Raw genomic sequence first — 57,671 nt, 5'->3', positions numbered from 1 at the left:
ACTGCGCGACCGTCGTCACCGGGGTCTGCGGCAGGATCTCGTCGAGCAACTGGGCGACCGTCGACCCCGCACGCAGCGGTCCCACCGCCTCGCGCCAACGCCGGCTGAGCTCCGCCAGTCCGTCGGTGAGTCCTGACACGCGCGCGCAGGCTTCGGTCGTCGCCGCGGCGAAGGTCGCGATCCACTCGGCGATCCCGGTGTGGCCGTCCTCGCGGAAGGACTCGAGACCGGCGACGTAGTCCCGGCTGCGGGTGGCCAGGACGAGGCTGACCGGCGGGACGTGGTGGGGACTCAGGCCGCGACGGGTCAGCACCACGTGGATGAGGGCGCGACCCGTGCGGCCGTTGCCGTCGGCGAAGGGGTGGATCGTCTCGAACTGCGCGTGGGCCAGCGCGGCCTGGACGACCGGCGGGTGGACGTCCGAGTCCACGTACTCGACGAGGTCCTCGAGCAGCGCCTCGACCTCGTCCGGGGGTGGCGGCACGAAGTCGGCGGCGCACGGGTTGAAGCTCGACCCACCGATCCAGTTCTGGCGGTCGCGGACGGTTCCCGCCCAGCTCGCGTCGCGAGTGCCGGCCAACAGGGCGCGGTGGATGTCGCGGATCGCGTCCACGTCCAGCCGGGGCCGTCGGGCGACGTCGTCGACGGCGGCGCGCATGGCGTCGATGTTGCCGAGGACGTCAGCCGCCCCCTGGTCGGGAGGCGATCCGTCGAGCTCCCGCGCGGCGTCGGCGCGCGCCAGTCGGCGGCCACCGATCTCCAGCCCTTCGATGCGGGAGGACGCGACCGCCTCCGCCCTCAGCAGCAGTCGGGCGATGGCTTCGTAGCCGCGGTAGGGCAGACCGGAGGCGTTGAGCTGCTGGACGGCGCGCTCGGCGTCGGAGACGTCGGCGGCGACGTCGGCGGGCAGCAGGACTTCGCGTCCGACGAGGCGGTCGGGGACGAAGGCGTCGTAGCGGCAGGGCTGGCGGTGGCGTCGGGGTACGCCGGTGATGTCCCGGTCGGGGGTCCACTGCGTACTGACGAGTCGGCCCATGCCGACATCATAATCAAGGTTGAAGCTGAAGCTTGAACAGGATAGGGGCGACGACCAGCTTCACGTCGACCTCCGGGCAAGCCGGTGGACCGGGTGCGCGGCCGGCAGTTCGTGCAGTGGCACCCGCAGGTCGGACCACTGCCACCCGAGCCGCCGCAGACGGCGGTGCTCGTACGCGGTGAGCCCCAGGACGGTCAGGGATCCGCCGAGCGCGAGGAGGGACAGCGTTCGCTCGACGCCGACGGCGGGCTGCAGGGCCTGGTGGACGTTCTCCGCACCGCTGGCGAGCGCCACCGCGAACGCGAGGACGGACGGCAACAGCGGGTGCACGTCACCGGCGCAGAAGAGGTGGCGGACACCTCGCACCACGACCGCAGCGGCCGCGACCGCCAGGAAGGGCCAGGCGAAGTACAGGACCACGCCGCCACTCACCAGGACCGGCGCGAGGTGCTCGGCCGCGACGGAGCCGGCTGGTCGCCGCTCGGCCCACTCCTTGCCCTGAAGCACGAGCAGTGGAACGGCGATGACGGTCACGAGCAGCGAAAGGGGACGAACCACCGGACGGAGGCGTCCGCGACGTTGCGTGCGGTGGCTGCAGAGGGAGACGACAGCCAGGGACACGAGCACGACGACGACCGCGACCGCCGCCTTCAGCAGGAAACCCACGATCGCCCCCGTGAGCATCTTGTCCGCCAAGCCCGTCGACTCCTCCCCCGACAAGCCGACGGCGACGACCACGCTGGCGTAGCCGAGCCAGGAACGCCACGCCTGCAGGCGCTCCACGTGCGGATCGATGCGCCACCGCGGGGTCATCCAGCGGGACACGCCGCGCCAGCAGCGGACCAGCAGGCCCACGTACCAGGCGATGAACCGGACACCGAGTTCGATCAGCACACCCGCCATGACGACCTCCCGCTGCAGTGACGCTCCGTCGCTGACTGTGGCAGAGGGAACCGACACGGTGAGGAGAACACCAGGGCACTCGCCCTCGGACCGGTTTCGTCGATCGACCTCAGCCGGCTCGCACCGCGAGGTCGTACAGCCGGCGCGCCCACTGGACGGCCTGCTCAGCGCGAGGGGCGGAGACCATCGTGGCGGCGTAGTGCGCCTGGTCCTTGATCTCCAGGAGACGCCGCAGGTCCTTCGCCATCGCCACCCCGTCGGGTCGAACGGTGGCGAGCAGATCGACGGCTTGCCGGTGGTCCTGCCCTCGCGAGCGCTGCCCCAGCCGACTGCAGCACACCGCGTCGGACGCGGCGATGCCCGACAGGACCGCCAACGACGCTGCCACCTGCGGGGTGGCGAGACCGTCATCGATCTCGTCGATGACGAGCTCGGCGACTTCGAGGAACGCGCGCGCCTGCTCCAGCCGGGTGCGCCCCTCAACGGGCGAACAGTCGCTCGTGCGACCGGACGGGCTCACCGCGCCACGCTCCGCAGGAGGGCGCTGAGGTCCCGACCGACCAGGGTGATGGCCTCTCGCCGCCACGAACGGACGATCGGCTCGTCGGCTTCGACGTGGGCTCGGAGGTCGCTCACGGAGATGTCGTACGGCTGCGCCGGGTTGCCGCTCCAGGAGTGGACGGCGGTCACGAGGGAGTCCACCTGGTCGTCCCAGGCGCGGGCTCGTTCCCCCGTCACCTCGTCAGCACGAACGAGCAACAGGTCGACGTCGGAATCGACGCTCCCCTCCCTCCGCGCGAGGGAACCGAAGACCGCGGCCGTCTCGACCGGCACGGCCCAGGACCGGATCTCTTCCTCGATGCGACGCAGGAGTTCCCGACGCAAGCCGGCGAGGATCTCCACCGCGGGCCAGGCGAGGTGGTTCCGGTTGGCGCTGTAGTAGGCCGCGTTCCGTCGGCGCTCGACGGTGATCACCCCCTCCCCGACGAGGCGGGTGAGGACGCGTTGGACCCCGGCGGGGGAGGCGGTTCCGACGAGGCGGGCGACTTCACGGCCAGACATAGGAACCGTCAGCCCGGCCAGCGCGGTGAGCACCGGTCCGTCCAGGGACGGAACGACGGCTCGTACGGGGCGGCCGAGATCCATACGCCCAGCATAAGAGGCAAGTGACCGAAATAGTAGGCACTTGCTCGACTCCGATCTTCCTGACCACGAGCCATGTCGCCTGATCGGAGGCGTCAATCCCGCCTGTCACCACGTCGATCCTTCAAGAGCAGAAGATCGAGGATGGAGCAGAGATGGCCAGGGGATCCCGCAAGGTCAGCGTGGCCGTGCGCACCGGACAGGGTGAGCACGTCGAGCACCTCACCGATCGTCCGGTGCGGCGGATGCCTGACGGGGTGAGCGGGGTCGTCTACGGCGGGCGGGTCTACCCGATCAACGAGAGCATGTTCATCTGCCTGGACGACCCGAGCGTGCCCAAAGTCGACTGCGACGACTTCGTTGGCCCGTCCGAGGACCTCGTCGTGCTGGTCGAGACCTCAGCGTCCTCCTCGCTCACCGTGAACCGGTGGGCGATCGAGTCGACCCGGTTCGGGCACTACGTGGTGCTCGACGCCGCTGAGACGGACGCCGAGGAACTGGTGCACCGTCTCGAGGCCTCGGGCACCACCGTCAAGCGGTGGGCGCAGAGCTGGCGGCCGGCCTCGGACGGGCACCACTACGACTGGTTCATCCGCCTGGGCGGCGACCTGACTCCTGACCAGTGCGTGGCTGCGGTGACCGATGCCCTGGGCAGTGGTTCCGCGACACCTCCCGCTCCCCCCGTGGAGAACTCCGCTGCTCTGGCCCAAGCCCACGACGCTCTGCTGCGGGTCGAGCTGATCGTCGCTCAGAGCCAGCTGCAGACCGCGCGTCGAGAGGTCGACGCCCTCACCGCGGACCTCGACGGAGCCCGGAACGATCGGGACGACCTCAAGAAGCAGCTGAAGGCCGCCAAGAGCGCTCGCACCAAGGCGGAGAAGCAGCTCGCCGCGCTGCAGGTCAGCGCGCCCGCCACCGAAGAGACGGCCAACGAGGACCTGCTCGCCGCTGAAGCGCTCCTCAAGGAGGCGGAGACCCAGGAGCTTGAGATCGCTCAGCTCCGGCAGCAGCTCCACGACGCCCAAAGGGCCGCGGAGCGAGAACGGGATCTGCGGGAGCAGCTCACCGCAGCCGCGATCGTCGCGCCTCCTCGGCCGTCGCCGGCGAAGGGGGTGGAGGGCGTCCTGGACCGGATGTTCAGCCGACTCGACCTCCACGAGACCACTCTCGACGCGTTCACCGACCTCAAGCAGTTCCGGGCGCTGTCGCACCTCGTCCGGGTGCTCGTCGACCTGGACACGAAGAAGCTCAAGGGCGAGAAGTGCGAGGGGTACGCGGACATCCACGAGGTCAGGGGCATCCACACCGGTCTCAAAGGGTCGGAGCGGATGGGTCGCCTCTACTACCGCCCCGACCTGGAGGCCGACCGCCTCCTCGTCTTCGTGCACCGCAAGAAGGACGACAAGGACCAGCGCGAGTTCCTCGAGAAGATCGCGAAGGGAGCCGTCGTCCTCGACCGGTGACGCGTGCCTCCGCTCAAGCGGGGACGGGGAGCCGCCGACGAGCTGACGGTGACGCGTTGCGATCCCGTGCGGTCGACCCGTGGGCTACTCCAACCAGACCCCGCCACCGAAACCGCCCCGCTGCTGCCGCTTGGCGTCGGCTTGCCGGACGACGTCCTCGATCGAGGCGCCGCACAGCTCCGCCACGGCCAGCAGCACCTCGTAGACGTCGGCGGCCTCCGCGAGCCGATCCTCGGCGGTCGTCGCGTCATGCAGCTCCCCCGCCTCCTCGACGACCTTCGCGAGGAGCGCCGCGACGTACTCGTCGTCGGCGAGGATCCGAGTCTCCGGCTCACGGCCCTCCGCCCGGATGATGTCCGGGATGCGGTCGCGCACGAGCTTGCCCATGGGGTCCTGGCCTCCGAGGTCGTCCGATGAGTGCCGGCGCCTTCTACCGCACGGAGCCGACACCAGCCACGTCGTGGCGCATGGCGATCCTGCTGGGCCGGAACGACCGAACCTACAAGTTCGCACTCGGTGCGGCGCTCCTCGACTTCGCCGTCGAGGGTAGGGAAGACGTGAGCCCGGTCGAACTCGCCGCCCTCTACACGCTGAAGCTGGCGGAACGCTCACCCGAGGTTGCGCAGGCACCCAGCAGCAAGAGCGCGAGCCCGACCGACTTCGTGACCATGCTGCACGAGGACATCAAGTACGTCCCGACCCACGGCGAGCCAACCCAGCGGCTCGTCGACAAGGCGGTCTGAAGTGTCACGGCTTTGATGCCGTCTTTACGTGGAGCACAGCTCCAAAATGGAGTCATTGAGGCCAGCATGACGGGCGGCCTTAGCATTGGTAGGTGGCCGGTAGTCCAAGCGGGCGTTGTTCCACCACTCCACCCAGATCGCGGTGGAGTACTCGACGTCGGGAAGCGTCATGGCCAAGAGGTCGAGCAGCGCGGACCGGTCGCGTGCATGGTCGGCGAGGCCCCCACTGGTATTTACGTGCTCGCGCAGGACGCCGCCGGACCGGCCACTGTGCATCCCCGGGCCAAGGAGACGGCCGACGCGGTTGCAAGGAAGTGCATGACTTTGTCGGGGACGCCGCCCTGCGCGCAAGGCGTTGAGGGACTTCACTGAGCGCCTACCCTCTGCAGTGACCTCCCTCAGCGTTTCGTCGTCCACCGCATGGTCCTTACAGCGCCTGCTCGTCGGCACGGCCTGCGTCGCTGCTCAGACTTGCGTGTCGACCACCGTCACAGGACTGCCCTTGACCAGGTGGTCGATACTGCGCTGTGAGGCGTCTTGGACACACTTGACTGCTGTTGCTCTTGGCGGTCAACCACCTCAGCTCCACCTAGACTGTAAGGGTTCCAGAATCTGCCCGAGGAGTCGACGATGCCCGAGACGAGCCGACGAACCAGCTCCGGGTACGGAGTAAAGCTGGTTAGAGGGCCGTTTGTCCGGTTGGAGCCGCACCCGGACTCCTGCGAGACAGATGAGCAGTTCCTGACTCATGCGGAGCGGCTACGCGAGGGCGGCGCCACGCTCGCAGCGGACCTATTCAGCGGTGCGGGCGGATTGAGCTGGGGCCTCGAAGCGGCTGGGCTAAGCGTGGTGCTCTCGGTGGACCACGACAAGGAGGCGGTCGAGACCCACCGGCACCACTTCGGAGGACTTGCTGTCGACTGGAATCTGAGCGATGCAGACCAGGTGGAACGCGTCGCCCACCTCATGTCAGAAGCCGGTGTCCAGGTCCTCGCCGGCGGCCCTCCATGTCAGCCCTTTTCCAAGGCTGGTCGCTACCTCATTCGCGACAGGGTCAATAAGGGTCTGCGAGATCCACACGACGAACGACGAGACCTGTGGCGCTCGTACCTTGAGGTCGTACGGTTGGCACGTCCAGCAGCCGTCATCATGGAGAACGTTCCGGACATGGCTCTGGACCGAGAAATGTTCATCCTGCGCTCGATTGTGGAGGAGCTGGAGGGACTCGGCTATGCGGTTGAGGAGAACATCGTCGACACATGGCGTTACGGGGTTCCTCAGTTCCGCCAGCGCCTTATTCTCGTTGCCCTGAGGGACGGCCTACGCTTTGACTGGCCGCACCCCGTGGAGACTCAGGTGACGGTGTGGAACGCCATCGGCGACCTCCCTGAGGTGCGCGGTGGGTGGCGTCCGGAAGGCGGCGCCACAGGATGGGCAGACTACGATGCTCCCCAAACGTCTTTTCAGCGCGCCATGCGCGCCGGGGTTTCCACGGAGGCGACGCACCGCGTTTACGATCACATTACCCGTCCGGTACGTGAGGACGACGAGAAAGCCTTCGAGATGATGGGGTCGAAGACGCGCTACTCGGATCTTCCGGAGGAATTAAAGCGCTACCGACAGGACATCTTCGACGACAAATACAAGAGGTTGGACGAGAATCACCTTTCCCGGACGATAACCGCCCACATCGCCAAAGACGGATACTGGTACATACACCCACGGCAAAGTCGTACCCTTACCATCCGTGAGGCGGCGAGGCTGCAGACATTCCCCGACCACTTCCGCTTTGCAGGCCCACCCTCAGCCGCGTTCCGTCAGATCGGCAACGCGGTCCCGCCGCGCCTCGGAGAAGCGCTCGGTGGTGCCGTCTTGGAAGCGCTCACGCGTCGTGAGCCGGCTCAGACGCGGACACAGGACGTCGCGGCTGTCCTCGCGAACTGGTACACCGCAAGACAGAAGGTGCCGCGTGGGGTGCCATGGCTGAACGCCACCTCACGCTGGCAGGTGGTGTGCGCGGAGACTCTCCTCGAACGTGCTGCACCAAGGACCGTATCCGCCATCTGGCCGGTAGTTCAGCTGCTGGACCGGCCTGAAAATCCTGACACCGCGGACGAGGAGGACGCTCTCCTGGACATCGCACGGGCAGTGGGCCGAGAGAAACGGGCCACCACATTATCGGAACTTGCCGACTATCTCAGGGAACGCCCCGGGGTGCTCGACTCGGACGACATCGCGTCCCTGCGGCTGCCAGGCCTGAGTGAGGCGGTGGCTGACTTGGCGGTGCTGGCCGTCCCTGTAGAAGGGAAGAGCTCCGAGGAGCCTGTACTCACAACGAAAGGCGTACTGCGCGTCGCCGAGCGCTTCCACGCAGACCCGGTGAGTCAGAAAAATCGTCTGACCGATGGGCGCCTTGCAGTAGCCCGCATGATTGGGGGCGGCGCCAATGCCCGTGACGCCCACAAAGGCCTGATTGAACTCGCCGCTACGCTGTGCCGACCTGACCGCCCCCTATGCATGGACTGCCCTCTGGCGGACACCTGCCACCGCTACGGAGTGCCGGACGACGGCATCGAACCACTCTTCTGATCACACCCGGCGGAATCAGAAGTTCAAGCTTTCCGCCACCTCCGGCGCGGTCTCCTTTAACCTAGCCACAATGCGTTTGAAGGCGGCGTAGTCGCCAGACTGCGCGGCAGCCGAGCGGAGAGCGAGACCGACCGTAGGCAGGGGGGCGAGTTCGGCGGGGGGTGCCACCACCGGAGCCTCACGGCGGGAATTTCTGCGGTAGGTGTCGTTCGCACGCAGGCACACCTCGTGCAGCGGGCGCTCCAGCATCTGCCGGATCCCGGTTGGGAGGTTGACCCGCATCTTGGCCACATTAATGTGAAACGCGGCGTCGAGGTCGGTGTTGAAGTCCAGCGCGACTCGGGCGAGCTTAGTGTGCTCATCGATGGAACGGACGCCTGCCCAGCCTCCCCACTGCACAAGGCGGTCTGCGCGGTACACGTACAAACCTTGCTGCCGGTTCCACTTGAGTGGACCGGACAGACGGTCGAACTCCTCCTGCATGCTGAATTTCTCCCGCGGCGGAAGGACGAATCGTCGCAGACGTACTGTGCCGACGTGGTCGTCAGCTTCGACCTCAAAGCTCAGCGGAGCAAGCTCGACGGTGTGCTGCTCTTGGGGCGCGAAGGGGTCCCAGGGCTGCAATTTCTCTCCATTGACCGTCATCACGACACGCTCACCTTGGGCCGTACCGGCGAGGAAGCGGTGGAAGACCATCGACAGGTGCGCCGCCGTTTTCACAGCGAGAGATTCGAACCTGCGACGCGCCCAGCCGCCTTCAGGGCGGCGGTCGGGCAGAACACGGTCGAGCTTCGACCAGACAACGACAGTTCCCGGCGCCTCGTTGAGCCACCGCTGCGCCTCGGTCACCGCACGAGTACGACCCGGGTCGATGATCAACCAGTCGTCGAAGTCGATGATCACATCGAGGTCGAGGGTCCGAGTGGAGATACGCTTTACCGTGGCAGCACGGCGTGTGCATACAGTGACAGAACGGCACTGTGACAGCGAAGCTGTCTTGAGCCCCAGCCCGTACCGGCCGAGCTCCCCCACCTCATAACTCCGCCGGCTACCGAATCGCAAGGACTCCACCAGACCGTTCTGCGTCATGCCTGTACCGTCGTCGGCGATGAGGACGAAGGAGTCTGGGCCATCGAACTCGACGACGACGTCGATGGTGGTTGCGCCTGCTGCGATGCTGTTGTCCACGAGGTCCGCGACCGCGGAGAAGAAATCGTAACCGATGTCGCGCAGCGAGGAGGTCAACCTCGAAGCAGAGGGGGTCACGCTAATCGACTGTCTCGTCACTTCATATCTCCAGATCCATCGCCGCCCACCAGGGTCTCACAAGGACGGGGTGTTGCGACGCCGACGCGCCTGTCCTGCCGTACGCCTAGCCTCCCAGGCCTGCTCCACCGCATCAGCGGCAACGCCGGGCACATCGTGCTCCCACACATGCAGAGGCGTCCAGCCGATCTCGAGGAGGGCCGCGTCCTTCCGTCTGTCCCTCGCGACATTGGTGGCGAGCTTCTCACTCCACCAGCCACGGTTGTTGCGAGGAACGACGGCGTGCTCGGGGCAAGAATGCCAGAAGCAGCCGTCAACGAAGATCGCTAGTCGGGCCGCTGTGAATACGATGTCTGGGCGACCCGGCAAGCCCCGCACACCAATGCGATACCGCAGACCCCGTGCGTGCAGCTCGCGCCGCAGCGCCAGTTCGGGACCTGTGTCGCGCCGCGGCATACGTTGCATCTGCCGTCGGACGTGATCGTTGAGCGGCGCGGGGCGGGACGATCCCGACCGCGGCCCGTCAGCGGCCACGACCCCGCACCCTGCGACGGATGGCGCCGAGGAGCCCGCCCGTCGGCTCGTCCGACGGCTCGTCGACGACCCGCGTGGAGGGCGGTGAAGTGGAGATCGAAAACTCGCTCGGTGCCACTGGAGAGGGCGACGCTGCAGTCGCGGTGTCCGCTTCTAGGTCGAACAGCGACTCGGAACGGTGCGGTTCCTGCACTGGCGCCGGTTCCGATGGCTCCGGTTGCAGTGGGGGGATCGGAGCTTGTGTGTCGGACGAGTCGACATCGCGCAGCTGCTCACCCAGTTCCTCAGGCAGCGACTCGGCGTGCTGATCCATTTCTGGTTCTTCCCCGTCCTTTGCACCCTTCTTGCTTTTCGCCTCCTTCCTGCCCGTTGCCTCTTCCATGCTCTTCGCCTCCTCCGCCGCACGCAGGAACCTCACACTGTGGTCGATCACCTCGTCCACCAGATCCACCAGCTCATCGTCTGACAGGGCGCTGGCGCCGACGAAGGTAAACAGCCGCAGCAGGCGCTTGGCGGAATCCCGGAAGAGGGCGTCGACCTTCACTCCAGGCGATGCGTCGATCGCATCGAGGAGACGTTGCGCCACATAACGCGCGACCCGAGGGTCGCCGAAGGCCCGCGGACGCTCAACGATGTTGACGGCCTGGTCTTCGCCGATTCGGGCAGTGACGGCTGTACCCAGGACGTGGGTCCGCCACCAGAGACGACGGAAGACGTTTCGCGGCCGACCGATGAGACGTTCGTAGTCGGACCGGTGCTCGGGGTTCGGATAGCGCCAGAGAGCGACATCGGGCAGCAGCACGAGGCTGAGGAACGACCAGACGCGTTCATCCGCCGCATCAGCGGTGAGGATGTCCATGCGGCGGTACAGAAGGAGTGCGACCTCACGATCGAAATCGCTGACCGCAGCCTTGGACATCGGTTGCGGAAATCCATGAGTCCGGGCGATGTCCCGAACAGTTACCTGAAGCTCCTGCAGCCGTTCGGTCGTGACGCGTGATCCGGCCACCTCGTAGAAAGTCACGCGAGGGTGGGTCAGCGCTGCAGCCCCCACAAGAGCCTCGAGCTTTTCAGGAGGCACCCGCCAGTTGGACTTCTTCTCGTCCCCGTCCTTGTTGAACTTGACTGGGACGCTTGGGGGCGCTTCCGCTTGAGGCAGATGACTCACCATCTCACGGGCCACCACCAGATCAAGCCGTGGGTAAACTAGACTCATTCGTCCTCAACTCCCCACAGCACTTGAAGCTGCGCCTCCCACTCACCCGGGTCATTCAGCCAGAGGGTTTCAACCTCACCCACCGACATCGACGGGAACGCGCGGTCGAGAACGCGCTGGACCATGCCGCCCAAGGTCTCCGCTTCAAAGCGCAGTCCCAACTCCGAGGACCCCTGACGCAGGCCAGCCTGCGCCACCTGCCGTGTCACATCCGTCTGGATCATGCGCATCAGGTCGGCGGCGGCGGGAGTTCCCGGACTGTCGAGCAGTTCCGCCACCCGGGGGTGCCCGGTGTTCAAGTGAACGGTGAGGGAGCCCGCCGAGCTGGCCGCCAGCTCAGTCGTCGACAACTGGACGTGCCAGAGGGCACGACGGCCCCCAGCCACCCCTGCCGAGGCGAAGTCGAGCGGAAGGACACGCAGTCGCGAGGCGTAGCCGTCCAGCTCAGTGATGAACGGTTCGCCCGTCCACAGCAACGACCCGGGACGCTGAGGTGCCAAGGGATCGGCCTGGGCGCCGGCCGACGCGAGCAGGACCTGAACGCCTAAATGTAGTCGACCACCGAGATCCGGCCCTGGCAGGGTCTCCGAAAATTCGTTCTGACCGTCTATCAACGTCTTGACGCACAACAGGCCCCGGAGATTCGTGTGGTCCGAGTGCCAAGCGATCCCGCCACGCACCACCGCGTCTGCGGGCAGCCCGCAGTCGGATCGGAGTCCCCTTAGGTCCACCTCTATGTCCACGCCTACGCGGATGGGAACGTGGTAGCTCCAGTCCGGTACCGCTTCCGGCTCGTGGAGCTCGACGTCGTCGGTTGCCACGATCCAAGAACCTTGCTTCAAACGTCCGTCGTGGGGCAGCAGATACCCGAAGCTGGCGGTGTCCGTCCTCACGGCAATCTCCTTAGGGCGACCAGCACCACAGTCTCACGCGGTTGCTCCACCACGACCAACAGCTCGGTCGGCCAGTCGACCAAGGCGACCTCCCCCTCCTCGGCGACCACACCACCCTCCGTTGTCCGCCACTGCCGGACGGCCGGCTGATCCGCACCCACCGGCGCCGAAGACTCGGTCCCACCAGTGGCGAGGACTACGCGGGGCTCCGCGAGCAGGCGGTCACCAGGTGTCCAGACCCCCTCCAACACCACCCGGTACTCCGCGACCAGACGTCCGTCCTCCAACCAGATGCGTGGTCGCCCCTCCACACGGGCGGCGCCCGGCGCGCTCGGCGAACGCACCCCGCTCGCCTTGGAGGCTCTCGGTGGACGCAACCCGGGCGCCCCTCCAGGGGCAGGGGTGAGCAGAGAGCCCAACCGGGTCGCCAGCTGAGTCACTACCCGCGAGGTGCCGACGTGATCGTCTGGGACGTGGACCCGGGCCCGATTGCGGAACTCCTCCTTGATCCTGTCCAGCGCAACCCGCACCGGGTTGAAGTGTCCCTTCGGCAGCCGCATGCTCTCCGGAGCCCAGTCGTCGTGCGCGACCGGTTCAGAGCTGGCGAAGTCAGCGTCGACGCCGTCGTCGGCCACGAAGACCGAGACCTGCCCACGACCGGAGGGGTCCGGGGAGACGGATAGGTACTTCACGATGAGCCTCGGTCGCCGCATGAGGGCCACACCATCCATGGGAATCACCGACACGACGTCCCTGGGCGCGGTAAAAAAGCGCGTCCCCAAACGTCCCAGGGTCTTGACGGGCCGTTGCGACTTTACGTCCATCACCCGGAAACGGGTGTCCGAGGCCATGTCCTCCTGCTGCCCGGTGGCCGCGAAGTAGGCGTCGACATACCGGCCCAGCACCGGATCCCTGCGGGGATCGCGTAGCTCGACGGGGTTCCCCTCATGGCTGAACTGAAAGCAGATGGTCTCGTCCACAATGTGCGGCCAAGCCCACTGGAGCGCGGCTTCGGCGATCCGGCGGATGATTTCCTCGTCGCTGGTCTCTGCCTCCTCATGCGCGACCGGCGCGACAACCGCCAGCGCGGTGCCCGTCCCGTCACGGCCCAGGCGCGTCATGCCCAGCCGCGCCGCGACGGCCTCCGCCTCGGCGCCCACAAGGGGCTCGACACCGACCTCGCGATCGCTTCGTCCCCAGAAGTGACGGCCGGTGTACTGCAGGCCGTCAAGGTCGTAGCTCTCGCCGATGCCGATCGCGATCAGACGGCTGACGGTCTGCCCATCCTGGTCCTTGGTCCGGGTAAAGACGATGACGGTCGCCGCCGCGCTGGCCTCGAACAGGACGCCCTTACCGAAACCATAGGTGCCGCCGCCGATTTCCTTGTCCGCTGACCGTCCGACGTTGCGGACGAAGTCAACGAAGTCAGTGCGGCCCTCCACGTGCACATCGGCACGGGTCGGGCCGCCGAGGCCACGTGTGCCGCTGTCGCTGACGATGAGAAGGGCCAGATCCGGCTCCGCCAGCATCTCTTCGAGGCCCAGTCCCGCGGGCGGAGCCACAGGGAAGACCTCAGAGCGCAGGAACTGCAGTTGCTGCGGGGTCATCCACCGGTAGTCCACGGCGAAGTCGATCGGACCCGCCAGGTCCGTCCGGGCATCCCAGGAGTTCTGGAGCGTCTCCCGCAGGAACAGAGCCCATGGATCGAGCGCCGGCCGCCCGATAGCCCGCCGCGCCGCACTCGCATGGGTACCGCCGGCGGCGTCGAAGGGGACGGAGTGCAGGTCGAGGCTCACGCAGTCCTCCCTGACAGCAGAGTCGCGACATCGCCGTCTCTGCGGAACGGTACGACCCCCGAGGAGTCCAAGTCGACCGCGTAATTCACGTTCGACAGGGCGTCGAGGACCGTAGGGTCCCTGAAAGCGCCGGGGACGACGGCTGGAAAGTCCGCCTCGACGTCGTAGATCCGGATCTCGCGGGTTCTGAACCTCATGGTGCGGTAGATCTCCATGTGCTTCGAGTCGTAGCCAACATAAGCGAGTCGGGTCAGCAGATCGTGTGCGGACACTCCGAGGCGCCGGACTCTGTCAACCACATCGGGCAGCGAATCGGAATCCTGACCTCCAGCCTCGAAGCGTTCTGCGTACAGCACCAGACGGCCCCCTACCGGCCCTTCCAGCTGACGGTCTCCGTGGATCTCCACTGTGAAGCGATCAGCCCCAGTCGACGCCTTGACCTCAATTACGACGTCGTCGGTTACAAAATCATGGCGGTGGCCGGACGGACCCTGCCAGCGGTCCAGCGCGTCTGGGTCAACCATGAGTAGCCGCTCCAAGACGTGCAGCTCGGCAAGTAGACCCAGCACCGCTGAGCGGTTCATGACTTCACTCGGCCGTGGTCGCAACAGGCTCCGCCACGCGTCGAGGACGCCGACACACACCGGGACCGAATTCCCGCGTGGAGCGGCGGTAAGGGCCACCAAGATGTCGTCGCACAGCGCCGCGAACGTGGGTCCCAAGGTGGGTTCGGTGCAGGACAGTTGCAGGAACATCTCCTCGGCAGAACCGTCTAGGAGCACGCGGGGACCAAGGTCCACCCCTTGGCTGTGGGTGTCACGAGGTACCTGAGTTCCTGCGTCAACGGGGACGAGCAGCGCGGGACGACCCTGCTCGATCAGAGCGTGCGCGACGTATCCAGCGGAGACGCTGACATCCGTCTCTCGTAGGGACGGTCCGTTGTCGCTGTCGGCGGTGAGAAGTCGGAAGGCCGCTTCGGACGACACCGGTCCCTCCCCGGAGAGCACCCGCTCAGTCACTGACGTCTCCCTGAGCCGCCGAACGTTCCTCATCGCGCCGGTCGGCGAGCCGGACCTCGTCCGCCATCTGGGCGTATACGTCCCCGAGCTGTCCATCGACGTCTGCCAGCGGCGGAGCGATGACGTAGGACACCTCGGGGTCCGGCCCCTCAGCAGTCGGAAAGAACAGAGCGACACCCATCACAGGGGCGGCCGCCCCCAGAGGGACCCGCTCCTCCTTCTCCTGCCTGCTTGTCCTCACTGCGGGTGCCGCCTTCGTCGTTCTCCCAGCCGGACCGCCTGGCTGGGAGTTGGGGTTGATGGGGTAGAGGCATACCAGCCCGCGGCTGCCCATCGTCTCGTTGCGGATGGCGCGGTAGACCACTTCTTCAAGCTCTGGAGTTATCCGGGGGACGGCGCGAGGGTGGCTGCGCAGCCGCTCTGCAATTTCCTCCGCGGACAGAGGGACGTCGGCGAGTCGGTCGCGCCGGCTCACCAACGCTTTAATGTTTGCATAGGCTTGTGGTTCCGCCGTACGGCTGCGGTTGACCATCCGCAGACCGTTCCAACGTCCACTGGGCGAGGACAGAGTGAATTCCACACCGGACCCGCCCTCGATGATCGCCACACTCCACTCCTGCAGGGCGTTGTAGCTGTTCTGTCGTCGGATGTACGAAGACATGACGTCGCCGCGAACGTCGGACGCCCCTGGGTGAAACTTGTACTTATCCAAGAAGGTGAGGATGCAGGCGGCTGGTACGCCCGTGAGTAACCTACGGCCAGAGGGAGCCTGCGCGTGGAATGTAGCGCCGGCCTGTTCCGCTGACGAGACGAGTGTCGCCGCTGCCTCAATGTTGCGGTCGAGCCAAAGCTTGTCGAGGTGGTCGAACAGGATTGTCTGCCGTCGCTGGTCGCCGAAACTCGCCCTCACCGGGACCGCGGCACGCATCTTCGCGGCGCTGGTGATCGCCATAAGAGGGTGGCTGCGGATCGGCACCCGCAGGTCGCGCGGCTCAGAAGAACCGCTGAGCTCGAACCGTGCGATCTCGCGACGGATCTCCTCCTCAACGAACGCCAGATCCCTGAACCACTCTTGGAGTTCGTCGGTCATCCAGACTCGGGGAAGATCTTGGTAATGGTTCCGGTAGCCGAACCACCGCCCCATTTGCAGGACCGTGTCATAAGCCTTGGCCGTTCGCACGAAGTAGCTGGAGACGAGACCTTCAAGTGTCAGACCACGGGAGAGGGTGTTGCCCCCAATGACCACGACGGTCGTCGGATTGTCACGGTCGTAGGACAGTCTTGCGTCCGAAAGGTAGTTGTCGACGACGACCTCGGTGCTCGCCACCACCTCCGGCAGCCGCTCCCACAGCTCCATGAAACTAACCGGCGTCTCGCCGAGCTCAGCCGCGGACACACGGGACGCCTCGTCCTCCCAAAGATCTTTCAAGAAGGCACGTACCTCAGGCGTCTCCAAGGAGGCCCCCAAAGACGCGAGGTTCGTACGCACAGGTTCCGCCATGGCCTCATGCGCAGAAGACAGCATCGAGGTGTGGATGAGCATGCTGGAGTGCGGATTTCCCCGACCGCGCACTCGGCGGGCTGCCGTCGCTAAGAGGAACCAGCACAACGCGTCAGTCAACGAGTCCGGGAAGTCAGGGCTCCAGCCATCCGCTGCACCCCGCCCGGCTGGCGGGCGAACAGCCGCCACCTCCACCTCGGGAATCGGCCTGACCACGTCAAGGCCAAGCACCTCCTCGTCGTCCTCGTCCAAGCTTTGCCGTCCGAACAGGCGCTCTGGGCCAAAGTAGGCAGCGGGTCGCGGTAGGTCGACGATGAAGTCCCGAGGAAAGAGGTCCACGTCGTCGTTCGGATCGATGAGGAGGTTGGCGAACGGAGTCGCGCTGTACGCGACATAGGCGACCTTCGGCAGGTCGAGGATCTCGCGGATCAATTGATTGATCTGAGACCGGCGTCCACCCGACCCAACGTCGATGCTGGCTTGGTCAGCCTCATCGTCGACGATTAACACTGGGCAGTCCTCTATAACCGATCCCGCGGATTGGAGCCACTCAAGAAGGCGACGCAGGCGGTGCGGGTTCTTCTTCACCACAGCCAAAAGTCGGTTCCCTGGGGCGCCGAGCAGGAAGGCGGCGTTGTCTGGACTCTGAAAGTCATCTTCCAGAGTCGTCAAGCGGAACCAGCGGTCCTCTAAACCCTTTACAAGGGATGACTCAAGTCGGTCTTGTGTCTGGGAACGAAGGTTATCTGTCATCCCGGAAAGCACGATGAAAACGCGGTAACCCGCGTCGGCGGCTTTGGCGATGACCGACATGAAGCTGGTGGTCTTGCCGCTCTGCACGTACCCCAGTACAAGACCACGGGTCCGGATGCGGGTTGAGCCGGGGCTGGTCAGCAGTCCGGTGATTCTTGTCGAGGCCTCGTCCACAGACACCATTGCCTCATCGTCGAGCCCGTTGACCAAAACCGAATGCAGATGCGGCCAAAAAACGTCAGACTCTCGGGGTCCGCCGTACCACCCGTCCACACGACGGTCTGGACTCACGATCGCCGGCGGGGATACGAGGGTACGAATTCGTCCCACACGTCGCTCGTAGAGGATGCGCGCTTCTTCGAGCTTTTCGGCAGGAATGTTCAACCGAAGATAGCGTGCGATGGCGCCTTCGATCGTCGAGCCGGTACGGACAAACCGCTCGATATCGTCCGCGAACTCTTCGATCTCGCTGACCACTACAGACATCCCCCACCCCTCGATCCTCTCCCTATCGGCGCCCCGCCACCATTAGCGGCTGCCGATAGACAAGAGGCGTTGACTCCCGCATACGGATCGTTACATCACGTGAGTGTATCCAAGGGTTCGAGTGTTCGTACCGCGAAGTCAACATTTTCGGCGTCCAGTACCACTGAGGCCAAGCCCCATGGGGTGGTGTACGACGCCTTCAACGTGATGATCTTCGAGGTCAGACCTTCGGAGCCTGCACGCTGAAGGTCCCAGTGCGCCACTAAGAGACTGATTTCAAAGAGTTCGGGTGAGTCGGCGCAGCATCATCCGCGAGTAGGCGATCTGCACCATCGCCACCGCTGAGGAGATCGTGCGCTCGTAGTCACGGGCCAGACGCCGGGCCCGGCTGATCCAGGCGAAGAAGCGTTCCACGACCCACCGCCTCGGTAGCACCGCGAACCCGGTGCTGCTCGGCTGACGACAGATCACCACGACCTGCAGTCCCAGCGACGCGGCGTGCTCGACGAAGGCCTTCTTGAAGCCCTGATCGCACCAGATCGCCCGCACGCTGGGGAACTGCTCCGCGATGAGATTCAGCAACGCGATACCACCGGCGTTGTCACTGACGTCAGCGCCCGTGACCACCACATCGACAAGGTTGCCCTCGACATCGACGGCAGCGAACCGTTTGCGACCGCTGGTCTTCTTGCCCGCGTCATAGCCGCGGTGGTGCCCGCCTTCGGCGGTCTTGACCGACTGGGAGTCGATGATCAACGCGCTCGGGGCACCGCGGCGCGTTTTCCCAGGCGGTCACGGGTCCTGGTCTCATCGGCCAGGCGCTCGAAGAAGCCGTCGAGGGCCAGCTTCCGCTTCCAGCCCAGGCAGGTCTGCCACGCTGGGAAGTCGTGGGGTAGGGCGCGCCACTTCGTGCCGTTGTCGACGACGTAGAAGATCGCGTTCAGCACCTCCCGCAGGTCAGCGCGAGGTCGTCCGGGCTTCTCCGTCGGCGGGGGCAGCAGCGGCTGCACGATGTCCCACTCGGCGTCGGTGAGGTCGCAGCGGTAGGCCTGGCGGGGTGGTGCGGTCACCGGGTCAGGATGCCGCACCACCCTTTGCAATCGCTCTCTAAGAGGGTCTCGACGTTCTTGATGCCCAAGCATTGCGTGTCGGGTGTGCTGCGTGGCCAGCGACTACAGCCACTGCTCGCGCCAGGTAGACAGCAGGCTGTCCACGACCTCCTCGTTGCCTTCGTCGCGTCGCCGCTGTCCAGCAGGACACCGACCTGGGGGCCCAGCTCATACCAAACTGCGGCAATTATGACGCTGCCCGCGGCGTCGTTGGTGGGACCTTGCTGACCACCCACCCCCGGCGCCGACGATCCGCCGGCTGCACCGCGGCAGTCACGCTACGCGAGGTGGGGCTCAGTGAAGCCAAGCAGATGCCGGCCACCCGGAGGGGTGAACGTCGACACGCCACACCCCGACCGCGGACGTCCCGCGACCTATCGTCGACGAGTGGCTCAACCGAAGAAGACGATCGTCGCGGGCCGGACGGTCGTGCACGCCGTCGGTCAGAAGACGCAGACGGTGCGCATCCACCATGCCGACCCGGACCTCGGGGCCGAAGTCGGGTACAGCCTCCCCGTTACCGCCGAAATCGGTGTCGCCCTCATGGCCGAGTTCACCGACGTCGACGCCCTGCGGGACTGGCTCGTCGAACGGGGCGGGACGCCGCTGGACGACCCGGCCGCGAGCAGGACCGCGGTGCAGCCGCTGGTCGAGGTGCTCCCCGAGGACGAGGAGTGGATCACGCGGGCCGTACCGAAGGTAGAGCTCGCGCTCCGCGCGCTGGTCAACGGGTTCCTGGCGAACCCCTACCTGCACCGGGTCGAACACTCCCTGCACGCGGAGCTGTTCTCGCTGCTTAAGGAGCACGAACTGCTCGCGGCGCGGCAGACCCTTTCCGGCGAGAAGCTCACGACGCAGCTCGTCCACAAGGAGTGGCCCGAGACTCACCCGCAGCCACACAAGGGCGGCGGACGGGGGTTGTTCGACCTCGTCGTCCTGGCCCCGACGCAGCTCGCTCGGGCCAGCCGACCGCAGTTCCGCGATGGCCGAATCGAGGCACCCATCGTCATCGAGCTCGGGCTCGACTACGGCCTCGCCCACCTGAAGGGTGACTACGGGAAGTTCTGGAACAGCCGGGTGCGGCACCCGTACCTCGTGCACCTGGCCCGGGCGAGCACGGCCAGGGTCGCAGAGGTCGAGGAGTTCATCGCCCGGGTCGAGGCGCCCGTCCAGGTCGCCTACGCCCACCTGCACCCTGGCACCAGCGCGACGCGGTACCGACACCTCGGCGACCCGACCGTGACGGTCTGAACGGTGGCGCTGGAACCCGTCACCGGGGACCTGTTCGAGCTGGGTCTGCCCGCCCTGGGGCACGCTGCAACTGCGTCGGGTCGATGCGCGGCGGCATCGCCGTCGCTGGCCGGAGATGCACACCGCGTGCCAGATGCTGTGCGCCGCCGGTGACGTGCAGCCCGGCGCTGTGTTCCCGGGGGACGCTGGGGACGTCATTGTGTGTAGTCTCGCCACCCAGCAGGATTCCGGAGCAGACGCCCAGCTCGACGCCGTGGACCGCAGCGCATGCGCCGCGCTGCTCGGCCCGCGGCGGTGACAATCTTCCAGAGGACGAGGCTGACGACGACCGTCAGTGGGAGTCGCGGACATCGACAGACCCGTAGCCGATCGCACTCGCGCGAGGTCCAGACGGGTGAACCTCAGTCCCTCTCAGCGCGACCATCCGTTGACTATAAATTTGAGAAGACCTGCGCTGCAAAGTATCCAGCCGTGATTTGGCACTTCATGTCCGTCAGACGTGTCCGACCTTCCCGAGACCTTTTCCTCGTCACCGAACGACGAGGAGAAGACATGGCCAGCAAACGCCGCCTCAACCGCACCCGCCGTCGCGAGGAACGTCGGGCCTACCTCCGCGAGATGCGCCGCTGTCGCTGCGGCAAGGTCCGCGGGACCGACCTCCGGGACGCTCAGGAGAAGCGCGGACTAGCGAGAGCCCGCAACGGCGGACACAACAGCGTCCGCTACTACCAATGCCGCTACGGAGGCTGGCACTGGACGAGTCGCCTCAAGGCGACCCCGCCGGCCAGGCCAAAGGACCCGGAGGGACTGAGCCCGGGGCAACGGCAGTGGATCGATGAACTCGGGAGAGACACAGAGTGAGGATCCGCATCCACCGCGGCTGCCACGAGGTCGGCGGCTGCTGCATCGAACTCGAGGCCAGAGGCGAGCGCCTCGTCCTCGACGTCAGCCGTTCGCTCACCGCCGGCCGCGACGAGCACGTCCCGCTGCCCGACGTCTCCGGCCTCGCGACGGGTGACGACCCCACGCTGCTCGGCGTCGTCGTCTCGCGCCCGCACCTCGACCACTACGGTCTCCTCGACCAGGTCGCACCGAGCGTCCTGGTCTTCGCGGGCGGGGCGGCGGTCCGGATGGTCGAGGCGGCGCAGTTCTTCTCACCCGGTCCGCGGTTGCGCGCCGACCGGTTCCTGGAGGACGGCGTCCCACTGGCGGTCGGATCGTTCAAGATCACCCCGCACCTCGTCGACCACAGCGCCTTCGACTCCTACGCCGTCATCGTGGAAGCCGACGGGAAGCGCGTGCTCTACACCGGCGACCTGCGCGGCCACGGCCGCAAGCGACGACTCTTCAACGAGATGGTCGCCACCCCTCCCCGTGACATCGACACTCTGCTGGTCGAAGGTACCCATGTGACCGGTAAGGAACCGCGGAACCCTGGCCTCTGCAGCGAGGAGGACGTCGAACTGCGATTGGCCGAGACCCTCCGGACCACCGCGGGGCTCGTCGCGGTGGTCCCGTCGGCGCAGAACATCGACCGGCTAGTGACCGTGTACCGGGCCGCGAAGCGCGCGGGCCGCACCTTTGTCGTGGACCTGTACTCCGCGACCACCACCCGGAGCACCCGTCGGACGACGATCCCGCAGCCCGGGTTTCCGAAGTACCGCCTCTACCTCACCGACCGTCAGCGCAGCCTCGTCGAGCGGACCAGTGAGTTCGCACGCACCGAAGCCGTCCGGGAGCACCGTGTCTTCCCTGAGGAGTTGCTGCGCCACCCGGACCGGTTCGTCGTCGTCACCCAGGCGTCGACCGTCGACGAGTTCCGCCGCCGCGATCTGCTCTTCGGTGGGAGGGTCGTCTGGTCGCTCTGGGACGGCTACCTCGACGACCGGTTCACGGCACGCCCGCAGGCGCAGGGCATCCCGCTCGTCCACCACCACACGTCGGGCCACGCCACGTCGGCCGACCTGCACCGTCTGATCACCGCCGTCGGGGCGCGACAGGTCGTCCTCGTCCACACCGAGGCGGCCCATCTGGTTCCAACTGCAGCCCCCAGGCCGACGGGTCTGGTTCAGCGCCTGAAGGAGTTCTCTTGCCCCTGATCCACCGCACCGGAGACCTGTTCGACCTCGCACTGCTGGCCCTGGCCCACGGCTGCAACTGCGCCGGGTCCATGCGGGGCGGCATCGCCGTGGAGTTCGCCCGCCGCTGGCCCAAGATGCACGCTGAGTACCAGGAACGGTGCGCGACCGGCTGGTTCCGCCTCGGGGACGTGTTCACGTGGTCCGCCGAGATCGTGGTCTACAACCTGGCCACTCAGCAACGCGGTGGCGCCGACGCACGACTAGACGCGATCGGGACGAGCCTCCGCACCGCCCTCGACGACGCAGCCGATCGGGGGTTCACCGCCCTCGGCGTCCCGCGGATCGGTTCCGGGATCGGCGGGCTGAGCCGCCGCGAGGTCGAGTCCGTCCTCGCGGCGGCGGAGGACTCCGCGGTCGAGCTCCACCTCGTCACGCGTCCTCAGACGCGGTAGCCGTACAGCTCGGCCATCTCGTCGACCACGCGCTGCCGCTCGGCCAGCCAGAACTCGCCGTAGGCGATGTCGTCCGTGTCCCCACGGGCGATCGCCTCGGCCAGGAACACCCGCGCCTGGTCGCGGTTCCGCACCACCATCCACAGCCACGTCGGCATGCGCCACCTCCGCGACGCATGACACGACCTCTCAGAGGACGTGCAACCCCATGTGGTGCACCACAAAGCGGGGCGGATCGCTCTGGTGGGCGAAGTAGATCCGGCCGCACTCGTTGGGACGCTTGGCGTCGCCCAGCTTCACGTGCGGAACCCCGTTGAGACGTTCACCTTCGAACTCGAAGGCGGCACGGCCGGAGTGCAGCAGCGCTTGATCGGTCGTCGCGACGTCCAGCGCGAACTTCTCGCGGAACCAGTCCGTGAGCCGGGCGGTGATCTGCCCTTGCGACCCGGCGAACTCCACCGACGCCTGGCCGAGGGTGAGCAACGCCGACCGCATCTGCGCCGGGTACAGGTACCCCGACTTTCGCCAGGTCCGGTCGGCCCCGGCAGTGAACCGCAGGTGCCCACGGCTGTGCTCCTCCAGGAAGTCGAGCAACGGCGCGGCGTCAGCAGCTCCGAGCGGCGGCGCGTCGTGCCAATCCACCGGGAGCGGGTCGCTGCGACGCCGGCCCACCTCCCCCAGCGCAATCGTCAGCGACGACACCTCTGTCTCCAGCCGCTGAGCCTCGTCGACCCACTGGTGGATCTCGGCGCGGGCTGCGTCGAGCTGGGCACGGAGGGCCTCGAGTTCGGCCCCCGGGCCCCCGCGCGCGACGGCCGCCTCCACCTGTCGCTGCCGCTCCAGGGCCACCAGCGCCCGGCCGGCACGTTCCGCGGTGCGGAACGGGACGTCGATCCCGCGGGAGACCGCCGACAGCGGGGCGATCGTCCGCAGGGCGTCGTCGACGAGGTCGAAGCCCGTGCTCAACTGGTCCGCGTCGTAGGTCGGGTGCCGGAACGCCTCGAGGTGCGGCCACACCAGGCGGGCGCCACCGAAGGGCACCACGAGGTCCAGGGTGCGGGCGACCAGGTCGCGAGCGCCGTTGGATCGCAGGCAGACGACGTTCGCCAGCCCGGGCAGTTCGCTCGCGGCCGCGTCGGCGAGGTCGAGGTGGTCCTGGTGGGAGGGCCCGACGAGCAGGACCGGGAGGCGGTCCACCCGGCGCAGGACGTCGACCAGGAGTGCAGCTTCTGCGGGTGTGGTGATGTCACCTCGACGTCCGTCGACCCGGTGCCCGTAGGCGCTGACGACGAGGTCCGGGTCCTCGACGATGCGCCGCACGACCGCAGGTCGGCGCAGGTAGGACTGCGGCGTGGGGGCGATCCACCCACCGTGCGCCTCACGGCCGGTCACGACCCGGACAGTCGCGAACTCCTTCGTCTGATCGACGCCGAGCGTCACCCCGGTCACGTGGGTCGCGGGAACTCCCCGGACGGGAACGCGCAGGTCGATGCGTTGCGCAGCGCCGGTCGTCGTACCGACGCGGTGCCACGACAACTGCCTGGGCCCGTGTCCAGACAACGACGACAGGTCCGAGCCGAGGTCGCGGCGTTCGAGCCCGCAGGCACCGTCGCTGGAGAGGAGAGTCAGGTCGGGGACGCCTTCGTGGGCGAAGTCCAGCCACTCCTCCACGTGGCGCAGGAGCGCTGCGTGCGCGCCCACCGAGGTTCCGTCGGTGCGCGAACGCACGGCGAAGTCGACGACGTACTGGACCTGCACGACGACTCCCTCTGACGGACGATGTCCTGGAGGATCGGCAGCCTTAGCGCCGCGGGTGACGAAGACGACCGGTTCGGAGCAGCGGCGACCGTCGTCCGGCAGGATGGGACGAGGCCACGAGGACACGACCGACGGAAGAGACCATGGACCCGCTCGACCTCGGCGACCGCCTCGCGCAGCTCATGGCGACGGGCCGACGCGTTTCGACGTACAAGCTGGCGACCCTCGACGCCCTCGTCCAGCACTGTCTCGAGAACCCGGTCTTCGACGACGTGGGCCTCAGGGTGCCGATCCGTGACCTCGCGTCCCGGGTGTTCGAGGCGTACTGGCCCCAGGTGCGGGTCTTCGGGGAACACGGGGTCCTGCGGCAGAACGAGCAGTCCCGCGCAGGGACCGTGACGGTCGTGGACACCGTCAGATCGTTGCGCAGCGGAGCGGAGCAGCGGGGCCTGTTCTCGGTGGCCCAGTTCAAGGAGGCGGCACCGCACGAGTGGGCGGCGACGATCCGGCGCCTCTCGATCACGCTCGCGCAGCAACCTCTCTTCGCCCTGCAGAGGACGGGTGGGCGTGAACCGGGAACGGCCTTCCTGTACGACGACTCGTGGTTGAGCAAGAAGACGACCGTGTCGAGCCTCGACGCTCACGACTGGTCGATCACCCTGTTCGCCGGGGTGCCGTCCGCTCTGGCCCGGGTGTCACCGATGCTTCAGCCGGTCCTGCAGCAGTGGTGGGTCGACGACGTCCAACGTCACAACAGCGCCGAACTCGAGATCCCCGACCTGCGCGCGTTCTTGTTCGACGCGAACCGCGCGGGCGTCGCGCGACTCGCCCCTGGTCTGCGGGAGTTCCAGCAGAACCGGTGTTTTTACTGCAAGCGAACGTTGTCCGGGGCGGTGCACGTCGACCACGTGCTGCCGTGGTCGAGGGTCGCCATCGACGGGGTGCGCAACCTGGTGCTCACGGATCCGCGCTGCAACGGGGACAAGCTCGCGACGCTGCCCGTCGTGGACCACGTGCAGGACGTCCTGGCCCGCTCCGAGGTGGACCTGCAGGCCGTCGCGGCCCCGCTGCGCTGGCCGGTCGAGACCGAGCGGGTGCGCAACGCGGCGCGCGGGCTGTACCGGTCGACCGGGTCGGGCTCACCGTTGTGGCGGGCTCCGGGGGTGTACGACTTCCACGACGGGACGGCGGTTCCGTGACGGCTGTCCCGGCCAGGTGACAGGGCCTCAAGCCGCCGGTACCCGAAACACTGGCCACGACCACAGCGGGCGCCGGGGCGGACGAGCAGGCCCGGCGGGTCGCCGCACGTCTGGAACGGCTCCATCAGGAACCTGCGAGCGAGGAATCGCTGGCCCGCGTCGCGGCTGCCGAACGACGTCACCACGTCTGGACCGCCGGCGCCGAGGGTGAGCGCTTGGTCGTCGTGACCCTGACGGAACTCGAGGCCGAGGGGTGGGTCGTGCTCCACGACGTCCACTGGCCCGGGCGGCCGAAGGCCAACCTGGACCACGTCGCGATCGGTCCCGGCGGCGTCGTCGTCGTCGACGCGAAGAACTGGTCGGGCCAGGTCTCCGTCCGGGACGGTCTGCTGCGCAACGACTCGTGGCGCAAGGACCGCGAGCTGGAGGTGATCGCGAGCGCCGTGGCGGCCGTGTCCGCCCTGCTGGAGCCGGCGGTCCGCTCGTCGACCAGCGGCCTGCTCTGCCTGGTCGCGCAGGAGCAGGAACCGCAGCGGACGACGTCGGGGATCACCGTCGTGGGGCGCAGCGAGCTCGTCGCGTTCCTGCGTGGGCTCGAGGTCCGGTTGGAACCCCGCGCGGTCCAGCGGACCGCAGCCTTCCTGCGGGCCACCCTCGACAGCACCCGCAATCCGGTCCTCACCACCACCGGCGCCCTGCCGACCGTGCCCTCGGGACGAGCCGTGCGCACGAACCACCGGCGTCCGGTCGCGCGCAGGGCCCGCCGACCGCTCCCGTGGCCTCGACGTCTGCTCCTGGTGCTCCTCACCCTGGTCGTGGCCGGACTCATCGGGTTCCTGGCGGTGGTACTCGGACTGGCGGTGGTCCAGCAGATGACCAACGGCCTGGTCCACCCGTCCGCAGCGAGCGCTCCCTGACGGCGCTGGAGGCTCACGGCCCCAGCAACGCCGCCGGCACCACCGCGATCCCGTCCCGCCGGCGGTAGGCCTCGGGGCCGGTCGTGACGACGACGGCGTCGAGCAGGTCCGCACCGAGCACTCCCTGCAGCCAGCGCAGGTGCTTCACGTCAGCGTCGGTCACCGCCCCGGCGAGCTTCACCTCGACGGCGACGACCTTGCCGTCACCCCGTTCCACGACGAGATCCACTTCGTGCTCGCCGCTGCGGACCCGCAGGTGCCCCACTCGTGCTTCAGCCGCCTGCGCGTAGACCCGCACGTCGAGCGTCACCAACGACTCGAAGAGCTGGCCGAGCAACGTCGCCTCGCGGCCGGCACCTCGGGCCGGACTGGCGCCGAGGAGCGCGGCGACGTCGACCCCCAGCATCCGGGCGGCGAAGGCGGGGTCGGCGAGGTGGTGCTTCGGTGCGGCCGCGAGACGGGCGAGGTGGTTCCGGGACGGAGTCCACGCGGGTACCGGATCGAGGAACCAGAGGCGCTCGAGGATGTCCCGGTAGGCGGTCGTGGTGGTCTTGGCCGGCTTGTCCACCTCCCCGGGAGTGGCTGCCTCCACGAGCCGGTCGTAGGCGGTGACCGTCGATTCCGCAGCGGCGTAGGCGGTCATCCAGCGTCGCAGGGGAGCGGGGTTCCGCACCGCGCGCCCGAGGTCGGGGAAGTCGCGGTCGATGATGCTGTCGACGTAGCCGTCCAGCTGAGCCCGGCGCAGGCGCGGAGGGAGCGAGCGGATCGCCGGCAGGCCGGAGCGGCAGATCTCCTCGGCGTAATCCTCGAGCGCGACCGCCGTCGAGCCGACCACGTCCGGCGCCCCGCCCGCGAGCAACCGCGCCAGGGACACCGTGGGCTGGGCGACACCTCGCTCGGACAGCGTCATGGGGCGCATCCGCAACCGCACGATGCGACCGGCTCCGCTGTGCACTCCGGTGTCCCGCGGGACCGCGGACCCGGCGAGGAGGTACGACCCCGGCGCGGCTCCGGCGTCGACCGCACGGCGGACGGCGTCCCACGTCGCCGGTACATGCTGCCACTCGTCGACGAGGACAGGAGGTTCTCCCACGAGTGCCCGTGCGGGCTCAGCCTTCAGGAGGTCCCGTAGTGCCGGGTCGTCGAGCTGGCGGACGGTCGTCGCTCGCTGCGACGCCGTTCGCGTCTTCCCAACCCCCTTGGCCCCTTCGAGAGCCACGGCCGGCAGTCCGGCGAGGTACTCGCCGAGCTCGGCGTCGACCACGCGCGGAACGTAGGAGGGCGGATTCGGCACTGCTGCACGCTACCTTTTGCCGCACTTCCACGCTACCTTTTGCCGCCCTTCTGGACTGCCGAACACCGGTCGTGGTCGCGACTCCGCCGGGCGATCCGCAGGGACGTCTCAGACTCCCCCGGCCGGCGTGACGGTGGTGGGCTACGCCCCCCGCAGGTCCAACGGCAGGTCGCTCGCCGCCCCCTCGACCAACCGCACGGGGATCCCCCAGTCCTGCTGGTACAGGTGGCACGCCGCGAACTCCGGCACCTCCCCGGTCTCCGGGTCGCCGTCGCACGCGGCGGCCTGGACGCTCACGTGCAGCACCCCGTTCTCGACCCCGGGAGCGAACTCCAGCGTCCGCGACAACCCCTCGAAGGAACCCGCTCCGGAGACCAGGAACTCCGGCGGGGTGGAGGCGACGGTGAGGCGGGTCGGGTCACCCCAGCGGTCGTCGAGCTTCTGCCCGGTCGGCGGGGTGAAGGAGACCGAGAGGGCGACGACGCCGGGTGCGAGGTCGGTCGGGGGCCGCTGCACGCGGTGGGCGGACCCGTCGACCCGCACGCTCGCGGGAGCGAGTTCCCGGGTCAGGCGGTGCGCGGAACTCTCGACGACCACCAACGTGTCGCCGTCGACGAGGACGTCGGAGGGTTCCACGAGGTCCCGCACGAGCGTCGAGACCTCACCCGTCGCGGGGTCGAACCGGCGCAGCGCGCCGTTGTAGGTGTCGGCGACGAGGATCGAGCCGTCGGCGGCGACCGCGACACCCAACGGGTGCTGCAGCAACGCCTCCGCGGCGGGGCCGTCGCAGAACCCGAAGTCGAACAACCCCTGCCCGACGTGGGTCTCCACGACGTAGCCCGGACCCGCGACGGCGGCGACGTTCGCCATCCGGTCGTCGGAGACCACGGGAACGGAACGGTCCACCGAACCACTGCGCCGCAGGGAGCGGAGCGCGGACGTCTCGGCGTCCACCAGCCACAACGTCGACCCGTCGGGCGACACCGCGAGGCCGGAGGTCTGCGCGAACCACGCCTCCTCGGCCGGCCCGTCCTTGATCCCCTCCGCCGTGGTCCCGGCGAGCACCCGCACGACCGACTCGACCGGGTCGAACGCCCACAACTGGTGCACCCCGGCCATCGCGATCACGACCTGACCGTCGAACCACGCGACGTCCCACGGCGTCGACAGGTCCTGCTCCAGCGCCGGGCCACCACCCTCGCGGCGACGGAGCTGCGAACCCGTTCCCGCGATGGTCACCACGGAACCCGTCGAGAGCGACAGCCCGCGGAGTGCGTGGTTCACGCTGTCCGCGACCACCACGTCGTACCCCACCTGGTCCGCGACCTCGGGCGGCAGCACGACCGCCCCCTGGGGTTCCGCGAACGTCTCGGGGGTGAACCCGCGAGCGCCGGTCCCGAACCGGCGACGTTCGGTCTCCAGGTCCGCGTCGAGCTCGACGAGCTGGTGGTGACCGGTGTCGACGACGAGCGCGCCACCGTCGGGCAGGCGCACGACCCGCGACGGGAAGCGCAACGCGGACCCCGCAGGCGCCGGCGGCACGTACGGGCTGTCGCCCCGGCGCAGCGTCCCGGCGGCCTCGTGCTCGGCGACGAGCTCGGAGACCAGGACGTCCAACCCGTGGGCGTGCCCCTCCCCGGACATCGACGCGACGACGTAGCCGGTGGGGTCGACGACGACGAGCGTCGGCCACGCGCGCGCCGCGTAGGCCTGCCAGGTCGTGAGCTGCGGGTCGTCGAGCACCGGGTGGTGGACGGCGTAACGGTCGACGGCCGCGTCCAGCGTCGCGGGCTCGGCCTCGTGCGCGAACTTCGGCGAGTGCACCCCGACGGTCACGAGGACGTCGGCGAACTTCTCCTCCAGCGGCCGCAGCTCGTCGAGGACGTGCAGGCAGTTCACGCAGCAGCTCGTCCAGAAGTCCAGCAGGACGATCTTGCCGCGCAGGTCGGCCAGCGACAGGTTACCCTCGGTGTTGAGCCAACGACGGCCCACCAGCTGCGGGGCACGGACACGGGGACGACGGACGGGCGTGCTGGTCACGGGTCCATCGTGCCCCACACGGTCCTGCGGACCACGAGGCGATCACCGGTGAGTGCACCCCCTGCGCCACCCAGGCGAACGGAGACGCCCATCCGAGTGACTCGGCTCCGCGCCGCCGCCCGTCACGCCGAAGCAGGGGTGTGACCACTTCCCAGAACGCCCTCACCGCCGACGGACACCTCCGGACCACCGCCGAGACCGCGTGAGCTGAGTCTTCCTCGGGCGCAGCTCGCCGCCTAGCCTGGCCGGCGTGCCCCACCTCCCCACGAACCGCCGATCCGGGACGGGAGCCTCCGCGTGAGGATCGTCGCCGCCGACGTCGTCGTCACCAGCCCGGGCCGGAACTTCGTCACCCTGAAGCTCACCACCGACGAGGGTCTCACCGGCCTCGGTGACGCCACCCTCAACGGCCGCGAACAGGCGGTCGTCGCCTACCTGCGCGAGCACGTCGTCCCGTTGCTGCTGGGCACCGACCCGCACCGCATCGAGGACACCTGGCAGTCGCTGTACCGGGGCGCGTACTGGCGGCGCGGGCCGGTGACCATGGCGGCCATCGCCGCGGTCGACGTCGCGCTGTGGGACCTCAAGGCCAAGGTCGCGGGCCTGCCGCTGTACCAACTCCTCGGTGGCGCCTCCCGGGAGCGGGTCCGCACCTACGGTCACGCCAACGGTCGCGACGTCCCGGAACTCCTCGACTCCGTCCGCGCGCGCCGGGCCGAGGGGTACCAGGCGGTGCGGGTGCAGACCGGAGTGCCCGGGCTGCAGACGGTCTACGGCGTGCACACCGGTGAGGCCATCGCCCGCCCGACGCACCGTGCGCTCCCCCTCGTCGAGGACTGGGACACCCCCGCGTACCTCCGGCACCTGCCCACGGTCCTGGAGGCGGTGCGGCACGAGTTCGGGCCGGAACTCCCGCTGCTGCACGACGCGCACCACCGCCTCACCCCGGTGCAAGCCGCCAAGCTCGGCAAGGACGTCGAGCGCTACGACCTGTTCTGGCTCGAGGACTGCACACCCGCCGAGAACCAGGAGGGTTTCCGCACCGTCCGCCGGCACACGACGACGCCACTGGCCGTCGGGGAGGTGTTCAACGCCGTCGTCGACTACCAGACGCTCATCACCGAACAGCTCATCGACTACGCCCGGTCCGCGGTGACGCACTTCGGTGGGATCTCACCGTTGAAGAAGCTCTTCGACTTCGCCGCGATGTACCAGGTCAAGAGCGCCGTCCACGGCCCCGAGGACATCTCCCCCGTCGGGACGGCGGCCGCGATCCACCTCGACCTCGCGATCCACAACTTCGGGATCCAGGAGTACTCCGGACACACCGACCTCACGAACGAGGTGTTCCGGCACGCCTACACGTTCACCGACGGACACCTGCACCCCGGTGACGCGCCGGGGATCGGGGTCGAGTTCGACGAGGAACTGGCCGCCGCGCACCCCTACGAGGCCGCCTACCTGCCCGTGAACCGGCTCGCGGACGGGACCGTGCACGACTGGTGAGACCACCGGTGGAACTCGTGGCGCGGGGCGTGCAACACGGAGCCCTCCTCGCGCGTCTCCTCGGCGGAACCCGGACCACCGGGTCCCGAGGCAGACCTTCGAGAACTGGACACCCAGATGACCACCCACCGTCCGCAGCACGAGACGTCGACCGACCGGACCGCGCAGGGCACCCGCCTGCGCCGCACCGTCCGTCTCGCCCTCGCCACCGCGGCGCTCGCCGCGTGCGGACTGGCCGTCCTCACCCACGCCGAGGCGGCACCGACCACCCCGAAGAGCACAGCCGTTGCGGTGCAGACCGTCGCGTTCACGCAGACGTCGCTGAAGGCCGGCGCCCGCGGGCCCGAGGTCCTCGCGCTGCAGCAGCGGCTGGCCGGCCTGAACTACTGGCTAGGCACCCCGGACGGCAGTTTCGGGGAGAACACGAAGCAGGCGGTCATGGCCCTGCAGGGGGCGGCCGGTCTCACCCGCGACGGTGTCGTCGGACCCGCCACCCGGGCGGCCCTGGCGCGCGGCGCGCAGCCCGTGGTCGGCGTCCGCACCGGTCACGTCGTCGAGGTGGACCGTGGGGCGGGAACCATCACCGTCGCCGACGACGGCCGCATCGCCGCGATCTTCCACACCTCGACCGGTACCTACCAGACGTACCGTTCGCCGAGCGGTCACACGGACCTCGCGGACACCCCCGCCGGGAGCTTCCACGTCTACCGCAGCGTCGACGGGATCCGGAACGCGGAACTCGGACGGCTCTACCGGCCGCGCTACTTCGACCCCAGCCAGGGGATCGCGGTGCACGGGGCGGCCAGCGTTCCGGGCTACCCGGCCTCGCACGGTTGCGCGCGCGTCACGAACGCGGCGATGGACGTGATCTGGACGCGCAACCTCATGCCGCAGGGGTCGCTCGTCGTCGTGCGCTGACTCAGACGCCGACGGTCACCGCGGCGGGGGTGAGCCCGGCGCGGTCCTCGTCGGTCCAGTCCTCGCTGAGCCCGAGAGCTTCGCGGTGCTGGACCCAGGACAGGACCTCGGTGCGCGGGGTGTTCCCGTCGAGGCACCAGTGGCTGATCGTGCGCCCGCGCCACGGGGTCCCGGTGCTCTTGCCGACGAACCCGGCGACCTTGCCGCGGGCACGCAGGGCGCTCAGCGCCATCGCGATGCGGCCGGACGCGGTGTTGGAGGTCGGACCGAACATGGTGTGACCGGCTTCGGCGACGTGCTTGGCGAAGACCTCGGGGGCGCGCTCACGCAAGCGGGCCTCGACGACGCCGAACTCCAGCCAGGGGCCGCCGACCTCGAAGACCTGCGACAGCGGTTCGAGCAGGTCGGCGGTCACGCCGCCGTTCTCCACCCGGGCGGCCGTGCGCCGCACGGTCCGGGTGGACTCGATCGCGGGGTAGACGGTGAAGACCCAGGGACCGGTGCCGCCGTGGTCGTCGAGGCAGGTGTGGATCACACCGCCGTCGGGGGCGCTCATGGGCAGCTGCATCTGCGCGTCGTCCTGGCAGTTGGTGCAGAACATGAAGTCGGCCACGGATGGGCTCCTCGCCTCATCGAGTGCTGCACCAGGTGCAGAAGAGCCGACGAACTCGCCCCCGGCGCGCCGACCGGACCGCCGGACAGCGGCTTCGTCGGAGGGGCGTCCGCCCCCACCATCGCACGGAAGCCGCCCCCCGACGAGCACGGCTCACCTCACAGGAGGCGCAGCCAACCCCGCAGCCGAGCACGGATCCGACCGGACCGGGACAGCGGGGCGACCCCCCGCGGCGTGACCACCGGCAGCTGCACGCGCTGCTCCGCGGCCGTGACGAGCGCCTCCCGGAGCACCTCGACCAGGACCCGGGTGTCGTCCTCGGCGTCGTGGGCGCGCAGCTGCTGCACACCCCAGTGCCGGGCGAGCGTCGCGAGCTTGAGGTTCTCCACCGGGAGGTCGAGCCGCTGCGCCAGCTTCCACGTGCACAGCCGTTCCCGGACCGGGAGGTCCACCCCGGCGGACCGCATCTCGGCGGTCACGAACTTCCAGTCGAACCGGGCGTTGTGGGCCACGAAGACCCGCCCGGCCAGGAGTTCCGCGACCTGCGGCGCGATCTCGCCGAAGGTGGGGGCGCCGACGAGCCGTTCGGCGGTGATGCCGTGCACGTGGGTGGGTCCGGGATCGCGCTGCGGGTCGACCAGCGTCGACCAGCTCCGTTCGACGACCCCGTGGTGGTCCAGCAGCGTCACGGCGATCTGGACGACCCTGTCCCCCGCGTCCGGGCGCAGGCCCGTCGTCTCGACGTCCAGCACGGCGTAGCGGTGCCGGTAGCGCCGGGTGACCGCGCGGGGGAAGCGCGCGGTGGGGTCGATGACGGTCATCGGGTCTCTCCTTGCCTGTCGAACAGGAGAGACGATGGCAGAGGGGTCCGACACGACCCCGGACGGGCGAGGCGTTGCGTTCGAACGGCTTCCGAACGTGGGGCGCTCGGTCTCGGTACGACGAGCCGGAGCCCGACGGAGGCCCCGCCGGGGAGCGGCATTCAGCAGCGGGTCCGGACCGACGCGATCTCGGCGCCGACGCTCACAACCACTTCTTCGCCTTGAGGACGGCGTACAACGCCGTGCAGATGCTGACGATGACCGCGAGCACGACGAAGTAGCCGTAGCGGGTCGACAGTTCGGGCATGTTGTCGAAGTTCATCCCGTAGATGCCGGCGATGGCGGTGGGGACGAGGGCGATCGCCGCCCACGCGGAGATCCGGCGCATGTCCTCGTTCTGCTGTGCGGCGACGCGGCTCTGACGGACGCTGACCTGGGCCAGGTGCGCCTGGAGGACGTCGGTGAGCAGACGGTCGTACCCGTCGATGGCCTCCGCGGCCCGCAGGAGGTGGTCCAGGACGTCCCGGTAGGTGGCCGAACGGTGACGCTGCTCCTCGTGGCCGGGAACCTCCCCGGGGACGAACGCCTCTCCCTCGACGAGCCGCTGGAGGGGTGCGCACAGGGGGACGACGGCGCGCTTGAACTCCAGCACCTCCCGCTTGAGCTTGTAGATGCGTTCGGCGTGCTCGTCGTCGGCGCCGCCGAAGACCCGTTCCTCGATGTCCTCGACGTCCATGGCGATGCCGTCGACCGCGTCGAGGTAGCCGTCGACGACGCGGTCCACCAGGCGGTAGAGGACCGAGGCCGGACCCACCGGCTCCAGCGACGACGCCGACGGGATCGACTGTGCCGTAGCTCCCGCGGTCAGGAGGTCGAGGTCGGCACGGACGTCGGCGACGACGGTGGAGTCACCGTGACGAACGGTGACGACGAAGTTCCGGCCGAGGAAGAGGGCGATCTCGCTGACGTCGACCACCTCGTCGTGGTCGACGTAGCGGACGGGTTTCAGCACCGCGAAGCTCTGGCCGCCGTAGCGCTCGAACTTGGGCCGCTGGTGCGCGTTCACGGCGTCCTCGACCGCCAGCGCCGGCAGGTCGAAGATCGACGTGAGCCGGTGGACGTCGGCCGCCGAGGCGGCGTTCAACCCGATCCAGACGAACCCGCCGGAGGACTGCGCCTGCTGCAGGGCCTGCGTCACGTCGTGCACGACCTGCGGCGCCGTCCCGGGCCGGTACAGCTTGCAGGCCACGACCGGCAGCGCCGCCAGCGACGCACCGGCCTCCGGGGCGTTCCGGGTGGCGTCATCGGTCGGGTGTCGGTGCGTTCTGGCCACGGGCCCAGTGTCGGTCCCCGCGCCGGCCCGGTGGACGAGCTCGCGCAGTCGGGGCCGTCAAGATGCCGTCAAGATCCGGGGACGGGCGTCAAGGGAGCGTCAGGACCGCCCTGATCACGGTGTCGCGGGTGCTTCTCTGAACGAGCACACACGTGCCCCACACACCTTCTCTGGAGTTCCCGTGCTGGATGTCGGCTTCACCGCCCTCACGCTCGTCCTGGCCCTCGCCGCGACCCTCCTGGTCCGCGCGCTGGAGCGCCGATGAGCCTCGAGGGGGCCACCGGACTCGTCCTGTCGGTCCTCGTCGCCGGATACCTGCTCTACGCGCTGCTGCGCCCCGAGAAGTTCTGACGGGAACCACTGATGACGCTCTCCGACAGCACCGCCGGCCTGCTCCAGATCGGCCTCCTCGTCGTCCTGCTCGCCGCGGTCCACGTCCCCCTCGGCGACTACATGGCCCGCACTCTCAGCACCGCCAAGCACCTGCGGGTGGAACGGGGGATCTACCGCGTCCTGCGCGTCGACGGTGACGCCGACACCCGCTGGCCGGTCTACGCCCTCTCCGTCCTCGGTTTCTCGACCGTCTCGATCCTCTTCCTCTACGCGTTCCTGCGTCTGCAGGGCCACCTCCCGCTGTCGCTGGGTTTCGGCGGGATGGAACCCACCCAGGCGTGGAACACCGCGGTGTCGTTCGTGACGAACACAAACTGGCAGTCCTACTCCGGGGAGTCCGCGCTGGGGCACCTGGTGCAGATGGGTGGCCTGGCGGTCCAGAACTTCCTCTCCGCCGCCGTCGGCCTCTGCGTCGCGGTCGCCCTGGTCCGGGGCCTGGTCCGCGTCGGGACCGGCACCATCGGCAACTTCTGGGTGGACCTGGTGCGCAGCACCCTGCGCATCCTGCTGCCGCTGGCCTTCCTCGCCGCGATCGTCCTCGTGCTCACCGGGGTCGTGCAGAACTTCACCGGCGCGACCGCGTACACGACCCTGACCGGTGGAACGCAGTCCATCGTCGGGGGCCCGATCGCCTCGCAGGAGGCCATCAAGGAACTCGGCACCAACGGCGGCGGGTTCTTCAACGCCAACTCCGCGCACCCCTTCGAGAACCCGACCGCGATCTCCAACCTCTTCGAGATCTTCCTCATCCTGGCGATCCCCTTCAGCCTCCCCCGCACGTTCGGGACGCTGGTCGGCAACCAGCGCCAGGGGGGCGCGATCCTCGCCGTGATGGCCGGCATCTTCGCCGTCTCCAGCGCCGTCACGCTCTACGCCGAGACCCACGCCCTGGGCACCGTCCCGCAGGCCGTCGGCGCGGCCATGGAGGGCAAGGAGACCCGGTTCGGCGAGTGGGCCTCGGCCCTGTTCGCGACGGCGACGACGTCGACGTCCACGGGGGCCGTGAACTCGTTCCACGACAGCTACACCGCCCTCGGCGGTGGCGCCCTGCTGGTCAACATGATGCTCGGCGAGGTCACCCCCGGTGGCGTCGGTTCGGGCCTCTACGGGATGCTCGTCCTGGCGATCATCACCGTGTTCGTCGCCGGGTTGATGGTCGGACGGACCCCGGAGTACCTGGGCAAGAAGATCGGCCAGCGCGAGATCACCCTCGCCGCGCTGTACATCCTGGCCACCCCGTTCGCGCTCCTCGTCGGCGTGGCGATCGCGCTCTCGAGCGAGTCCACCCGCGCGATGATGCTGAACTCCGGGCCGCACGGTCTCAGCGAGATGCTGTACGCCTTCGCCTCGACGGCGAACAACAACGGCAGCGCCTTCGCCGGGGTCAGCGTCAACACGCCGTTCTACAACGTCGCCCTCGGACTGTGCATGTACGCCGGCCGGTTCCTACCGATGCTGCTGGTCATCGCCCTCGCCGGCACCTTCGCCCGGCAGCGACCCGCCAGCGTCACCGCCGGAACCCTGCCCACCCAGACCGTCACCTTCGCCGGCATGCACGCGGCCGTCGTGGTCGTCGTCACCGGTCTCACCTTCTTCCCCGCCCTCGCCCTCGGACCCCTCGCAGAGGCACTCGCATGAGCACCCCGACCCTCCCCGACACCACGAACCCCGCCGCGGCGGGAAACCCCGCGAGCACGGGACCGCACCGGATCGCGAGCGGCGCCTTCAGCCCGCGCCAGCTCGTGAGTTCCCTCCCGGACGCGTTCCGCAAGCTCGACCCGCGCCACCTCGTGCGGACGCCGGTCATGTTCGTCGTCGCCATCGGTGCCGCGCTCTCCACCGTGCTGGCGATCACGGACCCGTCGGTGTTCGCCTGGGTCATCGTCGCCTGGCTCTGGATCACCGTCCTCTTCGCCAACCTCGCCGAGGCCGTCGCCGAAGGGCGTGGCCGCGCCCAGGCGGCGTCCCTGCGCAAGGTCAGCTCGGACACCACCGCGCGTCGGCTGGTGGATCCCACCGGGTTCCACGGCGACGAGCTGAACGTCCCGTCCAGCCAGTTGCGGGTCGGCGACCTCGTCGTCGTCGAGGCGGGTCAAACCGTCCCCGGTGACGGTGACGTCGTCGACGGGGTCGCCAGCGTCGACGAGTCCGCCATCACCGGTGAGTCCGCCCCGGTGATCCGCGAGTCCGGCGGGGACCGCAGCGCCGTCACGGGTGGGACCACCGTCCTCTCGGACCGGATCGTGGTCCGGATCACCGCGAAACCCGGGGAGAGCTTCGTCGACCGGATGATCGCCCTCGTCGAGGGTTCCTCGCGCCAGCGCACGCCGAACGAGATCGCCCTGAACATCCTGCTGGCGAGCCTCACCCTGGTGTTCCTGCTGGCTGTGGTCACGTTGCAGCCCATGGCCATCTACTCCGGACGCCCGCAGTCCCTCATCGTGCTGGTGGCCCTGCTGGTCTGCCTCATCCCGACCACGATCGGGGCGTTGCTCTCCGCGATCGGGATCGCCGGGATGGACCGGTTGGTGCAGCGCAACGTCCTGGCCATGTCCGGGCGGGCCGTCGAGGCCGCCGGTGACGTTGGGACCCTGCTGCTCGACAAGACCGGCACCATCACCCTCGGGAACCGGCAGGCCCACGAACTCGTCGCCGCGCCGGGGATCGACATCACGGAACTCGCCGACGCTGCCCAGTTGTCCAGCCTCGCCGACGCGACCCCCGAGGGCCGTTCCGTCGTCGTGCTGGTCAAGGAGCGCTACGGCCTGCGGGGCCGGGCGGACGGCGAACTTCCCGGGGCGACCTTCGTCCCGTTCACCGCCCAGACCCGCATGTCCGGGGTCGACCTCGTCACCGACGAGGGTGAACGTCAGGTCCGGAAGGGCGCCGCCGCGGCCGCGACCCGCTGGGTCCGCGAACTCGGCGGTGACGTCGCCCGCGAGGTCGACCAGGCCGTCGAGGACATCTCCACCGCGGGCGGGACCCCGCTCGTCGTCGCCGAGAACCGCGACGGCCGGGCTCGCGTCCTCGGGGTCATCCACCTCAAGGACGTCGTCAAGGAAGGCATGCGCGAACGGTTCGAGCAGCTGCGCGCCATGGGTATCCGGACCGTCATGGTGACCGGGGACAACGCCCGCACCGCGCAGGCCATCGCGCTGGAAGCCGGCGTCGACGACGTCCTGGCCGAGGCCACCCCGGAGGACAAGCTGGAACTCATCCGCCGGGAGCAGTCCGGCGGGCGGCTCGTCGCGATGATGGGCGACGGCACGAACGACGCCCCGGCGCTGGCCCAGGCCGACGTCGGGGTGGCGATGAACACCGGCACCTCCGCCGCGAAGGAGGCCGGGAACATGGTCGACCTGGACTCGAACCCGACGAAGCTCATCGAGATCGTCGAGATCGGCAAGCAGCTGCTCATCACCCGCGGCGCGCTGACCACGTTCTCCATCGCCAACGACATCGCCAAGTACTTCGCCATCATCCCGGCGATGTTCGTCACGACGTTCCCGCAGCTCGACGCCCTGAACGTCATGCGGCTCTCCACCCCGCAGTCGGCCATCGTCTCCGCCGTCGTGTTCAACGCCCTCGTCATCGTCGCGCTCATCCCGCTGGCCCTGCGCGGGGTGCGGTACCGGCCCTCCAGCGCCGCGGCCCTGCTGCGTCGCAACCTGCTGGTCTACGGCCTCGGCGGGATCGTCGTCCCGTTCATCGGCATCAAGCTCCTCGACCTCGTCATCTCCACCATCCCCGGGATCGGCTGATTACCATGTCCACCACCACGCTGCGCCCCTCGGCCTCGATCTCGAACCTGCTGCGCCAGTCCCGCACCGGTCTGGTCCTCCTCGTGGGCGCCACCCTCCTGCTCGGCGTGATCTACCCGCTCGCCGTCTACGGCGTGGGGCGGTTCTTCCCCGGCCGCGCCGACGGCCAGGTCGTCAGCGTCGGCGGAACCCCGGTCGGCTCGGCGATCATCGGTCAGACCTTCGACGGCGACGAGTGGTTCGCCCCCCGTCCCTCCGCCGCCGGCGACGGGTACGACCCGCTGGCCTCCTCGGCCTCGAACCTCGGACCGGAGTCCACCGACCTGGCGAAGCTCGTCGAGGAACGTCGGGCGGCGGTCGCCGCCGCCGACGGGATCGCCCCGGCCGACGTCGCACCGGACGCCCTCACCGCCTCCGGCAGCGGCCTCGACCCCGACATCTCCCCCGAGTACGCGCAGCAGCAGATCGCCCGCGTCGCCGCCGCCCGCGGCCTCACCGACCAGGCCGTCGCCACCCTGGTCGCCGAGCACATCCAGGGCCGGGCGCTGGGTTTCCTCGGTGAACCCCACGTCAACGTGCTCGAGCTCAACCTCGCCCTGAAGCGCCTGGCCCAGGGCTGAGCCGGCCGGTGCTGAGGGAGCGGTACGCGAACGAGCGCCGGGGACGGTTGCGGGTGTTCCTCGGCGCGGCGCCCGGGGTCGGCAAGACGTTCGCGATGCTGGACGAGGCCCGTCGCCGCTGCGAACGCGGGGTGGACGTCGTGGTCGCGGTGGTCGAGACCCACGGCCGTCCGCAGACCGCCGCGGCCCTGGGTTCCCTCGAGGTGCTCCCCCGCCGCAGCGTCGAACACCGCGGTGTCGCCGTGCAGGAGATGGACCTCGACGCCGTCCTGGCCCGCCAGCCGGAGGTGGCCGTCGTCGACGAACTCGCCCACACCAACGCTCCCGGTTCCCGCCACGAGAAGCGCTGGCAGGACGTCCAGGAGCTCCTGGCCGCCGGCATCGACGTCGTCTCCACGGTCAACATCCAGCACCTGGAGTCCCTCAACGACGTCGTCGAGTCCATCACCGGCGTGGTGCAGCGGGAAACCCTGCCCGACGAGGTGCTGCGCCGCGCCGACCAGGTGCAACTCGTCGACATGACCCCGGAGGCGCTGCAGCGCAGGCTTTCCCACGGCAACGTCTACGCCGAGGAGAAGGTCGACGCGGCCCTGTCGAACTACTTCCGCATCGGCAACCTGACGGCCCTGCGCGAACTCGCCCTGCTGTGGCTGGCCGACCGCGTCGACGAGGGGCTGGAGCGGTACCGCGCCCAGCAGGGCATCTCGACGAGTTGGCCGACCCGCGAGCGGGTCGTCGTCGCTCTCACCGGCGGCGCGGAGGGGGAGACGCTGGTCCGTCGCGCCGCCCGCATCGCCGGCCGTGGCGCCGGCGGGGAACTGCACGCCGTCCACGTCGCCAGCGGCGACGGTCTCGTCCGCACCTCCCCCACCCGCCTCGCCGCCCAGCGGACACTGGTCGAGAACCTCGGCGGGACCTACCACCAGGTCGTCGGGGACGACGTCGCCGAGTCCGTGCTCGGGTTCGCGAAGGGCCTGAACGCGGCGCAGATCGTCGTCGGCGCGAGCCGTCACGGCGGTCTGTCGTCGCTGTTCCGCTCCGGGGTCGGCGACGCCGTCGTCCGGGGTTCCGGCGCCATCGACGTCCTCGTCGTCACCCACGACCAGCAGGGTCAGGCCCTGCGGCTGCCCGCCCCGGCCCGCGCGGCCCTCTCGCGCAACCGCCGGCTGCTGGGGTGGGTGCTGGCCCTGGTCGGCCCGGTGCTGGTCACGCTGCTGCTGGTGGCCGTTCCGCAGCAGGAACTGGCCACCGACCTCATGGCCTTCCTCGTGGTCGTCGTGGTCTCCGCCCTCGCCGGCGGGGTCTGGCCGGCGCTGGCCTCGGCGTTCCTCGGGAGCCTGGCGGTGAACTGGTTCTTCACCCCGCCCGTGCACCAGCTGACCATCGCCCAGCCAGCGAACGCCGTCGCGCTGGCGGTCTTCCTGCTGGTTGCGGTCGCGGTGTCCAACACCGTCGACCGCGCTGCCCGCCGCACGGTCGAGGCCACCCGCAGTCGCGCCGAGACGGAGGCGCTGTCGGTGCTGACCCGCACGGCGCTCGTCGCGACCCACCCCCTCGACGAGGCGATGGAGCACACCCGCCGCACGTTCGCGGTCGACTCCGTGACCCTCCTCGAACGCGACGACGCCGCGGCGCCCTGGCGCATCACCACCACCGCCGGTGCGCCGGTCTGCACGACTCCGGCCGAGGGGGACGCCGAGGTCGTCGTCGAGGACACGTTCTCCCTGGCCCTGCGCGGACGGCTCCTCAGCGCCGACGACCGACGCGTCCTGGAGGCCTTCGCCGCCCAGATCGCCGCGCTGCGCCAACGACAACGCCTGCGCGCCGAGGCCGCCCAGGTCCGCCGGCTGGAGGAGGGCGACGCCGTCCGCGGTGCGCTGCTGACCGCCGTCTCCCACGACCTGCGCACCCCGCTGGCGACCCTGAAGGCGTCCGTGGACAGCCTGCGGGCCGTCGACATCCAGCTCGGCGAGGCCGACCGCGCGGAGCTCCTCGCCGGGGTCGCCGACTCCGCCGACCGGCTGCAGACGCTCATCGACGACCTGCTCGACCTCACCCGCGTGCGGAGCGGAATCGTCGAACCGCACATGCTCGTGGTCTCCCTGCACGACGTCCTGGAACTCGTCGTCGCCGAAGTCGGTCCGGGGGTCGACCGCGTCACCGTCCCCGACGACCTGCCCCTCGTCTCCACCGATCCCGGCCTCCTGCAGCGGGTCGTCACGAACCTGGTCCAGAACGCGCTGCGCCACGGGAGGTCGGAGGACCACGAGGACCGCAGCGGCGTCGAGATCCACGTCCAGGAGAGCGTCGAGAACTCCGACCGGAGGGTCCGGCTGCTCGTGGTCGACCACGGACCCGGTCTGCGCGCGGCGGCGAAGGAACAGGCCTTCACCCCGTTCCAGCGTCTGGGCGACCGCTCCCACGCCGGGCTCGGTCTGGGCCTCGCCGTCGCCCGCGGACTGGCCGAGGCCGTCGGTGGTCGCCTCCTCGCCGAGGACACCCCCGGCGGCGGACTCACCATGGTGCTCGACCTCCCCCTCGCCGGCACCACCCACGAACTGGCCGCTCCCTCCGACTCGTGATCCCGCTGGGATTCCCTGCAAGATCACGGGTTGGGGGGAGGGGGTGCGCCCATCGGAAACACCCACGAAACCCGGGTACGAGAGGGTGGAGCATGACGACACGACGCGTGCACATCGGGTGCGAGTTTGTTCACTCTGCGCAGTGGAGTGTCCCGGCCATCGCCCAGGTCACACCTCGACGTGACGAAGACGTCGCCATCAGTGACGAGCAGTGGGTGACCGAGCCCGGCATGGAGCGCCGGACGTACACCGACGTCTACGGCAACGAGTGCGTGCGCTTCACGCTGCCGGCCGGCCGTTCGGTCCTGCGCTACGACGCCGTCGCCGAGGTCGCGGACGCACCCGAGGACGCCGACGAGGACGCACCCGAGATCGCCCCGACCGACCTACCGGACGAGGTCCTGCTCTACACCCTGCCCAGTCGCTACGTCGTACCCGACGTCCTGGCCGACGAGGCGTGGACCCTGTTCGCCGAGACCCCGCGCGGCTACCGACGGGTCCAGGCCATCTGCGACCACGTCAACAAGCACCTGCAGTTCCAGTACGGCAGCAGCACCGCCCTCTCCACGGCGGCCGACGTCAACGCCAGCGGCTACGGCGTCTGCCGCGACTTCACCCACCTGGCCATCACCTTCTGCCGGGCCCTGAACATCCCCGCCCGCTACGTCTTCGGCTACCTGCCCGAGATCGACATCGAGCCGACCGACGCCCCCAGCGACTTCGCCGCCTGGATGGAGGTCTGGCTGGGCGACCGCTGGTGGACGTTCGACCCCCGCAACAACACCCGGATGAAGGGCCGTGTTCTGATCGGACGAGGCCGCGACGCGTCCGACGTGGCCATGTTGACGACGTTCGGGGCACCGTTGCTGGAGTCGATGGTCGTTCACGCCGAGGAGATCTCATGACGCTGCTCACCGGGCCGGGCCTCCTCGACCACCGCGCCCTCGACCTCGAGGGCGCCGCACGGGTCACGTACCGCCTGGAGCAGACGTTCCGCTACGACTACGTCGAGCCCGTCACGTCGGTGCGCCAGCGCCTCGTCATCGTCCCGCCGGCCCGCCACGGCGACGCGACGCTGGTCCACCACTCCCTCGACGTGTTGGGCGCGGTCTCGCGCAAGACCATCCGTCACCACGGCGGCAGCAGCGACAGCAGCAGCGTGGTGCGGGTCAGCGCCGACCGGGTCGAGGAGTTCATCGAGTTCCGGCTCACGGCCCACGTCGAGCGCGCCGGCGACCGCCGCCTGGCGGAACTGCCGTCGAAGGCGCTGCGCGACGCCCGCTGGCGGCAGCTGACCCGCCTCACGACCCCCGACACCGCACTGCGCGACTGGGCCGCGGAGCTCCACCGCGACGGCGAGCGCCCCGAGGACACGGCCCAGCGGATCTGCTCGGCCGTGCACGCCCGGATGACCTACGAGTTCGGGATCACCGGGACCTCGACGACCGCCGCGCAGGCCCTCGCCGGTGGCCGGGGCGTCTGCCAGGACTACGCCCACATCGCCTTGGCGCTCTGCCACGAGCTGGGTCTGCCCGCCCGCTACGTGTCGGGCCACCTGCTGGGCCAGGGCGGGACGCACGCCTGGTTCGAGGTGCTCGTCGACGCCGGGGACCGCGTCGTCGCGATCCCCTTCGACCCCTGCAACGACCGCCGCGCCGGTCGGGGGTACCTGACCATCGCGACCGGCCGCGACTACGCCGACGTCGCCCCCACCGCGGGGACCTACGAGGGGCCCCTGTCCGGGCAGTTGAGCTCCACCCGCCGGCTCGGGGTCGTCTCGCTCGCCTGATCCGTCGCGGCGGTCCGCGTCAGTGCGCCTTCTTGCGGTGCACCGTGACGGACAGGACGAGCACGATCACCGCACCCACGACGAGCCCGATCACCGCGCTGGAGAACGTGTTCACCAACCAGCCGACGACACCGCCGAGGGCGCCGGTCGCGTCGTGCGCGGCCTCCTCGAGGTGGTGCACGAAGGAGTAGACGGGGTGCCAGCCGAGTTCGTCGGTCCCGACGAGCAGGATGTGCCCGCCCACCCACAGCATCGCGGCCGTGCCGACGACGGTGAGGAACGTCAGCAGCTTCGGCATCGCCGCGACCAGGCCGCGACCGAACCGGGCGACGCCGGCGCCGTCGCGACGCGCGAGGTTCAGGCCGACGTCGTCCATCTTCACGATCAGCCCGACCGCCCCGTAGACGAGCAGCGTGATGAGCACGCCGACGATGATCAGGATGACCAGACGCGCGAAGAACGGCTGGTCGGACACCTCGTTGAGCGAGATCACCATGATCTCCGCGGACAGGATGAGGTCGGTGCGGATGGCGCCGGCGACGACGGTCTTCTCGTCCTTGGGTCCCTCGTCCGCGCCGTAGCCGTGACCGCTGACCTTGGCCCAGACCTTCTCCGCGCCCTCGAAGCTGAGGTAGGCGCCCCCGAGCATGAGGATCGGGGTGAGCAGGAAGTCCGCGAACTGACTGAGCAGCAGGATCACCGGCAGGATGATCAGCAACTTGTTGCGCAGCGACCCGATGGCGATCCGCTTGATGATCGGCAGTTCACGGTCGGGGGTGAGACCCCGGACGTACTGCGGGGTGACGGCCGCGTCGTCGACCACGACCCCGGCCGCCTTCGCGCCGGCCTTGGCGGCTGCGGCGCCGATGTCGTCCATCGAGGCGGCGGCCGCCCGGGCGATGAGCGCCACGTCGTCCAGCAGGGCCACGAGTCCACCGCTCACGCGCGGGATCCTTCCGTCGTCAACACCCCGGACGTGCGTCCAGGACGCTCCCAGGTTGTCACGAGAGCGCGGAGCGCCCCACCCGCAGGAGACCGGCGACGTCAGCGGGGGATGTGCAGGTCGTACTGCGCGACCTTCCGGTAGATCGTCGCGCGGCTCATCCCGAGTTCCTCGGCGGCCTGCTTCACGCTCATCCCGGGCGTGGTGAGGCAGCGCACGATCTCCTCGCGCTCGATGGTCTCCAGCCGGCTCAGCCGGTGCGAGGACCCGCTGAACACCTCGGCGGGGAGGTGCCGCACGTCGATCGTGTCCGCCTGCAGCGCGGCGCGCCTGACCACGGTGTGCAGCTGGTCGACGTTGCCCGGCCAGGAGCAGCTCTCCAGGGCCCGAGCCGCCGCGGGGGTGATCTCGAGGTCGCGGCCGCGGGTGTGCCGGACGACGTGCGCGGCGAGCGGGAGGACGTCGGAGGGTCGCTCGCGCAGCGGCGGGACGGCCACGACGGCGTCGACGAGCGCAGCGAGCGGAGCGGGGACCTCCGCGAGGTCCTCGGCGGTGAGGACGACGGGCAGGTCCGGGCGCAGCGTGCGGGCGGCGGCGATGAGGTCGTGCAGTTCCTCCGCCACCCGGGCCGGGAGGTGGTCGACCTCGCACACGACGACGGCGGTGTCGGCCTTGCCGAGTTCCGGTGACCACAGCGCCAGCCACCGTTCGAGGTCCTGCGGAGCGGGTGGGCTCGCCGACAGGATCCGGTCGCGCGGGCGGACCCGGCGGACCGCCTGGGCGAGCAGGGTCGAGCGACCGGCTCCGCGTTCCCCGACCGCCACGACGACCCGCCCCTCGCGCACGGAGCGTTCGCACTGCGCCAACGCCTCGCGCCAGGCCCGGGAGAGGCCCTCGACCGTCCCGCTGCCCGGCTCGAGGGTCCCGTGCTGCACGTGGAACACCTCCCCGCGCGGGGCGGGACGTGGGGTGCGGCCGCGCGAACGCGCCAGCATGAGGGCCGACGTCGCGCCGGCCGCGGACTGCGCGAGGGCGAGCAGCAGCTTCCCGGGCTGCTCGGCCCAGGTGGTGATGTTGACGCTGCCCTCGAGCCGGCCGCTCAGCGGGTCGAGCACGGGGACGGCGGCGCAGGTGTAGCCGACGAGGCTGGCGCTGTAGTGCTGGTCGGCGCGGACGACGGTCGGCAACCGGTCGGCGAGCGCGAGCCCCAGCCCGCTGGTCCCGGCCTCGCGCTCGGAGAACGCGAACCCCGGGGCGAGGTGCACGGCGTCCAGGCTGCGCAGCAGCGAGGTGTCGCCCGAGAGCCGGTTGAGCACGAGGCCGTCGGCGTCGGTGAGCATGAGGCTGACGGGTTCGTCGACGAGCGTGCGGTGCAGCTCGGTCAGCACCTGGCGGCCGCACTCGTAGAACAGCGACTCCCGTTCCCACGTCCCGGAGAAGACCGGTTCGACGTCCCCGGTGCGCACGCCGTAGTCCTCGCTGCGCCGCCAGGACGCGGCCAGCCGGTCGTCGACCCGGACCCCGCCGCGGACCGGGCGCGGGTCGACGCGTCCGGTCTCCTGCCGTCGAGCCTCGTCGCTCACGCCCACCTCCCTCGTGGTGGCCCCACCGTACGACCTCGGCACCCGCCCGCACGAGGGTCGCCGTCTCAAAGTGAGACACCGGAACCACCGCAGCGACCCCCGGCGTCCCTACGGTCGTGCCCACGCACCGCCCCGTCACCGGAGATGGAGAGCAGCATGTACACCAAGGACGGCGAGAAGTACTTCATCCTCGACGCGCACGTCGCGCTGTGGGACGCCCGCCCCGAGAACCAGCGCAACGTCCACGGCAAGCAGTTCATCGACTGCTTCTACGACTACCACCGCAACCTCAGCCCGGCCTCGGAGCTGTGGCCCTACGAGGAGTACCTCTACCAGGGCGGTGACCGCCTGATGCACGACCTCTTCGACGTCGGCTACGTCGACCACGCGATCTTCCAGCCGGCCCGGCTCGGGGAGTTCTACCGGAAGGGTTTCGGTCAGACCGAGGAGGCGCTCGCGATCACCCGGGCCAACCCGGACAAGCTGACCTACAACCACTACTTCGACCCGCGCGACGGCGAACGCGGCCTCGACCAGCTGCGCCAGGACGCGGAGGAGATGCACCTGAAGGGCGTCAAGCTCTACACCGCCGACTGGCACGGCGACTCCCGCGGGTACAAGCTCTCCGACCCCTGGACCTACCGCTACCTCGAGGTCTGCCGCGAGCTGGGGATCAAGAACATCCACGTCCACAAGGGGCCCACGATCCGCCCCCTGGACCGCGACGCCTTCGACGTCGCCGACGTCGACCACGCCGCGACGGACTTCACCGACCTGAACTTCATCGTCGAGCACTGCGGGCTGCCGCGCCTCGAGGACTTCTGCTGGATCGCGACCCAGGAACCCAACGTCTACGCGGGACTGGCGGTCGCGATCCCGTTCATGCACACCCGGCCGCGCTACTTCGCGCAGATCATCGGGGAGCTCCTCTACTGGCTCGACGAGAACCGGATCTTCTTCTCCAGCGACTACGCGCTGTGGACACCGAAGTGGCTGGTCGAGACGTTCGTGGACTTCCAGATCCCCGAGGACATGTCGGAGTACGCGCCGCTGACCACGGACCAGAAGAAGAAGATCCTCGGCCTGAACGCCGCCGCCGTCTACGGCATCGACGTCCCGGCCGAACTGCAGGTCGCGAACCCGCCGGCGATGGCGGAGCCGCAGGCCGTGGCGGTGGCCTGATGACGCTCACCACCCTCGACCGGCGGCAGGAGGTCATCGACGCGTTGTCGGTCGTCCTGGACCCGGAACTCGACGAACCCATCACCGACCTGGGTTTCGTCCGCTCCGTCGACGTCGACGGCGCGTCGGTGAGCGTCCACCTGCGACTGCCCACGTCGTTCTGCTCGCCGAACTTCGCCTACCTCATGGCCTCCGACGCCAAGGACGCCCTGGTGGACCTGTTCTGGGTCGAGCGGGTCGTGGTGGAGCTCGACGACCACCACGACTCCGACCTCATCAACGCCGGTCTGGCCGCCGACGCGGGCTACCGCGGGACGTTCGGGCACGAGGCCGAGCAGGACCTGGAGGAACTGCGTCTCACGTTCCGCCGCAAGGCGCACACCGCGGCGGTGGAACGGGCCCTGACCCTGTTGTTGCGCGCCGACCCCGAACTGCGCGAGCAGGACCTCGGCGAGGTGACGCTCGCCGACCTCCGGGACGAGCGGACCACCCTGGCGTTGTTGCGTCGTCGCGTCGCCCTGGGGATCTCCTCGGAACCCGGCGCCAAGGTCCTCGTCGACGAGCACGGCGACTCCTACCCCCGCGCGGAGGTCCCGCTGCGACTCCGTCGGGCCCGCTCGACCCGCATCTCCATCGACGGCAACGCGCACTTCTGCCGGGGCCTGCTCGCCACCCGTTACCCGGGTTCCGCGGCCGACCAGGTTCCCCGGCACGAGGGTTCCGAACCCGGCGACCACCCGCTGCTGCCCCTCACCGTCCGCCGGGAGGCGACGTCATGAGCACCATGAGAGCCGTCCGCGTCGTGGGGTACCACCAGCCGCTGCAGATGCAGGAGGTCCCGACACCCGAGGTGACGAGCCCGTTCGACGTCGTGGTGAAGATCGGCGGGGCCGGTGTCTGCCGCACCGACCTGCACATCCTCGAAGGGCAGTGGGCGCAGAAGTCCGGGGTCACCCTGCCGTACACGATCGGGCACGAGAACGCGGGCTGGGTCAGCGCGGTCGGTTCCGCGGTGACCAACGTCGCCGAGGGCGACAAGGTGATCCTGCACCCGAACACCACCTGCGGACTGTGCCGCGCGTGCCGTTCGGGTGACGACGTCCACTGCGTCGCCAAGGGTTTCCCGGGCATCGACGTCGACGGTGGGTACGCGGAACACCTCAAGACCTCCGCCCGCAGCGTCGTCAAGATCGACGACTCCCTCGAACCCTCCGACGTCGCCGCCCTGGCTGACGCCGGCCTGACGGCTTACCACGCCTGCGCCAAAGCGGCCCAGCGGTTGCGGCCGGTGGACCGGTGCGTGGTCATCGGAGCCGGTGGTCTGGGCCACATCGGGATCCAGGTGCTGGCGGCGATGACCGCGGCCGAGATCATCGTCGTCGACCGCAACCCCGACGCGGTGGAGCTGGCGCGCTCGATCGGGGCGCACCACGCGGTCGTGGCCGACGGGACCCAGGTCGAGCAGGTCCTGGAGCTCACCGACGGTCGCGGCGCGGAGGTCGTCGTCGACTTCGTCGGCGAGGGCGGCTCCACGGCTGAGGGGATCAGGATGCTGCGCGAGGCCGGCGACTACCACGTCGTCGGGTACGGCGAGAACATCGACGTCCCCACCATCGACATCATCTCCGCGGAGATCAACGTCATCGGCAACCTCGTCGGGTCGTACAACGACCTGACCGAACTCATGGCCCTGGCCGCGCGCGGTCTGGTGAAGCTGCACACCGTGAAGTACGCCCTCGACGACTTCCAGACCGCGGTCGACGACCTCGACGGCGGCCGGGTGAGGGGCCGGGCCATCCTCGTCCCCTGACCGCGCGTCGACGCGGAGTGACGAGCGGGTGGTCTCACAGCGCCAGGCCACACGCTCGTCACACGGACGAAACCTGCGGCGTCCTCGAAGGCCCTAGCGTCTGCGACAAGAGTGCGGTCCTCTGGGCCCGCACGGTCCGAGGCGAGCAACTGGAGCCCTCCATGAGCGGCAGCGCAGCACGACTCCGAGCGATCGACGCGGTCATCGCCTTCGAAGCCCCCACCCCGAGCCTCATCGCGGCCGAGGCGCCGGGCGAGGTCTTCGGCCAGAACGTCTTCAGCAAGGCCGTCATGCAGAAGCGGTTGCCGAAGGCGGTCTTCAAGTCGGTCATGGCGACCATCGAGAAGCAGATGCCCCTCGACCCGGCGATCGCCGACGCCGTCGCCTCGGCGATGAAGGACTGGGCGCTGGAGAAGGGCGCGACGCACTACGCGCACGTCTTCTACCCGTTGACGCACTCCACCGCCGAGAAGCACGACAGCTTCTTCGAACCCGACGACGACGGCGGCTCGATCGCCGAGTTCGCCGGCAAGACGCTGGTCCAGGGTGAGCCGGACGCCTCGAGCTTCCCCAACGGCGGTCTGCGCTCGACGTTCGAGGCTCGCGGGTACACCGGGTGGGACGTCACCAGCCCCGCCTACGTGCTGGAGAACCCCAACGGGAACACGTTGTGCATCCCGACGGTGTTCGTCTCGATGACCGGTGAGGCGCTGGACCACAAGACCCCGCTGCTGCGCTCGCAGCAGGCGATGGCCACCCAGGCCGCGCGCGTGCTGCGGCTGTTCGGTCACGACGACCCGGGCACGATCGTCTCCTACGCCGGTCCGGAGCAGGAGTACTTCCTCATCGACCGGCACTTCTTCCTGTCCCGCCCCGACCTGCTGAACGCGGGGCGCACGCTGTTCGGCGCCAAGCCGCCGAAGGGCCAGGAGTTCGACGACCACTACTTCGGCGCCATCCCCGACCGCGTGCTGGCGTTCATGCTCCACGCCGAGCGCGAGCTCTTCAAGGTCGGGATCCCCGCCAAGACCCGGCACAACGAGGTCGCGCCCGGCCAGTTCGAGATCGCGCCGATGTTCGAGCGGTCCAACCTCGCCGCCGACCACCAGCAGCTGCTCATGGTCACCATGAAGCGCGTCGCGCGTGAGCACGGCATGGAACTGCTCTTCCACGAGAAGCCGTTCGTCGGCGTCAACGGGTCCGGCAAGCACGTGAACTTCTCGTTCGGCTCCTCGACCGTCGGCAACCTGCTGCTGCCCGGTGACACCCCGCACGAGAACGCGCAGTTCCTGGTGTTCTGCGCCGCGATCATCCGCGCCGTCCACAAGTACGGCGGCCTGCTGCGCGCCTCGGTCGCCTCGGCGACGAACGACCACCGGCTCGGGGCCAACGAGGCCCCGCCGGCGATCATCTCGATCTTCCTGGGCGAGCAGCTCGCCGACGTCTTCGACCAGGTCGCCAAGGGCGGTGCGACCTCCTCGAAGGAGAAGGGCACCATGACGATCGGCGTCGACACCCTGCCCGTGCTGCCGACCGACCCGGGAGACCGCAACCGCACCAGCCCGTTCGCCTTCACCGGCAACCGCTTCGAGTTCCGCGCACCGGGTTCGATGCAGTCGATCTCCTCGCCGGTCTACACCATCAACACGATCGTGACGGAGGCGCTGGACTTCATCGCGACCGACCTCGAGGAGCGGGTCGCGGCCGGCGAGGACTTCAACCACGCCGTGCAGAAGGTCCTCGAGCAGATCATCACCGACCACGGGGCGGTCGTGTTCAACGGTGACGGGTACTCCGACGACTGGCAGACCGAGGCCGAGGCGCGCGGTCTGAAGAACCTGCGCACGACGATGGACGCCCTGCCCGAACTGATCTCGGACGAGGCCGTGGAACTGTTCAGCAGGTACGGCATCTTCTCCGAGCGCGAGATGCACTCGCGCTACGAGATCGCCGTCGAACAGTACGAGCTCGCCATCGCCGTCGAGGCGAAGCTGACCGTGGAGGTCGCGGGGACGAGCATCCTGCCCGCCGCGATCCGCTACCAGACGCAGCTCGCCCAGAACGTGGCCGCACTCACGGCGGCCGGGGTCGAGGCGGACACCTCGCTGCTGCAGGCGGTCACGACGCCCATCACCGCGCTGCGCGAGGCGCTGGTGACCCTGAGGACCGTCGCCTTCGAGGAGGCCGGGCACACGCCGGTCGAGGCCGCGATGCACGCGAAGGACGTCCTGCTCCCGGCGATGGCCGCCGTCCGCGAGGCCGCCGACGAACTCGAGACCCTCGTCGCCGACGACCTCTGGCCGCTCGCGACCTATCAGGAGATGCTCTTCATCCGCTGATCATCGCTGACCACGGACGCCCGGTCGGGGCGCTGCTCCGGCCGGGCGCTCGTGCGTCCGTCTACGCTCGCACCGTGGAACTCCCCGCGGGCAGCGCCCTGGACACCCGAGAACTCGTGCTGGAGAACTCCACCGTGGGTGCTGAGCAGGTCGTCGACGGATCGCCCGCCACAGGTTCCCTCGAACTCGGCACGGTGGGAGGGGTGGAACTCGGGGTGTGGGAGATGACCACGGGCACGATGCGCGACGTCGAGACCGACGAGGTGTTCGTCGTCGTGGCCGGACGCGCCGAGGTCTCGATCGAGGGCCTCGCCGCACCCCTCGTGCTCGCTCCCGGGACCGTCGGCCGGCTGGCCGCCGGGACCCGCACCACGTGGACGGTCAGCGAGACCCTCCGGAAGGTCTACCTCCTCGGCCGGTGACGAACGGACGGCCGCGGGTCAGCGCATCGCCGCCTGGATCGCGTCGTGCACGTCGGTCCCGTCCTGCACCCGACCCAGAGCCGCGGACCCCGGACCGGTCGCCGTCAGCGGGGTGGCCGCGCCGGTGTGCTCGGTCGTCGTCCAGTCGACGGTGAACTGCAGCTCGGTCCCGGCGACGGTGAACGGGCCGTCCTCCCGGGAGTCCGCCTCACCGCTCTCGTCGTCGGCGTCGACGTTCTCGATCGTGAGACCGCCCGTCTCGTGATCGCCCTCGACGACGACGAGCGTGTCCGGGTGGGTCTTCACGAAGTCGAGCACCAACGCGACCGTGGAGTCGAAGGCGGCTCCGGCGGCGACGGTCAGGTGCGCGTTGTTGTGGTGGGCCATCTCGTCGATGCCCTCCTCCTCGACGAGGAGGAAGAACCCGTCCTCGTCCTGGGACAACGTGTCCAGCGCCTTGGCGGCCATGTCCCGCAACGGGACGGCGGGTGCGTAGATCGCCCCCTCGCCCTCGTTGCGGTGCTCGAACATCTCTTCGTTGGCGAAGAGCCCGAGCAGCTTCGGGGAGGTGGCGGCAGCCAGTTCGGCACCGTTCCTCACGTACTCGTACCCCAGGTCCTGGGCGCGTTCGACGAGGTTGCCGGCGGTGCCGGAGCTCTGCTCGGTCGGGTCGGTCCACGGGTTGTCCGGCCAGGCACCGGGGTCCCCCGCCGGCAGCCAGCGGTCCTCGCCACCACCGAGGATGACGTCGGGCCGGGAGTCCTCGAGGTACTGCCGGGCGATCTCGCTCTGGTCGTCGCGGTCGAGGACGTGGGACCCGAACGCGGCAGGGGTCGCGTCCGTCACCTGGGAGGTCGTGACCAGGCCGGTGGACCGGCCCCGGTCGCGGGCTTCCTCGAGCAGCGAGGGGACGGGGTTGCCGGCGACGTCGACACCGACGGCGCCGTTGTAGGTCCGCACACCGGTCGCGTAGGCCGTCGCCGCCGCGGCGGAGTCGGTGACGGTCTCGAGCGGGTCGGCCGGATCGGTGCGCACCCACCCGGCGACGTCGAGGGAATCCATGGCCAGTTCGGCGTTCTGTCCCACGGTCGCCAGTCGGATGAGCTCGCGGTGCGCGATCCCCATGCCGTCGCCCTGCAGCACGATGACGTTCTTGGCGTGAAGGCTTCGGTGGCGTGCGCCGTCGGCGCCGGACGGGGCGGTCGGGTCCCCCGTCGCGCAGGACGTCAGCCCGACGATGAGGACCCCGGACAGGGCCAGTGCCGTCGTTCTCGCGATCTTCATGCGGTTCTCCTCGCGTCGTTGCGTGAACGCGACCCACCCTGGCACTCAGGACCCGCACAGGCCACCCCTAGCGAATGGTCAGTGGCGTCAGGTCGGGCGGGTCCACGAGCGGCTGGAACGGGTGCACCGGACCGCCGAGGTTCACGTGTCCCAGCGCACGAGGTCCCGGTCGACCCCGCCGGGAGTGAGCGCCAGCCGCCAGTCGGCGGCCATCTCGAACGGCTCCGGCTCCAGGTAGCCGATCTTCACGACGACGACGTCGGTGCCGTTCCGGACGTCGAGGCCGAGCACCCGGAAGTCAGCCTCCTCGGGGAAGGGCCTCCGCCGTTCGGCGACGATCACCGACACGTTGCGCACCCGCAGCACCGCGACGATCCCGCCCCGCGGGTCGTCGGTGACGACCGCGGTCACGACGCCCCGGACCCGCACCGGGGGTGCCGACGCGATGTCGATGCGACCACCCACGAGGACGTCCACCTCGGCCCCGACCCCCGCCGCGGACGCCGCACGCGCGGCCACGGGGTCGGCGATGGAGGCGTGGACCACGCTCGCCCCGCTCGAGGCGAGGTTCTCGTCGGCGAGCAGGACGGTCAACGCGCAGGAGGCGTCCCCGGCCCCAGCGGCGGTCGGGTTGTCACCGGAGTCACTGAGGTGGAACGGTCGGGCGTCGCTGGTCAGAGCGACGGCCAGGCAGCCGCCCAGGGTTCCCGACGGAGCGGCGAGGTCGAAGTCCGCGCGGGCCCTCCAGCAGCTGTCGGCCAACCGGGCCGCCTGCTCGAGCAGGACCTCCACGTCGTCGCCGGTGACGACCACCGCTGCGCGGCAACGGGGTTCGTCGACCCAGACGCAAACCACCCAGACCGCGGCGTCGAGGACGCCGTCCAGCGCCTCGACCTCGGGACCTCCGCGTAGATCGCCTTGGCGGGGTCGACCCGGTGGTCGTGCGTTCGCCGGGCAGCAGGACGGGTACCTGCACCCAGGCCTTGAGCGGTCGACCACCGTGACCGGTGCGGGCGACGAGGTTGCGGGCGGCCCGTTCCCGCGACTCCCGTTCGTCCTCGTGAGGGGCCGTCCGGTAGCAGGTGATGAGGTCGACGACCTCGGCGAGGTCACGGGAGACGTTGCCGTGCAGGTCCATCGAGGCCGACACCAGGACGCTCGCACCGACCGCGTCGCGGACCCGGGCGGCCAGTCGGGTCTCGACGTCCTGCAGGCCCTGGACGGTCATGGCGCCGTGGATGTCCAGGAGGACCCCGTCGAACTCCCTCGCGCCTTCGAGCCCCGCGACGATCTCCGTCTCGAGACCTGAGTAGGCGGTCGGGTCGACCGGACCGCCCGGCATCGCGTACGCGTGGACGAGCGGAACCCACTCGACGTCCGCAGCCCAGTCCGCAGGACCGGTCACGAAGTCGTACCGGTCGAGGAGTTCCCGGCCGCGCGTGACGTGGAAGTCCTCAAGGCGGGTGCGGTGCCGGCCGAAGGTGCTGGTCTCGGTGGCGATGCCCGCGATCGTGATCCTCACCGGTCGACCTCCCGTGTCCGGCGGTCGAGCCCCGTGTCGACCGGAGGTGGCCTGCCCGATGCCCCGGGGGCAGGTTCAGCTGATCCCGTAGCGGGCGCGCCACATCGGGTCGTTGGCCGCACCCCAGCTGCCGTCGGGATTGGATGTGTTCTCTCGCACCAGGTCCCGAGCCAAGCGGTCGATGACGTAGGCGAGGTCGATGCGGGTGAGAACGGTCTGCGGGAGGGCGGTCTCACCGTGGACCGCTCCCACCAGGGCGCCGGTGACCGTGGAGACCGCCACCGGGTGGGGTGCCGTGCCCGCCAGGGCGAGGGCGGCACGGGCACCCGTCACCTCGGGGTGGCTGAGCAGGCAGTACACCGCTCCCCACAGCGTCGACGACGAACTCGCGTCGCCCGCAGCGGCCCGCAGGACGAGCGGGGACGCCGGGGTCTCCCGAGCCGCCCGGACGGCGTCGTCGACCACCGAGACGGCGGTGAAGTCGATGCCCTGCATGATCGCTGCGCTGATCCCCTCGCCGACCGCTTCCACGGCGTCGCCCGTCCGCAGCGCTGCTCCCGCGAGCAGGACGGCGAGCCCGGTCGGGGCGAAGGTCCGGGGTCCGTGGGTGAGGGCAGCGGAGTCGATCGCGGTGTCCACCGCCTGAGCGGGGTCGCGAGCGACCTGCGCCGCGAGCGGCAAGGCGCGGGCGATCGAGTGCCACCCGTCTGCCGTCGTCACGGGGTCGAGGCGGGTCCCCCCGGAACCGGTGGCCAGTCCACGGACGGTGTCCCCCGGGTCACCAGCGGACTGGGCGAGGAGGGGAACCTCTTCGAGCCAGGCGACACCGGTGGTGCTCGAACGTCCGGGTGCGGACCAGACCCGCGCCCACCGGCGGTAGGCATCGAGCAGGTCGGCTCGGGGGTCGGCCGCTCCGGTCACCGACCGGCGCAGAGAGGTGCGGATGCTCGCGGCGACGGTGAAGCAGGCCAGCTGGGTAGCGACCCCGTGGCGCAGGACACCTCTCGTCGAGACTCCCGACCCGATGGCCTCACCGACGGCGAGACCGTGCAGGAGCCCGCGGACGCGCCGTCCCACGACAGGGCTGTGCGCTGTCGGGGGCATCCCCGGGGCGGCGTGTCGTCCTTCTTCCACGACATGGAGTTCGGCCTCGCGGAGAGCCGCATCAAGCCTTGAACCCTCGAACCACCCGGTTGGCTGACGCGTTCTCACGGTCGCGCGAACAGGCGCCCCTCCACGGAGTCGTACTCACCGGCTCCGGCCGCGGCACGGTTCCCGAGTTCGCGCAGCCCGCTGTCGGCGCCTCGGGCGGCCTGGGCCAGGGCGTCGAAGAAGGCTTGGGCCGCACGCTGGGCCCGGCCGAGGACCCAGTCGTCCGCGCCTACGCCTGCCGCCTCCAACGATCTCGAGAGGGCGCCGATGTCGGCGGCGTCCGCGCGCAACGTCGCCGCCGACTGTTGGAGCTCCTCGGTCGCCACGCCGTACTGCATGCTTCCTCCTCCACCGGTGAGGTCGGACGCTACCGGCAATCGGGCGGGGAGGCGTCGACTCGTCCACAGGCACCGATCAAGCGGACCGTCAGGGCCGCCGATGTCTCAGGGGCTCCCGCATCTGCGGGACGAGGTATAGTTAAAGTCTCAAACACTTTGGAGGCGCGATGTCCCGCAACGGCCGACGGCTCGAGCTCGGGTTCCTGACGTTCGTCGCGGACGGTGGCTCCGGCGGTCCCGCAGGAGCGCTCCAGGACGGCCTGTCGCTCATCCGGTACGCGGAAGACCTCGGGTACGACTCGGCATGGGTCCGCGTCCGGCACCACGAGCCGTTCCTGTCCTCGCCGATGACGTTCTTCGCGGCGGCTTCGCAGGTGACGCGACGGATCCACCTGGGCACCGGTGTCGTTCCGATGCGCTACGAGGACCCGCTGCGGCTGGCCGAGGACGCCTCGACGGTCGACCTCCTCAGCGGGGGCCGTCTCGAACTCGGGCTGAGCAACGGGATCCCGCCGCTCGCTGCTGCGCTCGACCCCATCCACGGCGCCTCAGAACGAGGTTTCGCCGGGGAGGCCCAGCACCGCATCGAGGTGCTGCGCCGTGCGATCGCTGGCGAGCCCATCGCCCAGGCGGCTGCCCAGTACATGGGCATCCCCAGCGGCGGGGACATGCTCAGCACGCCGCACGCCGCCGGGTTGTCGGAGCGACTCTGGTACGGCGCCGGTAGTGAGCGGACAGCCGTGCGCGCCGGGGCGCAGGGGTTCGACCTGCAGGTCTCCACCTTGAACAGCGAAGAGACCGGTGAACCCTTCGACGTCGTGCAGGCGCGACAGATCCGCAGCTACCGCAAGGCCTTCGCGGACGCGGGTCACTCAGGCCGGCGCTCTCCGCGGGTCTCGGCAGGACGCATCGTGTTGCCCTTCGTCGACCGTAGGGACGCCGAGGACCACCGGACGTTCATCGAGGGGTACACCTCCGGGATGACTGGAGACGGCCTGCCCAAAGAGCCCTCGCCCTTCCCGGTGCGGTTCAGCTCGATCCTCAGCGGCGACCCGGAAAACATCGTCGAAAGCCTACTCGCCGACGAGGTCACGGAGGAGACCGACGGTCTCGTCATCGTGCTCCCCGCGGAGGGTTCCCTCGAGGTCCACCAGCGCGTGCTACGCGCCGTCGCCGAGCACGTCGCACCCCACCTCGGGTGGACTCCCGCGGTCTGAAGAGCCCTCCCCCACCACGACGTGAAGAAACAGCCCAACCGGGCCCGGAAATACGTGTGGGGAGCAGCCCCCCGAAAAGGGCTACTCCCCACACGATCCCA

49 protein-coding genes and 1 pseudogene (1 of these 50 running past the window's edge) are annotated in these 57,671 nt (G+C 69.4%); 23 read left to right on the top strand and 27 right to left on the bottom strand.

The window, feature by feature from the left end; genetic code table 11:
- The 4 genes from ACFQ46_RS07125 to ACFQ46_RS07110 all read right to left on the bottom strand — a co-directional run.
- Window positions 1–1,036, bottom strand: partial view of a Fic family protein gene (locus ACFQ46_RS07125; protein WP_380258595.1) — the 5' portion only. 230 nt of this gene lie to the left of the window's left edge; the window shows 1,036 of its 1,266 coding nt (coding positions 1–1,036); its start codon is at window positions 1,034–1,036; the stop codon falls past the left edge of the window.
- Between the two features lie 60 nt (window positions 1,037–1,096).
- The gene (locus ACFQ46_RS07120; RefSeq protein WP_380258593.1) at window positions 1,097–1,939 is read right to left on the bottom strand and encodes a hypothetical protein; all 843 of its coding nucleotides are present in this window, start codon (window positions 1,937–1,939) and stop codon (window positions 1,097–1,099) included.
- A 109-nt stretch (window positions 1,940–2,048) separates the two neighbouring features.
- Window positions 2,049–2,459, bottom strand: coding sequence for a DNA-binding protein (locus ACFQ46_RS07115; protein ID WP_380258591.1), 411 nt, complete (start codon window positions 2,457–2,459; stop codon window positions 2,049–2,051).
- The gene (locus ACFQ46_RS07110) at window positions 2,456–3,001 is read right to left on the bottom strand and encodes a nucleotidyltransferase domain-containing protein (RefSeq protein WP_380258589.1); all 546 of its coding nucleotides are present in this window, start codon (window positions 2,999–3,001) and stop codon (window positions 2,456–2,458) included. Before ACFQ46_RS07110 ends, ACFQ46_RS07115 begins: the two co-directional genes overlap by 4 nt.
- Before the next feature lie 236 nt (window positions 3,002–3,237).
- On the opposite strand from ACFQ46_RS07110, the gene ACFQ46_RS07105 reads away from it, so the two are divergent.
- A complete protein-coding gene (locus tag ACFQ46_RS07105) occupies window positions 3,238–4,545 on the top strand; it encodes a hypothetical protein (protein WP_380258587.1) in 1,308 nt (435 codons plus the stop codon).
- 84 nt (window positions 4,546–4,629) lie between these two features.
- Here the strand turns inward: ACFQ46_RS07105 and ACFQ46_RS07100 are convergent, their stop codons facing one another.
- Complete coding sequence (locus ACFQ46_RS07100; protein WP_380258585.1) at window positions 4,630–4,932, bottom strand: nucleoside triphosphate pyrophosphohydrolase; 303 nt, start codon at window positions 4,930–4,932, stop codon at window positions 4,630–4,632.
- A gap of 26 nt (window positions 4,933–4,958) precedes the next feature.
- Between ACFQ46_RS07100 and ACFQ46_RS07095 the strand changes: the two genes are divergently transcribed.
- Window positions 4,959–5,288, top strand: coding sequence for a hypothetical protein (locus ACFQ46_RS07095; protein WP_380258583.1), 330 nt, complete (start codon window positions 4,959–4,961; stop codon window positions 5,286–5,288).
- 630 nt (window positions 5,289–5,918) lie between these two features.
- Window positions 5,919–7,877 (top strand): DNA (cytosine-5-)-methyltransferase, encoded by a 1,959-nt coding sequence (dcm, locus tag ACFQ46_RS07090; protein WP_380258581.1) that lies wholly within the window; start codon window positions 5,919–5,921, stop codon window positions 7,875–7,877.
- Window positions 7,878–7,892: 15 nt separating this feature from the next.
- On the opposite strand, the gene ACFQ46_RS07085 is transcribed toward dcm, so the two are convergent.
- The 9 genes from ACFQ46_RS07085 to ACFQ46_RS07045 all read right to left on the bottom strand — a co-directional run bounded on the left by ACFQ46_RS07085 (window position 7,893) and on the right by ACFQ46_RS07045 (window position 18,411).
- Window positions 7,893–9,122: an ATP-binding protein gene (locus ACFQ46_RS07085; protein WP_380258579.1), complete on the bottom strand. Its 1,230-nt coding sequence runs from the start codon at window positions 9,120–9,122 to the stop codon at window positions 7,893–7,895.
- A gap of 78 nt (window positions 9,123–9,200) precedes the next feature.
- Window positions 9,201–9,608 (bottom strand): very short patch repair endonuclease, encoded by a 408-nt coding sequence (locus ACFQ46_RS07080; RefSeq protein WP_380258617.1) that lies wholly within the window; start codon window positions 9,606–9,608, stop codon window positions 9,201–9,203.
- A gap of 58 nt (window positions 9,609–9,666) precedes the next feature.
- On the bottom strand, window positions 9,667–10,860 hold the full coding sequence (locus ACFQ46_RS07075) for a hypothetical protein (RefSeq protein ID WP_380258577.1): 1,194 nt from the start codon (window positions 10,858–10,860) through the stop codon (window positions 9,667–9,669).
- Between the two features lie 29 nt (window positions 10,861–10,889).
- Window positions 10,890–11,786, bottom strand: coding sequence for a hypothetical protein (locus tag ACFQ46_RS07070; RefSeq protein ID WP_380258575.1), 897 nt, complete (start codon window positions 11,784–11,786; stop codon window positions 10,890–10,892).
- On the bottom strand, window positions 11,783–13,582 hold the full coding sequence (locus ACFQ46_RS07065) for a hypothetical protein (protein WP_380258573.1): 1,800 nt from the start codon (window positions 13,580–13,582) through the stop codon (window positions 11,783–11,785). The genes ACFQ46_RS07070 and ACFQ46_RS07065 overlap by 4 nt, the downstream gene beginning before the upstream one ends.
- Entirely contained in the window at window positions 13,579–14,601 is a 1,023-nt protein-coding gene (locus tag ACFQ46_RS07060) for a PD-(D/E)XK motif protein (RefSeq protein ID WP_380258571.1), read from the bottom strand. Before ACFQ46_RS07060 ends, ACFQ46_RS07065 begins: the two co-directional genes overlap by 4 nt.
- Window positions 14,594–17,332 carry a Z1 domain-containing protein gene (locus tag ACFQ46_RS07055; RefSeq protein WP_380258569.1) on the bottom strand — a complete coding sequence of 913 codons (2,739 nt, stop codon included), beginning with the start codon at window positions 17,330–17,332 and terminating at the stop codon, window positions 14,594–14,596. The genes ACFQ46_RS07060 and ACFQ46_RS07055 overlap by 8 nt, the downstream gene beginning before the upstream one ends.
- A 285-nt stretch (window positions 17,333–17,617) precedes the next feature.
- A complete protein-coding gene (locus tag ACFQ46_RS07050; RefSeq protein WP_380258567.1) occupies window positions 17,618–18,097 on the bottom strand; it encodes an IS5 family transposase in 480 nt (159 codons plus the stop codon).
- Window positions 18,094–18,411 carry a transposase gene (locus ACFQ46_RS07045; protein WP_380258565.1) on the bottom strand — a complete coding sequence of 106 codons (318 nt, stop codon included), beginning with the start codon at window positions 18,409–18,411 and terminating at the stop codon, window positions 18,094–18,096. Before ACFQ46_RS07045 ends, ACFQ46_RS07050 begins: the two co-directional genes overlap by 4 nt.
- Window positions 18,412–18,837: 426 nt before the next feature.
- Between ACFQ46_RS07045 and ACFQ46_RS07040 the strand changes: the two genes are divergently transcribed.
- The 3 genes from ACFQ46_RS07040 to ACFQ46_RS07030 all read left to right on the top strand — a co-directional run bounded on the left by ACFQ46_RS07040 (window position 18,838) and on the right by ACFQ46_RS07030 (window position 22,234).
- Complete coding sequence (locus ACFQ46_RS07040) at window positions 18,838–19,701, top strand: hypothetical protein (protein ID WP_380258563.1); 864 nt, start codon at window positions 18,838–18,840, stop codon at window positions 19,699–19,701.
- Window positions 19,702–20,558: 857 nt separating this feature from the next.
- The gene (locus tag ACFQ46_RS07035) at window positions 20,559–21,800 is read left to right on the top strand and encodes an MBL fold metallo-hydrolase (RefSeq protein WP_380258561.1); all 1,242 of its coding nucleotides are present in this window, start codon (window positions 20,559–20,561) and stop codon (window positions 21,798–21,800) included.
- Window positions 21,791–22,234 (top strand): macro domain-containing protein, encoded by a 444-nt coding sequence (locus ACFQ46_RS07030; RefSeq protein WP_380258559.1) that lies wholly within the window; start codon window positions 21,791–21,793, stop codon window positions 22,232–22,234. The genes ACFQ46_RS07035 and ACFQ46_RS07030 overlap by 10 nt, the downstream gene beginning before the upstream one ends.
- On the opposite strand, the gene ACFQ46_RS07025 is transcribed toward ACFQ46_RS07030, so the two are convergent.
- A complete protein-coding gene (locus tag ACFQ46_RS07025) occupies window positions 22,222–22,392 on the bottom strand; it encodes a hypothetical protein (protein WP_380258557.1) in 171 nt (56 codons plus the stop codon). The genes ACFQ46_RS07030 and ACFQ46_RS07025 overlap by 13 nt on opposite strands.
- Window positions 22,393–22,423: 31 nt before the next feature.
- On the bottom strand, window positions 22,424–23,992 hold the full coding sequence (locus ACFQ46_RS07020) for a hypothetical protein (protein ID WP_380258555.1): 1,569 nt from the start codon (window positions 23,990–23,992) through the stop codon (window positions 22,424–22,426).
- Between the two features lie 143 nt (window positions 23,993–24,135).
- Here ACFQ46_RS07020 and ACFQ46_RS07015 point away from each other — a divergent pair, with 143 nt between their 5' ends.
- Window positions 24,136–25,191 (top strand): HNH endonuclease domain-containing protein, encoded by a 1,056-nt coding sequence (locus tag ACFQ46_RS07015; RefSeq protein WP_380258553.1) that lies wholly within the window; start codon window positions 24,136–24,138, stop codon window positions 25,189–25,191.
- Between the two features lie 50 nt (window positions 25,192–25,241).
- Entirely contained in the window at window positions 25,242–26,108 is an 867-nt protein-coding gene (locus ACFQ46_RS07010) for a nuclease-related domain-containing protein (RefSeq protein WP_380258615.1), read from the top strand.
- A gap of 13 nt (window positions 26,109–26,121) precedes the next feature.
- Here the strand turns inward: ACFQ46_RS07010 and ACFQ46_RS07005 are convergent, their stop codons facing one another.
- Together ACFQ46_RS07005 and ACFQ46_RS07000 are read right to left on the bottom strand one after the other, a co-directional pair.
- Window positions 26,122–27,372, bottom strand: coding sequence for an ATP-binding protein (locus ACFQ46_RS07005; RefSeq protein ID WP_380258551.1), 1,251 nt, complete (start codon window positions 27,370–27,372; stop codon window positions 26,122–26,124).
- A 171-nt stretch (window positions 27,373–27,543) separates the two neighbouring features.
- Window positions 27,544–29,442 carry an NHL domain-containing thioredoxin family protein gene (locus ACFQ46_RS07000; RefSeq protein WP_380258549.1) on the bottom strand — a complete coding sequence of 633 codons (1,899 nt, stop codon included), beginning with the start codon at window positions 29,440–29,442 and terminating at the stop codon, window positions 27,544–27,546.
- 297 nt (window positions 29,443–29,739) lie between these two features.
- Between ACFQ46_RS07000 and manD the strand changes: the two genes are divergently transcribed.
- Together manD and ACFQ46_RS06990 are read left to right on the top strand one after the other, a co-directional pair.
- A complete protein-coding gene (gene manD / locus ACFQ46_RS06995; RefSeq protein WP_380258546.1) occupies window positions 29,740–30,948 on the top strand; it encodes a D-mannonate dehydratase ManD in 1,209 nt (402 codons plus the stop codon).
- 117 nt (window positions 30,949–31,065) lie between these two features.
- Window positions 31,066–31,866: a peptidoglycan-binding protein gene (locus tag ACFQ46_RS06990; RefSeq protein ID WP_380258544.1), complete on the top strand. Its 801-nt coding sequence runs from the start codon at window positions 31,066–31,068 to the stop codon at window positions 31,864–31,866.
- A 1-nt stretch (window position 31,867) separates the two neighbouring features.
- Here the strand turns inward: ACFQ46_RS06990 and ACFQ46_RS06985 are convergent, their stop codons facing one another.
- The 3 genes from ACFQ46_RS06985 to ACFQ46_RS06975 form a co-directional block, all read right to left on the bottom strand.
- Window positions 31,868–32,479 carry a hypothetical protein gene (locus ACFQ46_RS06985; RefSeq protein WP_380160009.1) on the bottom strand — a complete coding sequence of 204 codons (612 nt, stop codon included), beginning with the start codon at window positions 32,477–32,479 and terminating at the stop codon, window positions 31,868–31,870.
- A gap of 158 nt (window positions 32,480–32,637) precedes the next feature.
- A complete protein-coding gene (locus tag ACFQ46_RS06980; RefSeq protein WP_380258542.1) occupies window positions 32,638–33,300 on the bottom strand; it encodes an exonuclease domain-containing protein in 663 nt (220 codons plus the stop codon).
- 202 nt (window positions 33,301–33,502) lie between these two features.
- The gene (locus ACFQ46_RS06975; RefSeq protein WP_380258540.1) at window positions 33,503–34,633 is read right to left on the bottom strand and encodes a magnesium and cobalt transport protein CorA; all 1,131 of its coding nucleotides are present in this window, start codon (window positions 34,631–34,633) and stop codon (window positions 33,503–33,505) included.
- A gap of 261 nt (window positions 34,634–34,894) precedes the next feature.
- Between ACFQ46_RS06975 and kdpF the strand changes: the two genes are divergently transcribed.
- The 7 genes from kdpF to ACFQ46_RS06940 all read left to right on the top strand — a co-directional run bounded on the left by kdpF (window position 34,895) and on the right by ACFQ46_RS06940 (window position 43,778).
- Entirely contained in the window at window positions 34,895–34,984 is a 90-nt protein-coding gene (gene kdpF / locus ACFQ46_RS06970; protein ID WP_328293566.1) for a K(+)-transporting ATPase subunit F, read from the top strand.
- Window positions 34,985–34,996: 12 nt separating this feature from the next.
- On the top strand, window positions 34,997–36,664 hold the full coding sequence (gene kdpA, locus ACFQ46_RS06965; protein ID WP_380258538.1) for a potassium-transporting ATPase subunit KdpA: 1,668 nt from the start codon (window positions 34,997–34,999) through the stop codon (window positions 36,662–36,664).
- Window positions 36,661–38,787 (top strand): potassium-transporting ATPase subunit KdpB, encoded by a 2,127-nt coding sequence (gene kdpB, locus ACFQ46_RS06960; protein ID WP_380258536.1) that lies wholly within the window; start codon window positions 36,661–36,663, stop codon window positions 38,785–38,787. The genes kdpA and kdpB overlap by 4 nt, the downstream gene beginning before the upstream one ends.
- A gap of 5 nt (window positions 38,788–38,792) precedes the next feature.
- The gene (kdpC, locus tag ACFQ46_RS06955; RefSeq protein ID WP_380258534.1) at window positions 38,793–39,407 is read left to right on the top strand and encodes a potassium-transporting ATPase subunit KdpC; all 615 of its coding nucleotides are present in this window, start codon (window positions 38,793–38,795) and stop codon (window positions 39,405–39,407) included.
- A gap of 8 nt (window positions 39,408–39,415) precedes the next feature.
- Window positions 39,416–41,989 (top strand): DUF4118 domain-containing protein, encoded by a 2,574-nt coding sequence (locus ACFQ46_RS06950; protein ID WP_380258532.1) that lies wholly within the window; start codon window positions 39,416–39,418, stop codon window positions 41,987–41,989.
- Between the two features lie 215 nt (window positions 41,990–42,204).
- Window positions 42,205–42,894: a transglutaminase family protein gene (locus ACFQ46_RS06945; protein WP_328293572.1), complete on the top strand. Its 690-nt coding sequence runs from the start codon at window positions 42,205–42,207 to the stop codon at window positions 42,892–42,894.
- Window positions 42,891–43,778, top strand: a complete 888-nt coding sequence (locus ACFQ46_RS06940) for a transglutaminase domain-containing protein (protein ID WP_380258530.1) — start codon at window positions 42,891–42,893, stop codon at window positions 43,776–43,778. The genes ACFQ46_RS06945 and ACFQ46_RS06940 overlap by 4 nt, the downstream gene beginning before the upstream one ends.
- 19 nt (window positions 43,779–43,797) lie before the next feature.
- Here the strand turns inward: ACFQ46_RS06940 and ACFQ46_RS06935 are convergent, their stop codons facing one another.
- Both ACFQ46_RS06935 and ACFQ46_RS06930 read right to left on the bottom strand, forming a co-directional pair.
- Window positions 43,798–44,721 carry a DUF808 domain-containing protein gene (locus ACFQ46_RS06935; RefSeq protein ID WP_380258528.1) on the bottom strand — a complete coding sequence of 308 codons (924 nt, stop codon included), beginning with the start codon at window positions 44,719–44,721 and terminating at the stop codon, window positions 43,798–43,800.
- A gap of 101 nt (window positions 44,722–44,822) precedes the next feature.
- Window positions 44,823–46,304, bottom strand: coding sequence for a helix-turn-helix domain-containing protein (locus ACFQ46_RS06930; RefSeq protein WP_380258526.1), 1,482 nt, complete (start codon window positions 46,302–46,304; stop codon window positions 44,823–44,825).
- 156 nt (window positions 46,305–46,460) lie between these two features.
- Here ACFQ46_RS06930 and ACFQ46_RS06925 point away from each other — a divergent pair, with 156 nt between their 5' ends.
- The 5 genes from ACFQ46_RS06925 (at window position 46,461) to ACFQ46_RS06905 (ending at window position 52,057) form a co-directional block, all read left to right on the top strand.
- Window positions 46,461–47,486: an amidohydrolase family protein gene (locus ACFQ46_RS06925; RefSeq protein WP_380258524.1), complete on the top strand. Its 1,026-nt coding sequence runs from the start codon at window positions 46,461–46,463 to the stop codon at window positions 47,484–47,486.
- Window positions 47,486–48,265, top strand: coding sequence for an iron-sulfur cluster assembly protein (locus tag ACFQ46_RS06920; RefSeq protein WP_380258522.1), 780 nt, complete (start codon window positions 47,486–47,488; stop codon window positions 48,263–48,265). Before ACFQ46_RS06925 ends, ACFQ46_RS06920 begins: the two co-directional genes overlap by 1 nt.
- Before the next feature lie 5 nt (window positions 48,266–48,270).
- Window positions 48,271–49,296 (top strand): NAD(P)-dependent alcohol dehydrogenase, encoded by a 1,026-nt coding sequence (locus tag ACFQ46_RS06915; RefSeq protein WP_380258613.1) that lies wholly within the window; start codon window positions 48,271–48,273, stop codon window positions 49,294–49,296.
- A 161-nt stretch (window positions 49,297–49,457) separates the two neighbouring features.
- The gene (locus ACFQ46_RS06910; RefSeq protein WP_380258520.1) at window positions 49,458–51,635 is read left to right on the top strand and encodes a glutamine synthetase III; all 2,178 of its coding nucleotides are present in this window, start codon (window positions 49,458–49,460) and stop codon (window positions 51,633–51,635) included.
- A 74-nt stretch (window positions 51,636–51,709) separates the two neighbouring features.
- Window positions 51,710–52,057, top strand: a complete 348-nt coding sequence (locus tag ACFQ46_RS06905) for a cupin domain-containing protein (protein WP_380258518.1) — start codon at window positions 51,710–51,712, stop codon at window positions 52,055–52,057.
- Window positions 52,058–52,075: 18 nt separating this feature from the next.
- On the opposite strand, the gene ACFQ46_RS06900 is transcribed toward ACFQ46_RS06905, so the two are convergent.
- The 4 genes and pseudogenes from ACFQ46_RS06900 to ACFQ46_RS06885 form a co-directional block, all read right to left on the bottom strand.
- Window positions 52,076–53,341, bottom strand: a complete 1,266-nt coding sequence (locus tag ACFQ46_RS06900) for an alkaline phosphatase (protein ID WP_380258516.1) — start codon at window positions 53,339–53,341, stop codon at window positions 52,076–52,078.
- Between the two features lie 67 nt (window positions 53,342–53,408).
- A pseudogene (locus tag ACFQ46_RS06895) lies at window positions 53,409–54,863 on the bottom strand (M81 family metallopeptidase).
- Between the two features lie 75 nt (window positions 54,864–54,938).
- On the bottom strand, window positions 54,939–55,940 hold the full coding sequence (locus ACFQ46_RS06890) for an ADP-ribosylglycohydrolase family protein (protein WP_380258514.1): 1,002 nt from the start codon (window positions 55,938–55,940) through the stop codon (window positions 54,939–54,941).
- A 131-nt stretch (window positions 55,941–56,071) separates the two neighbouring features.
- Window positions 56,072–56,353, bottom strand: a complete 282-nt coding sequence (locus ACFQ46_RS06885) for a hypothetical protein (protein WP_380258512.1) — start codon at window positions 56,351–56,353, stop codon at window positions 56,072–56,074.
- Window positions 56,354–56,520: 167 nt separating this feature from the next.
- On the opposite strand from ACFQ46_RS06885, the gene ACFQ46_RS06880 reads away from it, so the two are divergent.
- Entirely contained in the window at window positions 56,521–57,570 is a 1,050-nt protein-coding gene (locus tag ACFQ46_RS06880) for an LLM class flavin-dependent oxidoreductase (protein WP_380258510.1), read from the top strand.
- Window positions 57,571–57,671 lie beyond the last annotated feature (101 nt).

Source organism: Kineococcus sp. GCM10028916 (assembly GCF_042674865.1).
GTDB lineage: Bacteria > Actinomycetota > Actinomycetes > Actinomycetales > Kineococcaceae > Kineococcus.
The sequence above is the reverse complement of the archived record's forward strand: the minus strand, read 5'-3'. Positions and strand labels throughout refer to the sequence as shown.

Coding starts and splice junctions, on each gene's coding strand:
- ACFQ46_RS07120 (WP_380258593.1), bottom strand. CDS start 1,939: ATGGCGGGTGTGCTGATCGAACTCGGTGTCCGGTTCATCGCCTGGTAC.
- ACFQ46_RS07110 (WP_380258589.1), bottom strand. CDS start 3,001: ATGTCTGGCCGTGAAGTCGCCCGCCTCGTCGGAACCGCCTCCCCCGCC.
- ACFQ46_RS07105 (WP_380258587.1), top strand. CDS start 3,238: ATGGCCAGGGGATCCCGCAAGGTCAGCGTGGCCGTGCGCACCGGACAG.
- ACFQ46_RS07100 (WP_380258585.1), bottom strand. CDS start 4,932: ATGGGCAAGCTCGTGCGCGACCGCATCCCGGACATCATCCGGGCGGAG.
- ACFQ46_RS07095 (WP_380258583.1), top strand. CDS start 4,959: ATGAGTGCCGGCGCCTTCTACCGCACGGAGCCGACACCAGCCACGTCG.
- dcm (WP_380258581.1), top strand. CDS start 5,919: ATGCCCGAGACGAGCCGACGAACCAGCTCCGGGTACGGAGTAAAGCTG.
- ACFQ46_RS07080 (WP_380258617.1), bottom strand. CDS start 9,608: ATGCAACGTATGCCGCGGCGCGACACAGGTCCCGAACTGGCGCTGCGG.
- ACFQ46_RS07025 (WP_380258557.1), bottom strand. CDS start 22,392: ATGCCGACGTGGCTGTGGATGGTGGTGCGGAACCGCGACCAGGCGCGG.
- ACFQ46_RS07015 (WP_380258553.1), top strand. CDS start 24,136: ATGGACCCGCTCGACCTCGGCGACCGCCTCGCGCAGCTCATGGCGACG.
- ACFQ46_RS06990 (WP_380258544.1), top strand. CDS start 31,066: ATGACCACCCACCGTCCGCAGCACGAGACGTCGACCGACCGGACCGCG.
- ACFQ46_RS06980 (WP_380258542.1), bottom strand. CDS start 33,300: ATGACCGTCATCGACCCCACCGCGCGCTTCCCCCGCGCGGTCACCCGG.
- kdpF (WP_328293566.1), top strand. CDS start 34,895: ATGAGCCTCGAGGGGGCCACCGGACTCGTCCTGTCGGTCCTCGTCGCC.
- kdpA (WP_380258538.1), top strand. CDS start 34,997: ATGACGCTCTCCGACAGCACCGCCGGCCTGCTCCAGATCGGCCTCCTC.
- kdpB (WP_380258536.1), top strand. CDS start 36,661: ATGAGCACCCCGACCCTCCCCGACACCACGAACCCCGCCGCGGCGGGA.
- kdpC (WP_380258534.1), top strand. CDS start 38,793: ATGTCCACCACCACGCTGCGCCCCTCGGCCTCGATCTCGAACCTGCTG.
- ACFQ46_RS06940 (WP_380258530.1), top strand. CDS start 42,891: ATGACGCTGCTCACCGGGCCGGGCCTCCTCGACCACCGCGCCCTCGAC.
- ACFQ46_RS06925 (WP_380258524.1), top strand. CDS start 46,461: ATGTACACCAAGGACGGCGAGAAGTACTTCATCCTCGACGCGCACGTC.
- ACFQ46_RS06920 (WP_380258522.1), top strand. CDS start 47,486: ATGACGCTCACCACCCTCGACCGGCGGCAGGAGGTCATCGACGCGTTG.
- ACFQ46_RS06915 (WP_380258613.1), top strand. CDS start 48,271: ATGAGAGCCGTCCGCGTCGTGGGGTACCACCAGCCGCTGCAGATGCAG.
- ACFQ46_RS06910 (WP_380258520.1), top strand. CDS start 49,458: ATGAGCGGCAGCGCAGCACGACTCCGAGCGATCGACGCGGTCATCGCC.
- ACFQ46_RS06900 (WP_380258516.1), bottom strand. CDS start 53,341: ATGAAGATCGCGAGAACGACGGCACTGGCCCTGTCCGGGGTCCTCATC.
- ACFQ46_RS06885 (WP_380258512.1), bottom strand. CDS start 56,353: ATGCAGTACGGCGTGGCGACCGAGGAGCTCCAACAGTCGGCGGCGACG.
- ACFQ46_RS06880 (WP_380258510.1), top strand. CDS start 56,521: ATGTCCCGCAACGGCCGACGGCTCGAGCTCGGGTTCCTGACGTTCGTC.